Source organism: Photobacterium sp. GB-56, from assembly GCF_003026105.1.
GTDB lineage: Bacteria > Pseudomonadota > Gammaproteobacteria > Enterobacterales > Vibrionaceae > Photobacterium.
This window is the reverse complement of record NZ_PYNW01000007.1, coordinates 1-57671: the sequence shown is the minus strand read 5'-3', so window position 1 is coordinate 57671 and position 57671 is coordinate 1. Positions and strand designations below refer to the sequence as shown.

At 38.7% G+C, this 57671-nt stretch carries 45 protein-coding genes, 15 tRNA genes and 1 pseudogene (1 of these 61 running past the window's edge); 41 read left to right on the top strand and 20 right to left on the bottom strand.

Going from position 1 to position 57671, the window contains the following annotated elements:
• On the bottom strand, window positions 1-419 hold the beginning of the coding sequence (locus C9J42_RS11565; RefSeq protein WP_107208282.1) for an acetate/propionate family kinase. Its footprint begins 787 nt before the window's first position; 419 of the gene's 1206 nt are visible here — the first part of the coding sequence; its start codon is at window positions 417-419; its stop codon lies off the left edge, out of view.
• 429 nt (window positions 420-848) lie between these two features.
• A complete protein-coding gene (locus C9J42_RS11560; protein ID WP_107208283.1) occupies window positions 849-1511 on the bottom strand; it encodes a CatB-related O-acetyltransferase in 663 nt (220 codons plus the stop codon).
• A gap of 76 nt (window positions 1512-1587) precedes the next feature.
• Here C9J42_RS11560 and C9J42_RS11555 point away from each other — a divergent pair, with 76 nt between their 5' ends.
• The 5 genes from C9J42_RS11555 to C9J42_RS11540 all read left to right on the top strand — a co-directional run bounded on the left by C9J42_RS11555 (window position 1588) and on the right by C9J42_RS11540 (window position 3816).
• Window positions 1588-2043 carry a hypothetical protein gene (locus C9J42_RS11555; RefSeq protein ID WP_107208284.1) on the top strand — a complete coding sequence of 152 codons (456 nt, stop codon included), beginning with the start codon at window positions 1588-1590 and terminating at the stop codon, window positions 2041-2043.
• 219 nt (window positions 2044-2262) lie between these two features.
• Window positions 2263-2400 (top strand): hypothetical protein, encoded by a 138-nt coding sequence (locus tag C9J42_RS21530; protein WP_158259297.1) that lies wholly within the window; start codon window positions 2263-2265, stop codon window positions 2398-2400.
• A 66-nt stretch (window positions 2401-2466) separates the two neighbouring features.
• Window positions 2467-2838, top strand: coding sequence for a DUF333 domain-containing protein (locus C9J42_RS11550; RefSeq protein ID WP_233217824.1), 372 nt, complete (start codon window positions 2467-2469; stop codon window positions 2836-2838).
• Window positions 2839-3155: 317 nt separating this feature from the next.
• A complete protein-coding gene (locus C9J42_RS11545) occupies window positions 3156-3419 on the top strand; it encodes a DUF333 domain-containing protein (protein WP_107208285.1) in 264 nt (87 codons plus the stop codon).
• A 31-nt stretch (window positions 3420-3450) separates the two neighbouring features.
• Window positions 3451-3816, top strand: a complete 366-nt coding sequence (locus C9J42_RS11540; protein WP_107208286.1) for a DUF333 domain-containing protein — start codon at window positions 3451-3453, stop codon at window positions 3814-3816.
• 58 nt (window positions 3817-3874) lie between these two features.
• On the opposite strand, the gene C9J42_RS11535 is transcribed toward C9J42_RS11540, so the two are convergent.
• On the bottom strand, window positions 3875-5137 hold the full coding sequence (locus C9J42_RS11535; RefSeq protein ID WP_107302021.1) for a tetratricopeptide repeat protein: 1263 nt from the start codon (window positions 5135-5137) through the stop codon (window positions 3875-3877).
• A 592-nt stretch (window positions 5138-5729) separates the two neighbouring features.
• On the opposite strand from C9J42_RS11535, the gene C9J42_RS11530 reads away from it, so the two are divergent.
• Entirely contained in the window at window positions 5730-6161 is a 432-nt protein-coding gene (locus C9J42_RS11530) for a hypothetical protein (RefSeq protein WP_107288030.1), read from the top strand.
• Window positions 6162-6533: 372 nt separating this feature from the next.
• Entirely contained in the window at window positions 6534-7250 is a 717-nt protein-coding gene (locus C9J42_RS11525; RefSeq protein WP_107208289.1) for a PAS domain-containing protein, read from the top strand.
• Window positions 7251-7291: 41 nt separating this feature from the next.
• Here the strand turns inward: C9J42_RS11525 and pdxH are convergent, their stop codons facing one another.
• The gene (gene pdxH, locus C9J42_RS11520) at window positions 7292-7927 is read right to left on the bottom strand and encodes a pyridoxamine 5'-phosphate oxidase (protein ID WP_107208290.1); all 636 of its coding nucleotides are present in this window, start codon (window positions 7925-7927) and stop codon (window positions 7292-7294) included.
• A 269-nt stretch (window positions 7928-8196) separates the two neighbouring features.
• Here pdxH and C9J42_RS11515 point away from each other — a divergent pair, with 269 nt between their 5' ends.
• Window positions 8197-10149, top strand: coding sequence for an EAL domain-containing protein (locus C9J42_RS11515; RefSeq protein ID WP_233220741.1), 1953 nt, complete (start codon window positions 8197-8199; stop codon window positions 10147-10149).
• Between the two features lie 929 nt (window positions 10150-11078).
• Here C9J42_RS11515 and C9J42_RS11510 read toward each other — a convergent pair.
• The 3 genes from C9J42_RS11510 to C9J42_RS11500 all read right to left on the bottom strand — a co-directional run bounded on the left by C9J42_RS11510 (window position 11079) and on the right by C9J42_RS11500 (window position 15469).
• On the bottom strand, window positions 11079-13172 hold the full coding sequence (locus C9J42_RS11510) for a tRNA(Met) cytidine acetyltransferase TmcA (RefSeq protein WP_107302019.1): 2094 nt from the start codon (window positions 13170-13172) through the stop codon (window positions 11079-11081).
• A gap of 100 nt (window positions 13173-13272) precedes the next feature.
• Window positions 13273-14247: a ParB/RepB/Spo0J family partition protein gene (locus C9J42_RS11505; RefSeq protein ID WP_107302018.1), complete on the bottom strand. Its 975-nt coding sequence runs from the start codon at window positions 14245-14247 to the stop codon at window positions 13273-13275.
• A gap of 7 nt (window positions 14248-14254) precedes the next feature.
• Window positions 14255-15469, bottom strand: coding sequence for an AAA family ATPase (locus tag C9J42_RS11500; protein WP_045085008.1), 1215 nt, complete (start codon window positions 15467-15469; stop codon window positions 14255-14257).
• 1357 nt (window positions 15470-16826) lie between these two features.
• Between C9J42_RS11500 and C9J42_RS11490 the strand changes: the two genes are divergently transcribed.
• The 4 genes from C9J42_RS11490 (at window position 16827) to C9J42_RS11475 (ending at window position 26625) form a co-directional block, all read left to right on the top strand.
• The gene (locus C9J42_RS11490) at window positions 16827-18827 is read left to right on the top strand and encodes a replication initiator protein RctB domain-containing protein (protein ID WP_107208293.1); all 2001 of its coding nucleotides are present in this window, start codon (window positions 16827-16829) and stop codon (window positions 18825-18827) included.
• Between the two features lie 167 nt (window positions 18828-18994).
• Window positions 18995-21295, top strand: coding sequence for a patatin-like phospholipase family protein (locus C9J42_RS11485; RefSeq protein ID WP_107208294.1), 2301 nt, complete (start codon window positions 18995-18997; stop codon window positions 21293-21295).
• 403 nt (window positions 21296-21698) lie between these two features.
• Window positions 21699-26096 carry a M36 family metallopeptidase gene (locus C9J42_RS11480; protein WP_107302017.1) on the top strand — a complete coding sequence of 1466 codons (4398 nt, stop codon included), beginning with the start codon at window positions 21699-21701 and terminating at the stop codon, window positions 26094-26096.
• Window positions 26097-26340: 244 nt separating this feature from the next.
• Window positions 26341-26625 carry a hypothetical protein gene (locus C9J42_RS11475; protein WP_105061657.1) on the top strand — a complete coding sequence of 95 codons (285 nt, stop codon included), beginning with the start codon at window positions 26341-26343 and terminating at the stop codon, window positions 26623-26625.
• Between the two features lie 44 nt (window positions 26626-26669).
• Here C9J42_RS11475 and C9J42_RS11470 read toward each other — a convergent pair whose 3' ends face one another.
• Window positions 26670-27473 carry a helix-turn-helix transcriptional regulator gene (locus C9J42_RS11470; protein ID WP_105061658.1) on the bottom strand — a complete coding sequence of 268 codons (804 nt, stop codon included), beginning with the start codon at window positions 27471-27473 and terminating at the stop codon, window positions 26670-26672.
• 73 nt (window positions 27474-27546) lie between these two features.
• Window positions 27547-28170, bottom strand: coding sequence for a hypothetical protein (locus C9J42_RS11465; RefSeq protein ID WP_107302016.1), 624 nt, complete (start codon window positions 28168-28170; stop codon window positions 27547-27549).
• Between the two features lie 267 nt (window positions 28171-28437).
• On the opposite strand from C9J42_RS11465, the gene C9J42_RS11460 reads away from it, so the two are divergent.
• The 13 genes from C9J42_RS11460 to C9J42_RS11400 all read left to right on the top strand — a co-directional run bounded on the left by C9J42_RS11460 (window position 28438) and on the right by C9J42_RS11400 (window position 35118).
• Window positions 28438-28528: transfer RNA gene (locus C9J42_RS11460), tRNA-Ser, on the top strand.
• Between the two features lie 39 nt (window positions 28529-28567).
• Window positions 28568-28644: transfer RNA gene (locus tag C9J42_RS11455), tRNA-Asp, on the top strand.
• Window positions 28645-28687: 43 nt separating this feature from the next.
• Window positions 28688-28763, top strand: a tRNA-Thr gene (locus C9J42_RS11450).
• A gap of 9 nt (window positions 28764-28772) precedes the next feature.
• Window positions 28773-28857: transfer RNA gene (locus C9J42_RS11445), tRNA-Tyr, on the top strand.
• A 7-nt stretch (window positions 28858-28864) separates the two neighbouring features.
• Window positions 28865-28940 (top strand) — tRNA-Asn (locus tag C9J42_RS11440).
• Window positions 28941-29346: 406 nt separating this feature from the next.
• A tRNA-Ser gene (locus tag C9J42_RS11435) sits at window positions 29347-29437 on the top strand.
• A gap of 39 nt (window positions 29438-29476) precedes the next feature.
• A tRNA-Asp gene (locus C9J42_RS11430) sits at window positions 29477-29553 on the top strand.
• 43 nt (window positions 29554-29596) lie between these two features.
• Window positions 29597-29672, top strand: a tRNA-Thr gene (locus C9J42_RS11425).
• Between the two features lie 9 nt (window positions 29673-29681).
• Window positions 29682-29766: transfer RNA gene (locus tag C9J42_RS11420), tRNA-Tyr, on the top strand.
• 7 nt (window positions 29767-29773) lie between these two features.
• Window positions 29774-29849: transfer RNA gene (locus C9J42_RS11415), tRNA-Asn, on the top strand.
• Between the two features lie 410 nt (window positions 29850-30259).
• Window positions 30260-30820, top strand: coding sequence for a 3'-5' exonuclease (locus C9J42_RS11410; RefSeq protein ID WP_107208297.1), 561 nt, complete (start codon window positions 30260-30262; stop codon window positions 30818-30820).
• Between the two features lie 244 nt (window positions 30821-31064).
• Window positions 31065-33035, top strand: a complete 1971-nt coding sequence (gene uvrB / locus C9J42_RS11405; RefSeq protein ID WP_107262006.1) for an excinuclease ABC subunit UvrB — start codon at window positions 31065-31067, stop codon at window positions 33033-33035.
• A 643-nt stretch (window positions 33036-33678) separates the two neighbouring features.
• Window positions 33679-35118, top strand: a complete 1440-nt coding sequence (locus C9J42_RS11400) for an EAL domain-containing protein (protein WP_107302015.1) — start codon at window positions 33679-33681, stop codon at window positions 35116-35118.
• A gap of 106 nt (window positions 35119-35224) precedes the next feature.
• Here the strand turns inward: C9J42_RS11400 and C9J42_RS11395 are convergent, their stop codons facing one another.
• The 3 genes from C9J42_RS11395 to C9J42_RS11385 are packed head-to-tail and all read right to left on the bottom strand — an operon-like array spanning window position 35225 to window position 38330.
• Complete coding sequence (locus tag C9J42_RS11395; protein WP_107208300.1) at window positions 35225-36316, bottom strand: DUF4056 domain-containing protein; 1092 nt, start codon at window positions 36314-36316, stop codon at window positions 35225-35227.
• The gene (locus tag C9J42_RS11390) at window positions 36316-37443 is read right to left on the bottom strand and encodes a BamA/TamA family outer membrane protein (protein WP_107302014.1); all 1128 of its coding nucleotides are present in this window, start codon (window positions 37441-37443) and stop codon (window positions 36316-36318) included. Before C9J42_RS11390 ends, C9J42_RS11395 begins: the two co-directional genes overlap by 1 nt.
• Window positions 37444-37457: 14 nt before the next feature.
• A complete protein-coding gene (locus C9J42_RS11385; RefSeq protein WP_107288024.1) occupies window positions 37458-38330 on the bottom strand; it encodes a hypothetical protein in 873 nt (290 codons plus the stop codon).
• A 296-nt stretch (window positions 38331-38626) separates the two neighbouring features.
• Between C9J42_RS11385 and C9J42_RS11380 the strand changes: the two genes are divergently transcribed.
• The 5 genes from C9J42_RS11380 (at window position 38627) to C9J42_RS11360 (ending at window position 42203) form a co-directional block, all read left to right on the top strand.
• Window positions 38627-39088 carry a GNAT family N-acetyltransferase gene (locus C9J42_RS11380; protein WP_107208327.1) on the top strand — a complete coding sequence of 154 codons (462 nt, stop codon included), beginning with the start codon at window positions 38627-38629 and terminating at the stop codon, window positions 39086-39088.
• A 128-nt stretch (window positions 39089-39216) separates the two neighbouring features.
• The gene (locus C9J42_RS11375; RefSeq protein ID WP_107302013.1) at window positions 39217-40131 is read left to right on the top strand and encodes a LysR family transcriptional regulator; all 915 of its coding nucleotides are present in this window, start codon (window positions 39217-39219) and stop codon (window positions 40129-40131) included.
• Between the two features lie 189 nt (window positions 40132-40320).
• A complete protein-coding gene (locus C9J42_RS11370; RefSeq protein ID WP_107208310.1) occupies window positions 40321-40686 on the top strand; it encodes an SMR family transporter in 366 nt (121 codons plus the stop codon).
• Window positions 40687-40703: 17 nt separating this feature from the next.
• The gene (locus tag C9J42_RS11365) at window positions 40704-41033 is read left to right on the top strand and encodes an SMR family transporter (RefSeq protein ID WP_107208311.1); all 330 of its coding nucleotides are present in this window, start codon (window positions 40704-40706) and stop codon (window positions 41031-41033) included.
• Between the two features lie 276 nt (window positions 41034-41309).
• On the top strand, window positions 41310-42203 hold the full coding sequence (locus C9J42_RS11360; protein WP_107262016.1) for a DMT family transporter: 894 nt from the start codon (window positions 41310-41312) through the stop codon (window positions 42201-42203).
• A 92-nt stretch (window positions 42204-42295) separates the two neighbouring features.
• On the opposite strand, the gene C9J42_RS11355 is transcribed toward C9J42_RS11360, so the two are convergent.
• Together C9J42_RS11355 and C9J42_RS11350 are read right to left on the bottom strand one after the other, a co-directional pair.
• Window positions 42296-43618: an amino acid permease gene (locus C9J42_RS11355; protein ID WP_158260209.1), complete on the bottom strand. Its 1323-nt coding sequence runs from the start codon at window positions 43616-43618 to the stop codon at window positions 42296-42298.
• A gap of 293 nt (window positions 43619-43911) precedes the next feature.
• A complete protein-coding gene (locus C9J42_RS11350; protein WP_107208313.1) occupies window positions 43912-45207 on the bottom strand; it encodes a serine dehydratase subunit alpha family protein in 1296 nt (431 codons plus the stop codon).
• A 481-nt stretch (window positions 45208-45688) separates the two neighbouring features.
• On the opposite strand from C9J42_RS11350, the gene C9J42_RS11345 reads away from it, so the two are divergent.
• From C9J42_RS11345 to C9J42_RS11335, 3 genes are all read left to right on the top strand, one after another.
• Complete coding sequence (locus C9J42_RS11345) at window positions 45689-47056, top strand: NCS2 family permease (RefSeq protein WP_107208314.1); 1368 nt, start codon at window positions 45689-45691, stop codon at window positions 47054-47056.
• A gap of 145 nt (window positions 47057-47201) precedes the next feature.
• On the top strand, window positions 47202-48287 hold the full coding sequence (locus tag C9J42_RS11340) for a linear amide C-N hydrolase (protein ID WP_107208315.1): 1086 nt from the start codon (window positions 47202-47204) through the stop codon (window positions 48285-48287).
• 452 nt (window positions 48288-48739) lie between these two features.
• Window positions 48740-48925, top strand: coding sequence for a hypothetical protein (locus tag C9J42_RS11335; protein ID WP_045150501.1), 186 nt, complete (start codon window positions 48740-48742; stop codon window positions 48923-48925).
• 127 nt (window positions 48926-49052) lie between these two features.
• Here C9J42_RS11335 and C9J42_RS11330 read toward each other — a convergent pair whose 3' ends face one another.
• On the bottom strand, window positions 49053-49295 hold the full coding sequence (locus C9J42_RS11330; RefSeq protein ID WP_107208316.1) for a Rho-binding antiterminator: 243 nt from the start codon (window positions 49293-49295) through the stop codon (window positions 49053-49055).
• An 876-nt stretch (window positions 49296-50171) separates the two neighbouring features.
• Here C9J42_RS11330 and C9J42_RS11325 point away from each other — a divergent pair.
• Window positions 50172-51887, top strand: a complete 1716-nt coding sequence (locus C9J42_RS11325) for a chitinase (RefSeq protein ID WP_107291470.1) — start codon at window positions 50172-50174, stop codon at window positions 51885-51887.
• Window positions 51888-51949: 62 nt separating this feature from the next.
• On the opposite strand, the gene C9J42_RS11320 is transcribed toward C9J42_RS11325, so the two are convergent.
• Window positions 51950-52504 (bottom strand): hypothetical protein, encoded by a 555-nt coding sequence (locus C9J42_RS11320; RefSeq protein ID WP_107247781.1) that lies wholly within the window; start codon window positions 52502-52504, stop codon window positions 51950-51952.
• Between the two features lie 5 nt (window positions 52505-52509).
• Window positions 52510-54588 carry an LruC domain-containing protein gene (locus tag C9J42_RS11315; protein WP_233217827.1) on the bottom strand — a complete coding sequence of 693 codons (2079 nt, stop codon included), beginning with the start codon at window positions 54586-54588 and terminating at the stop codon, window positions 52510-52512.
• 383 nt (window positions 54589-54971) lie between these two features.
• On the opposite strand from C9J42_RS11315, the gene C9J42_RS11310 reads away from it, so the two are divergent.
• The 5 genes from C9J42_RS11310 (at window position 54972) to C9J42_RS11290 (ending at window position 55454) form a co-directional block, all read left to right on the top strand.
• Window positions 54972-55062, top strand: a tRNA-Ser gene (locus C9J42_RS11310).
• Window positions 55063-55108: 46 nt separating this feature from the next.
• Window positions 55109-55184: transfer RNA gene (locus C9J42_RS11305), tRNA-Thr, on the top strand.
• 9 nt (window positions 55185-55193) lie between these two features.
• A tRNA-Tyr gene (locus C9J42_RS11300) sits at window positions 55194-55278 on the top strand.
• Between the two features lie 19 nt (window positions 55279-55297).
• Window positions 55298-55372, top strand: a tRNA-Gly gene (locus tag C9J42_RS11295).
• Window positions 55373-55378: 6 nt separating this feature from the next.
• A tRNA-Asn gene (locus C9J42_RS11290) sits at window positions 55379-55454 on the top strand.
• 154 nt (window positions 55455-55608) lie between these two features.
• Here C9J42_RS11290 and C9J42_RS11285 read toward each other — a convergent pair.
• Window positions 55609-55719, bottom strand: a pseudogene (locus C9J42_RS11285) (IS6 family transposase); the annotation flags it as partial.
• 228 nt (window positions 55720-55947) lie between these two features.
• Here C9J42_RS11285 and C9J42_RS11280 point away from each other — a divergent pair.
• Both C9J42_RS11280 and C9J42_RS11275 read left to right on the top strand, forming a co-directional pair.
• Window positions 55948-56253 (top strand): hypothetical protein, encoded by a 306-nt coding sequence (locus C9J42_RS11280; protein ID WP_107302012.1) that lies wholly within the window; start codon window positions 55948-55950, stop codon window positions 56251-56253.
• A complete protein-coding gene (locus C9J42_RS11275; protein ID WP_107288020.1) occupies window positions 56250-56528 on the top strand; it encodes a hypothetical protein in 279 nt (92 codons plus the stop codon). The genes C9J42_RS11280 and C9J42_RS11275 overlap by 4 nt, the downstream gene beginning before the upstream one ends.
• A gap of 94 nt (window positions 56529-56622) precedes the next feature.
• Here the strand turns inward: C9J42_RS11275 and C9J42_RS11270 are convergent, their stop codons facing one another.
• Together C9J42_RS11270 and C9J42_RS11265 are read right to left on the bottom strand one after the other, a co-directional pair.
• Window positions 56623-56880: a bacteriocin immunity protein gene (locus C9J42_RS11270; protein WP_199187157.1), complete on the bottom strand. Its 258-nt coding sequence runs from the start codon at window positions 56878-56880 to the stop codon at window positions 56623-56625.
• On the bottom strand, window positions 56870-57671 hold an 802-nt coding region (locus C9J42_RS11265), incomplete at its 5' end, for an S-type pyocin domain-containing protein (protein ID WP_199187155.1). The genes C9J42_RS11265 and C9J42_RS11270, both read right to left, overlap by 11 nt.

Sequence of the window (57671 nt, the reverse complement as noted above, 5' to 3'; positions counted from 1 at the left end):
AATGTAGGGAATGCTTTGCTTGCTGCACGCATACCAATAACGTGTGCATGGTTATGTAGTGGTGCTAGATCGCTTAGCGACTCAATATCAGCGATAACTTTTTCATCAATCTTAACAGTATGATCAAATAAGTTACCACCTTGAACAACACGGTGACCCACAGCGACGATATTTTCTTTTAGACCAAGTTCGTCGACTAAATCGACAATACGATCAATCGCTTGTTGATGGTGATGATCTAAACCATCAAGCTTGTATTCGTGCTTTTCACCATTGACTTTCCAGCTAACCACTGCTTCAGGGAGGCCGAAGCACTCACCAAGGCCGCTTAACGTAGCTTCACCGTTGACAGTATCAATTAAAGCAAATTTAAGTGAAGAACTACCAGAATTGATTACAAGAACTAAAGAATTGCTCATGGTTATCTCATCAATATTTTTAAGGGCAAATTTCGGATATCACTATCCACCTTGAAGCTAGCTCACTGAAAATGTCGAAAAAGGTATCTGTCAACAAGCTGGCTCAACCATCTTACTCAATTTAATTTGAATATCTCAACTTTTGTTTTAAAAAAAACTTAAAAATTGAATTTTTACTGGTTCAGATCAATTTTTTAACTAAAAATCGATTTTTAAAGCATAAAAATTCATCTGAATTTCAAATTTAGTTGATCATTTACCGTAGAGTTAACCATAAAATACACATTTTCAGCATTGAATAATTGTAAATCAATGTAATTTTTTCAAACTAGACTGAAACTAATAACAAAAAGGCATATATAGAAAGGAAGCACATCAAAAAAGGAATGCTTTTATAAAGTAACTAAAAAAAGTTTTAAACTTACAATATTATTTTATGTTATCTAAATAATATTGATAGAGTTCATCGACCTGCGTACTACACATCAACGGCATTGCTGCTTTTAATGCAGATTTTGGCCAGTTCCACCACTGCATCTCTAGCAATAAAGCGATCTGTTGCTCTGTAAATCGTTTTTTAACACATCGCGATGGGTTACCCACCATAACAGAATAGGGTTCAACATCTTTTGTTACAACGGCACGAGTACCAATCACGGCACCATCAGCTATTTTTACGCCAGGTAAAATAACGCATTCAGCCCCGAACCAAACATCGTTACCAACAACCGTATCGCCCGCTCGTTGGATCCCGGTTTTGACGCCATCGCCAAATTCTTGGAAATCAAATGGGAATGTCGAGATCCAATCATGTCGGTGTCCTTGATTACCCGACAACATAAACACGACTCCTGTGGCAATAGAGCAATAACGGCCAATAATTAATTGATCAACATCACCAAAAATACCTGACTGCCAAGCTTCAATCGTGGATTTATCACCCAGTAGATAATGAACACATTGATCTTCAAAATGGTGCTGATGGTAGTAGCCAGAATAATAACTGTAATCTCCAACTTTAATATTAGGATTAGTGATATAACGGTTAATTTCATACCCTCCTAACCAAGAGGGAAAAATAGAGGATTCCATATCAAACCTTCTTTGTGTTTATTGGTGTAAAAAGCGTATTATTAATGTTGTATTAACCTTTTTGGATATAACCACAATGATTGCTCAACTCTATAACGCTTATTTAGGTGAACTTTATGGCATTGTTTTTTTTAAGACCTTTGCTGAAAAGTATAGTGACGATAGCCATAACAACAAATGGCAAACATTAATAAAGGTTGAGGAACTCACGGCGCAATGTTTAAAGGATGGACTGGAAACGTTAGGACACCCTTGCCCTGATTACGATCAAGATATGGAGAATAAAGGTCTTGCCGATGCTAATAAATGGCTTGCATTACCTTGGCAAGAGTTAGTCGATACCATGGTGCCATGGGTTGCTCCCTATCAGCAGCGCTACCAACAACAGGCTGATGAAGCCACAGAGCATCGCTATTTATTTACGTTAGTCGCTGATCATGAAAATGCGATTTATGATTATTTGCTGGCAGAACAACGAGGGGATAACAGCGCCCTTGATATATTGACAACATTTATTAATAAATACGCCTAATGATTTTATTAGAGCAAGATTCACCTTCCTCCTTGCTCTAATAACCTACTGATAATTAAAAAATTCATTTTAATTCACATACTTTTTTCACAGCCAGATAACCAGACCCTTTCATTCCCCTGACATTTGAACGATGTTTTTAATTAACAATGAATAAAACACATTCAGTTGCTGAATACTCGCGATTAAACGAGGCTATTGTTTAACAAGGATTAGATTTTGAAAAGAAAGTACTCTTACTTTCTCTACTTACTGCAACATCATTCGTTGGCTGTAAATCATTACCTATTCGATCCAATGCAAACATGGCAAACCCTGCAGCAACGTATTGTGTTGATCATGGCGGTCAATGCTTAGACATGGACGGTTGTTCAACACACTAATTGATTGTCCAATTGCTCTATTATTAATATCGGAAGGTTAATGATGAAAAAATTACTACTTGTTGTTGGTTTACTGCTTTCAGGCTCTGTTTTTGCGTTTGGTAATCCAGCATCCGATTTCTGTGTACAACATGGTGGTCATGTTGAAATTCGTACTCCAATGGGTGGCGATGGTGAAAAAGGTTACTGTGTCTTTAACGACGGTAGCTCATGTGAAGAATACGCCTTTATGAAAGGCCAATGTAAACCTTCAGGTAAAACGCATAAACAAAAATTAGTCGACCACTGTGTTAAAAAAGGTGGGTTTGCAACCGGTGATGTATGTAAATTTGCTAAATGGAATACAACATGTGATCTAGAAGACTTCTACAATCACAAATGTAACCGTAAAAAAGGTAATCGCGTTTACTAAGTAATTAATCTCTTCCCCCTGATTAATCACTTTTAAACAATGCAGCTTAGCAAATGTTAAGCTGTATTTTTTATCTTCAAGCTTTTCCTCTTATTTCCCCTTTCCTTATAACCGTACATTAGCCATTAATCATATATATTTATCGTCAATGAAGCATTTACTATCCGTCACCATTAAATAACCGGCAACCTTACTGAGAGTTATTTTTTGTCATTCCGCTGACATTCGAACAGTGTTTTAAATACACAATACGCTCAAATCATTCATCACGTGAATGGATATAAAAACGAAGCCATCGTTTACATAAGGATTAGATTATGAAAAAGACATTATTGCTACTTTCTCTTATTGCTTCAGCCTCATTGGTTGGTTGTAAAACACTACCCACTCAACCAACTGCAAACATGGCAAATCCAGCAGCAACATACTGTGTTGAACACGGTGGCAATTATCAAATCACAACGAATGAAGATGGTAGCCAAGCTGGCGTCTGTCATTTCAAGAACGGTAGCCAATGTGATGGATGGGAATATCTACGCGGTGAGTGTAAACCCGCTGCTGACAAACCAATTTTGTACTAATTTCAGTCATTATTAAAAAGAGAAAATTAACATGAAAAAGTTTTTATTACTGATTGGACTATTAATTTCAACGGCCGCTTGTGCTGGCGGTCCGCACGGAAATCCTGCTTCTATCTATTGTGAACACCATGGTGGTCAATCCGTTATTGTTGATGGCCAAGGTTACTGCCGCCTACCTAGCGGTCAAATGTGTGATGAGTGGGCTTACAAAGAAGGTAAATGTTCACAGCATGCACAAGACAAGAAACAAAAATGGGTGAACTATTGTGTAAAACACAAAGGGACTGCTATTGGTAATAAGTGCCACTTTAATAAACAAGGTACGCAATGTAGCTTGAAATCCTTTTATAATGGCTCTTGTAAAAAACACCACCATAAACACCCGAAAGTATATTAGTCCTCTGAATCATAATATTAAATAAAAACAGCTCAACAGTGGTTGAGCTGTTTTCGTTTTACTTCTTTGTTTCATCGCTAGTTATCGATGTTGTTTGAAGCATCATATCTGACGATGATCCCCATGATGTCGTCCAATCATCCACTTTCATTGCTGGCTTTTCGTTTGAATTATCCGTTTCTATCGCGTTAGCCTCTGTCATCGATATTGCTATCTCTTCTTTTATTGATGTTTCATGATCATCACTCATGTCATCGTGAGTCTCGCCGAATGATTCAATATCAGCAAGGGTTGGACGATACCCTTTTCGGCCATAGCAATTGTCTAATAAAGTAATAATCGAATGAGGAGTAACAGGCTGTTTCTTTAGAATTTTATAGATTTCCTTCGCAATATTTTGAACATTGAGGATCGATTCAATACCAATGAGAGGCGCGGCTTCATCTCTTACTACTCTTGCTTTTTTATAACCGCCAGCATATGCCATTGAAAACCAAATATAAGCAATCGCGGCATTATTTGCACATGCGCCTAAATACATTTTACCTGCAAGATATTGTGCTTCTGGATGATCATGTTCCGCTGCGCGCTCTAACCAGTATTTGACACGATCCACATCCTTTTCAACCCCCAATCCAACTTTATAACAAAATGCTGTTTTCATTAATCCATCAAGATCATTGTGTTTCGCCGCTTGTATCCGCCAATAAAAGGCTTGTTGAGGTAAGTAATGATCGGTTTCTTCAGCAACATACCAATCAGAAAGAAACAGTGTAGCAGGAAGAAACTCTTCAGTTGCTGCTTGCTGAATATAATCGATACCCAAAGTAGGATCAGCCTCTACCCCTTTGCCTTGGATCAGTAACAAGCCAAAATGAAACAGTGATTCAGGTGATTTTTGCTTTACATCAATAAACGCTTGCCAGTAATTGGCTTTTAGCATTGCTTGTTGATCCAAGGGATCTCGACGATACAAACGTGCCAAAGCATATTGCGCCATTTCATTATCTTGCGCTGCCGCTTTTTCGTACCACTCAATTGCCGCAACAGGGTTCGTCACCTCACATTCTTTTGCTAAAGATAATTGACTCGGTATATGCCCTGTACTGGCTTTAAAAATTTTTTCTTCTCGTTCCGCCTTTTTGGCCTTCTCTAATACTTGTTTATATTTAATGTCTTTCAGTATTTGCTGCTGCTTTTCTTGCTGCTGCATATTTCTGGTAGCAAAGTAACGTGAAATTAACCAGCCTAAAACGATAATAGGAATAATAAACAGCCAAGTAACATCAAACATAATCACTAACTCAAGTCGCGGACGCATAGGAGTGATTATCGGCTAAGACACAATAAACTAAAGTCACTGTCTATAACCATTAGACCTTGATCATTGTTCCAGTATTTTCGTTGCCAATATTGCGATTTAAACGACTATTCAATTATTTTATTACTCTATACACCACTAAACCTGACTCACCACCTACGAGCACGCCCTTTAAAGACAAAAGAATAATCTTAGGAGCACGTCAGGCTTTACCTCCACGGATCACCTAATAGGTCCTTGTCTGAATTTATTCTTTCTTGACTTAAGATCGCGGGAATTACAAGTGTTCCATGTCGGAATATTCCATGATCATGCTTCCATACCTCTCGACGCTCACTGAATTCATATTCATAAAATAGGTATTAAAAAGTCGCTGATTTCCTTTATTTTTGTCTGATTTACTCACAGGATCATCCTTGATCATCTTTCCAGTCCATTTGACACTGACCGTTAATTCAGCTCACATGATCATCGTTCCGTTATAAAAACAAAGAGTTAATTCATCTATGGTATGAAAGAATCTGTTGTGTATATTGTTCTTATCAAGCAGGTAGGGTAATCATTAACGAAATAAAACAATAGGGGCACTGATATGAACGAATTAAAACATATTCAACACTTTATTGCCGAGCACCATCTACTGACATTATGCGCTAGTTTTAACGATAATATTTGGAGTGCTAACTGCTACTATGTTTTCGATAGTGACCATATGATGCTGTATATCATGACTTCTCCAGAGACACGTCATGGAAGCCTAATGCTAAAAAACCACCATATTGCAGGTACTATCGCACCTGAACCTAATGACGTTAGTGATATTCAAGGTATACAGTTTTCTGGTCAGATTAATTTGATCGATTCAAGCAATGAACAACAAGCATTAGCGTTATATTATGCAAAATTTCCGATAGCGAAAAATCTGCCATCTTCAATCTGGCAAATAGCATTAAATGAAATAAAAATGACAGATAATCGTATCAAATTTGGTTTTAAACTTAATTGGCAGAGACATCAGCTTTAAATGTGTCATAACGTTAGAAGATAGTTAGGAGAGTTAGAATTTTGTCAATAGGTGATTTCCCCCCTATTTTGTTAATAGAAGCTTAGTTATAGTTATGCTTGTTCGTTATTTAAGGTGATTTCACCTAGAAAACGAGCATTATCCAAAAGGATAAATCAGCGAAAACGATAATGTACCTCACTTCGTTTTTCTGATTATCTCTTCTACACGTCGTACAGAATTATGCTCCTAGAGCCAATTCTTGTTTTGCCGGCCATATTGGCCGGCTTTTTTTATATTTTTGTCTAATATATAAGCATCTTATTACCTATATATTTACAAATACGATAAAGTGACTAGAATGTTTTCGCTGACTGTATTTTTAGGCAATATATGAATAATAAAAACGCCTCATTTTCACCCGAAATTTTTGATCAGTTGCCTGGTTGCTGGGGTTGCAAAGATATCAATTCAACATTTGTTTATGTAAATCCTGAGTATGGAAGAATGGTTGGATTTGATAATCATTTAGATTGTATAGGTAAAACGGATTATCAAATGCCTATAACATCGACAGATTACGCAGATAAATATGTTGAACAAGATCAAATTGTAATAGAAACAGAGAGAACAATTCGTGTGCTTGATATTCATCCTTATCATGATGGTAAGTGGCGCGCTCACCTTTTTACTAAAACACCATGGCGTGATCATAATAATCAAGTAATAGGGACTATTTTTTCAGGTATTGAGTTAACAGACACAGCTGTATTAGAAGTTGGACATTGGTTGTGCCGTGCTATAGGGATAACTCAACAGCAAAAAAATTCTTCTATGTTAAGAATCAACATCAAAAAGGAAGACATTGGATTAAATACTCGAGAATCTGAAGTATTATTTCTTCTATTGCATGGGAAGAAACCGCAATATATCGCGAATACATTAGGTGTTTCTGTCAAAACAATTGAGAATTATGTTTTGCGCTTACGAGAGAAGTTTAATGCCAATTCTAAAGGTGAGCTTTTAGATTTGGCATTAGAATTAGGTTATGGTTCAAACATTCCAGAAAGTATGTTGAAAACACAGTTGTCTATTGTTTTAAAAGATTAAATACTCCATACAATAAAAGAGTAGTTATCTGCTCTTTATTGTTATGGTGCTAATCGATCAATTGTCCATTCTTCATTATTATCGTGATATAAAAAACGATCATGTAAACGATGTTCGCCACCTTGCCAAAATTCAATCGAATTGAATTTAACGCGAAAGCCTCCCCAAAAGGTAGGTACAGGTACCTCTCCTGCTAGAAATTTTTGTTTCAATTCAAAATATTTCCCTTCCAATGCTTGTCTTGCTGTTAAGCGTTGGCTTTGTTTACTCGCCCATGCTGCAACTTGGCTTTCTTTTGGACGAGAAGAAAAATAGCTTAGCACTTCACGCTTTGATAACGCTTCAACATGTCCGGTAATATGTACTTGTCTTTCCAACATATGCCATGGGAAATGCAAGCTGATTTTATTATTAATGGCTAGTTGCTGAGCTTTACGACTACCAAGGTTGGTATAAAATACAAAGCCATGCTCATCAAAGTGTTTTAGTAAAACAATACGTTGAAAAGGTTGTCCAGAAGCATCGACGGTAGCAACCGTCATTGCAGTGGGATCAGGTAACTGTGCTTCTACTGCTTGCTTTAACCATCGTTCAAATAAGACGAGTGGATCACTCGGTAAATCATCTCGTCGTAGACCTCCTTTGGCATACTCCCTGCGAATATCGGACAACTCCATCTTTATCTCCATAAAGTATAAATAATTTATTCTCTACAATATTGTGACTTCCTTTTGGAAGCAAACACTATTTTCTTATGAATATTAGTCTTGTTTGCAAAAACAAATAGACACATCTATCGAATTTCAACAATAAATAACAAAGAGTACAGTTGCAAGATGCGACTTTTGATAAATTAGACTAATACAAAATCAATGATTTAGTCAGCATAAGATATCTCTCTTTTACTGTTTATGTTGGGCTAGTACTCTACTTTGGTGCTCAGACTATGACACTCTTTAAACGACAAATAATAAGTATTACAACACTCATGTGTTCTATACTTGGCATTTCTGCAGGTACGCAGTTGTATACTGGCTATCATGTAATTAGTGATCAGCATATAGCGACAGCTCATGAAGATATAAATCGTGCGCTTACTACATTACCGGATAAATTATCAATTATTGACAGTTTAATAATTTCACGACAGCAAGAAGAACAACTTGTTGATACGCTAAATTATTTATTTCCTGCACAACAATATAACCACGCATCGTTGTTACTTGCCGATTCAACACCTTTGATACGAATAGATAATAACCGTGATATCACTAATGTTCCACAATGGTTTCAATCTTTAATTAAGATCCCAGAACATATTGAAAAAAGAATAATAAATAATGACAATTTTGATGTCGGTATCCTAGCGCTGAGCGCGTCATCCCGCTGGGCATATACAAAATATTGGCAGTTATTTAGTAACACCCTTATTTCACATTTATTACTCATGCTTCTTGGTGGCTGCGCGATTTACTTTATTAGTAAAAAGCATTTCACATCGTTACGCACGCTAACCAACCGTGCGTATAACATAGATAATCTCAATCAAGCACCTTTAGCATTGCCTGATGAATCAGATATTAAAACAATAGTAAGAGCTTTTAATAAGCTTAGTTATCAATTAGATGTCAACTTTAAGAGTCAAGCAAACGAAGCCGTAAAACTGCGAGAACAAGCTTATCTTGATCCTATCTCTGGTTTAGGCAATCGAAGTTTCTTTATCCATCAAATTAGCTCTTGGTTAGATGAATCACATAAAGGTGGATTAGCGCTAATCCAAACAACGCTAATCAGTGATTATTATGAGCAGGAAGGCTATCAAGCGGGTGATAAACTGATAAAGCAAATCGCAGCACGTTTGAATGATGTCATTAATTATAATTACACCACGATAGCACGCTTATCTCGTGATGAATTCGCCATTCTTATTCCTAACCTATCTTCTGAAAAGTTAGAATTGCTTGGAAAAATGGTGCTTAAAATATTTGATGATATCGTTAATAATTCAAATTTAGTTAGCCCATCAACCACAGATATTGGATTGGTTTATAACGAAGCGCAAATTACGCCAAGCCAATTATTAACCCAATTAGATAACGCATTAACACAAGCAAAGCTTACTCCTCATAAATCCATTGCTTTAATAAAAGATCCTAATAGCCATAACAGCTTAGGAAAACAACAGTGGAAACAATTACTGGAGCAAGCGATAAATGAAGATTTATTTCAATATAAATTTCAGCCTGCAACATTAGAAAATAAAAGTGTTTACCATTATGAGGTTTTCACCGCGATACAAAAAGATAAGAACTTTTATTCAGCGGGTCAGTTTTTAGGTGCTATAGAAGATTTGAAGATCGGCAGTTGGTTTGATCGACATGTCATCGTAACCATAGTTAACCGACTTAATGCCGATAGAACAATAGGTCCATTTGCAATAAACATCACTAACAGCAGTATTGGCGATCCGAGTTTTACTCGCTGGTTAGATAAACTATTGAGTAATAATACGCAGATAGCCTCTCGACTATTTTTTGAATTACAAGAAATCAGTTGTATCAGAAACACTGATGCGACAAGCCTGTTGTGCAGTATTATAAAACGCTACCACTTTGGCGTGGGAATAGATAACTATGGACGTCATTTTCAATCATTAAATTACTTAAAAGAAATCAATCCTGATTACGTCAAGATCGACTACGCATATACTTATCAATTAAATGACCAAACAAAATCAAATGTATTATCTTCTATATGTCGAACCGCACATAGTTTAGATATTAAGGCTATTGCAACTCGCGTTGAAACAGAAACACAGTTAGAACGGTTATCTGATTTATTCGTAAGTGGTTATCAAGGCTTTATTACTGAAAAATACACACAGTTAGAATCGTCGTAGGTCATTTACACTGTAAATATTATTTCCCCCGAAAACCAGTACCTTTGTACTGGTTTTTTTATTTCTATTTATTATCTAACTGATTCAACTTATAGGATGCAAATCGTTATCACAGCTTTTAATTTCAAGAAAGCAAGGTGAAGGTTCTGCCTTATTTTAATCACTCTAATCACGGTTTGAATTGGACAACGGCAAATAAGTGCACTTTCAAGTCCCAACCTATCAATGCTTTAATTGTTACCCCTTCTTTTATCGTCTTATCGATTTTCACAATATAATTCATTCTCGAAAAATCATACGAGTTAGAACTGGTTCTTCATTTACAGTGTAAATATAGCACTTCAACTTTAGCATCTAGCATCTAGCATCTAGCATCTAGCATCTAGCATCTAGCATCTAGCATCTAGAAAATATTAATAAACAATTAACCATCATTCATTATATTTACAGTGTAAATACTCGTCAGCAATTTAAATATTTACACTGTAAATTACTATATACATTAGATTGCATATATAATTTACAGTAAGGACATACGTTATCACCCAACCTTTCAATTAAATAAGTGAGTATCAGCTACCTCTTCCAAACGCCACAAATTAATATAAAAATATTTTTCGACGGAAGAAATAAAAAGCACCATTCTACGGTAAAAATAAAATATACAAGGCAAGTTCTGTAGAGGCGCTTAGAAGTAAGAAGTAAGAAGTAAGAAGTAAGAAGTAAGAAGTAAGAAGTAAGAAGTAAGAAGTAAGAAGTAAGAAGTAAGAAGTAAGAAGTAAGAAGTAAGAAGTAAGAAGTAAGAAGTAAGAAGTAAGAAAAGAATAAACGGGTAATTTACAGTGTAAAGTGAATATCCAATTTACACTGTAAATAAAAGAGAGAAACAATTTACACTGTAAACAGTACTCCCAAAATCGAAGCCATCACTAGATAAGATTCTCGCTGACAAATTGGCGAAGAATGCTTTCTGCTTGTTTTCGTCCAGTATATTTGAACGTAGAGATAACATCAGTCCAAGCTTGGCGCTGCATCACTTTTGCGATTACAAAAAACAATTCTTCATTTCGAGTACAATCATCACTTAGTAAATAAGATGATAACCTTGTTTCAATACTTGCAACCACATAATCATATCCTAACGCCCCCAAACAAAAGCCTTTAAGTTGAGACTGAATAAAGGGTTCAGGAAGTTGATAATCAATTGAATGAGTCTTCCCATTTCTATATAAACGAAGAAATAATTCAGGTGCCAGTTGTTGAAACTGTTCTACTCTTTGAGCGCAAAAACTCGCAGAAAATAAAAGAGCAGCATCATTGAACCAAGAATCATAGCAGTAAGGATTGAATACCTTAACGCAGAGTAATGAATGAAGCCCACTGGCCGCATCTCTATTTATGCCTAAACGAATAGGAGTAAAACCTGCGTTATGCCAAAAATTTACTAGTTCATCAGAAGCACCAAAACTTGTACCAATATAGTCAACGCCGCACGACAAAGCGTACTTCTCAGCACGAGATAATAACTGATGACCGATCCCCTGACGATGAAGTGCCGGTAAAACAGCAATACGTAATATTCGATAACAAGACTGTTTCGCTGCCGCTTTTAAACCTAGGTGTGCTGCGATAGATTGCGCTAATAAATGCCCTTTGATTCTTCGCTGTCCAAGCATAACCGCTTGCGCTAAATCCTCATCAAACGCGCCTTCTTTGACGAGCAAACAACAACCAATCACGTGTTGTTCCGTACGGGCGACGAGTAGGTGTTGGCTAGCATCATCAAGAAGTTGTTGAACATCATTGGGAGAGGTTTGGTAGTGGGCATGAATTAATAGACCAACTATTTGAGACAATAAATTTTTATTGGCAACAAGCTCTGACTTAGTAACGCGTTCATAAGAAATGGTCGCATCAGATAATGTCTCTATTGTTGCGTACTCTGCATTAAGCAGTAATGCATTGAAAACCCACTGCTCTAACGGATCGTTGACTTGCCAACGAATAGGTTGCTCAATATGAAGCGCTTTCCACTGCGGCATTTTTTTATTGAGGGCTTGCTTAAATTTAATTTCAAAACCACGCCCTGTCCCTTCATAACCATGAATCGTCGTGGCAAAGACTAACCGATTATGTCTATTCAATAGCGCGATCAAGGTATCACCAGGAATCGCTGCAGCTTCATCGACAAGAATAAAATCATAATTATCTGCAACATCACAAATAACATCTTGCGCAATAAAATGTAGCTCACTCCCTTGGCATAATAAGCGATGAGGGTGAGTGGTATCAGCGTCAACCAAGCGTTGCTGGGCATGCGAAAAAACGGTAGATGCACAAGCAAAAGAAGGAGACGTCACCGCAATTTTCATTTTACGCGTTAGCATTAATTCGGCAGCAGCAATACCTAACGATGACGATTTACCTCGCCCTCTATCAGCCGATAAAACTAACGGGCGCTTCCTATGACCAACAGCAACTTTGATAATGGCATCTACCGCGAGCTCTTGTTGTTGCGATAAGCAAAACCGAGGAGCACTAGAGATAAAATCAACACTATTAGGTGACTGGTGAATCCAAGGTTTAAATATCGGAATAGGCGTATCTTGGTATAACGTAATCACATCAGGATCTGCACACAGTAATGATAGCCGCTTCATAAATGGAGAAATATTAGCATCGGTTTTCCATCCAAGAGGTAAGAGTAATAACATTACCCCGCCCCCTTTTATTGTGCCGGACAACGCACCAATAACATTCGCATCAATACCGTGATGAGCGTTAATTGCAATACAATCTGTTTCTTGTCCCAACCACTTTTTCGCTGTTTTAAAAGGACAATGAAGCATAGAGTCAGGCACATTATCACCCGCCCAAAGCATCGCTGAATAGTGTTCAGAAAATACTTGCGTGATCTGAGTTGACCAGCAAAGATCACCTTCAACAATAACAAGTCGACGGCAATTAGCTGCAAGAGAGTCCCCATGAAGCTTAGAAATAAACGTAGGAAGAAGTGATAACATACAATAACCTGAACAACATGATTGCTGAGATCATAACATGTGAAACAAAATTGAGATGAAAAAAAACCACGCTAGAGTGCGTGGTTTTAATAAGAATTGATTATTTCAGATAATCATTTAAATAATCAAGAATGTCACTGACTTGGCGATCGCTCATTTTTTTCAAACGTAACTGTAACTTATCACCATCGCGGGTATAACTTACTTTACCTTTAATAAGCTCTTGAGAACTAGGTTTTTCAACAACAGCTTTTGGCTGAAGTGCATCACCCATCTCTTCAAGTTTAACCGTCACTTCGCGAGTAATACGGCTGATCCCTTGTGCTTTGATTGTTTTCCAAAGTGCCGTATTTTCTGCACTTAGCTCTTCAATCATCTTTTTCTGTTGTTCAGCATCTAAGCCAAAAAACACACGGTGAAGTTTAACTATCGTAGGACGGCCAAGTTCGCCAACGCTAGGATAAGCCATCAGCAATTCCATCGGTAAACTTGCCGCTTTTAAAGCACCACTCACCAGGGCTTCACTGCATTGTAAATAACGCGCTAACTCTTTTTGATCCGCAACTTTTCCACTATCAAGGAGATGTTGCATCTCTTTACCACGCTCAAATAAACTTAACGGTTTATGAGCGTTAGCGACGTCAGATAAAAATTTAGCGTGTTCAGTATTAATGCCTTTAGCAACATAAATTAAGAAATCTTTATGAGCTAAAATACAAGACATTCGACGGCGGCTACCGTCTAAAACTTCAATACGACCATCATCTAACCAACGACCAACAGCGGGATATTGCTGTCCACGATCTTTCAATGTCGATAATATATCAGCGAGTGCATGCTCATTTAAAAATGCTTGTTCACGTGCATTCTCAGCAAAAACAATGGTTTTAGTACTGACATCATCTGCATTAATTTTGATTAATTCAAACGCAACTGTTTCTTCACCCGCTACCGCTAATTCTATTACAGCAGCTTTATCGCGCGCAGCTGTTTGTGCTTCTGTTACATTAGTCGCGCGACGTTTGTCCGCTTTACCGAACAGACGAGCATTAAGATCAGTTGTTTTAATAGCCATCTGTTAGTTACTCCTCGTTAAGATTTGCCCAGTGGCTATGCATAACGCGTTCTAGTTCTAAACCAACGCGTTGAATAGCCTCTTGGGCGGTTGAAAGGGTCTTTTTACCCCCTTCAAACTCTGCTGCCGTTAAATCAAATACCGTACTATAGGTATCAGCACAAGTTTCAAATGCACGGCTACGTGGCACTGTTGCCATCATAACTTGATCACGAAGCAGGTAATTCATTTCAGTTAACACAGAAACTTGCTTCTTATTATCGTCTTCAAACATTGTCGGCATTAAACGAATAAATTCTAAACCATGCCAATCTTCAGGGAACATCTCGTAAACAGTCGGTAAATGCTGGAAAAAGTTAACAGTAGATGCCCAGTCAAGACGTTTTGCAGCACAAGGAATGATTAACGCATTAGATGCATACATTGCATTCCATACCAGTGGGTCAATGTGAGGACCCGTATCAATCATAATAATGTCGAACTCATCTGCAATTGGATCAATGACTTTTTCTTTGAGTAAACGAACAATATCAAGGTCTTGATTTACTGCAAGATCTTGCCATGCATCAGCATTAAACATCGCATCTTCAGGGAAGGCCGCTATCGTTTTAAGGTTAGGATATTGGGTTGGCATAACCACATTATCTTTTAAGAAATCTTTATCCATTTCAACGCCATCAGGTACGTTATCAAGCATAACGTCAACAGCGGAATAAATCGTTTCTTGTTTTCCCACACTTATAAGAGGGTTTAAAAACAGACGTAATGAACCCTGTGGATCAAGGTCGATAAGACAAATACGATAGCGTTTATCTAAATCTAATGCTAAACAAGCAGCGATATGAACCGCTGTCATTGATTTACCCGTACCACCTTTCTGATTCTGAACATTAACAACCCAAGGTTTACGGCCAGCTCCTTCTCTCTCATGAAAAGCCGGTTTTTTTGCCGCTTTCATCAGCTTATGGGCTTCTTCTAATGTAATAGAGTAGTGATTAGCATTATTTTTCGTAAATTGATGACCATCAGCCTCCATACGAGAAATTGCATCATCAAGTTTACGTCTTGTTAACCCTGAGCGTGTTTCCATTAAAGCCTTAGACATCGGAGGGAATAGCTCCTCACGACGCTCTTCTAAAACAATCTCAATTCGGTCCGCTTGTACTTGTTTTGTTTGCTCTGCAATGTTGAGCAAATTTTGGATCGTCTGTTCCCTATTCATTATCACTCTTCGCCATGATGATAGACTGAGCAATATTGTACAACAAACACAGAACATAACAATAAAAAGCTGAACAATCAGTGTGATATTAATCTAAAGTCAAAAAGCTTTATGTTTGATAAAAGCAGATATGAGATAAATATTTGAACATTTTATGACGTTAACTATGTGATTAACTACTCGAAATAAGAGACAGATTTAAAGTGTTACAGCGTCACAACTTTACAATGTAAATTGATTTTAGCTAGGTATTTACAGAAGCATGAGAAAAACAAGCTAAGTTACGGGAGATGTTATTTCAATTTCAGATACAGCTAAAATTAGACAAATAACGATAAGATCTAACACTATGATGAAATTGAATAATTTCATAGCTATTTCATTAAAAAAATTATGAAATAGCAAATAAAGCCAGATCTCATCACCTAAAAGTCGAAATAGAGCGAACAAAATCTTGATCATTGTTCCGAGAAAATAGCTGCGATCACGAAACGATGATCAAGTGCTCTAACGGCAATATAAATCAGAACTTCAATCGATTATAAGATCAAATTTTCAGGAAAAATGATCAAGGTAAAAGGGAGGCGCTAGCGCCTTACAACAATAGTTACGGAAGCATGATCGAAAGGTGATAAGTTACGGTGAATGTAGGTTCAATAAGGGTTTAGAACACAAAACCTCCCTTAGAAGGTGTCCAAAAGGTCAATATTGAATAAATAGTACAGATATTTGAAATGCAGATTCATTTACTTGATCATTTTTCCTAATATTAAACGACAAAATAGGCACTTCTTTAGCAACATAACGAATCAATGTAATATGGATTAATCGTTATGGTCGCGGTAATTACTTTTTATCCGACTTTAAAAAGTGAATAGAATTTAAACAAAATGGTTCGAACGGCACTTACATGATCATTGTTCCGACTAAAAACGCCTTAATAAATGACTTTTACAGCGTGGAATTAAAGATCAATCAATACAGATAAAGGATTACTGTGGATAACCCTGTGAATAAGCATTGAATCTATTATGATCATGCTTTCAATTGAATGTTGATCATCGTTTCAGAATCCAGATGATCATGCTTCCTATGTTATGATGATCATGTTTTCAATCAACTGTTGATCACACTTCCGATAAAACCATGATCATTGTTCCGTAACGTCACTATTTTATCTTCTTTTAAAACAAAATGTTACATTGTAAAATAGAACCTGATCATTAGATCAGTTAATCAAATAGATCAGAATTAATCATAAAGATCAGTATTAAAAATCTTTAAATAAAAAACTTTATTTATTGATCTTTTTCTATTAATCTTTGCGGAAAGATGATGAATCTACGGCCAATGACAAATGAAACAACCTCGTAATAGTGAAAATGCCCCAATTGAAAAAATATTGATCGAAGCCCCTAGATCGCACAAAGATGGTCATTTATTTTTGATCCATTCAAATCTTGTCGATTGGCTTCCGCAATATCAACATTTCAAAGGGGTCACCAAAAGTATTATTGAATTGCTCAATATTATTTCGCTACGTGGTTTATCAAGCAAAGATGGTTATGTATCAACAACTGAACTTGTTGAAGCAACGGAAGGTCAATTAACGCGAGCGGCAATTCAGCAACGTTTACGTGCAGCTGTGAGTGTTGGTTTATTTAATCAGCAGCCTGTAAGGTTCGAAGAAGGCTTAGCCGGTAAAACCATGCTGCATCACTTCATCAATCCATCTTTGCTGATCTCTCAATTGGGCACGGGGAGTTTACAATCAGACCAATTTAAAGAAAAAGAAAAACAAAAACGTTCAAAAGCATTAGCACAAAATCATGTTAATCGACGCTTACTGACAGAACATGGTTTAGGCACCCCACCTAGTATGCCTGATGAAGCTGATCAAATTGTGGTTTCACCAACCAGCTGGGCAGGGATCATTGATCAAGCGTTAGCGCCACCGAGAACTAAAAAAAGTTATCAAAAATCAATGGTTGCGATCAGTGGTACGAAAGCGATCATTGAGACACGATCATCAAAGTCGATCATGACGGTGGATGATCTCATGACACTGTTTGCGTTGTTTACCCTAACGGTTCAGTACCATGATCACCATATCGCTGATTATGAAATTCAAGCGCGATCGATGGTAAATAAGACGCCAGTCTATATCACTGATATTTTGGCTCTACGAGGCAAAAAGGACAGTGGCCCGGCACGCGATTCTATTCGAGAAAGTATTGATCGTATTGAATTTACTGATTTTCAATTACACGAACTCACTGGTCGTTGGCTAAGTGAAAATATGCCTGAAGGGTTTAAGAGTGATCGTTTTCGTTTTATTGCTAGAACGATCACGGCTTCAGAAGAAGCGCCTCAAGAAGGGGAAGATGGTGAGATCAGGATCAAACCTAATTTGTATATTTTGGTGTGGGAACCGTCATTTTTTGATGAACTATTAACACGCGATTATTTTTTCTTGTTTCCACCTGAAATTTTACGTCAGCATACGCTTGTGTTTCAATTGTATACTTTTTTCCGTAGTCGCATGTCTCGTCGTGTCAATGACTCTATGCTTTTAAGTGATTTAAATCAAAAGCTTGCTAGAAATATTGAATGGCGACGTTTTTCTTCTGATCTTATTCGAGAATTGAAAAAATTAGCTGAAGGAAAAGTAACAGAAACGATCTTTGCGGTGAATTTATGGGGATACCATTTAACGATCAGTGCTGAAGAGCCTGATAAACGTTACACAGATTATCGTATTGATATTAAATGTGATGCTGATGAAGTGATCCGATATTCACGTGCTAAAACGACTAATGAAGGTAAGCGTACGATGGCACCAACAATGCCAAACCCGTTACGTAATGAGATCATGCCAAAGCAAGAATTAGAACAATTATCCGCCATTATTGATGGTGAGTTTGAACCGATTCAGCGAAAGGCACCGCGTCCGAAAGGCCGATTAGGGCGTCGTATTAAGTTGCGTAAGCATCTTGTTGAGATTAATGCAGATGAATTAACGATTGTGTTATCTAAATATACCTCACCAGAAGCGCTGCAGCGAAGCATAACGGCTTTATCTGCAATGACTGGTCATCCATCATCAGTTATTACTGAAGAGTGCCACGGATACTTAGAGAAGCTAGATTGGTTATATGTTTCTGGTCAAAAAGTCAGTTATGAAACTTTAAGTCGTACCGTTGAGTTATATAACAGTCGCCAAGACGAACGTCATTTATCGATTGAACGTTTAATTTCAGGCTTAGCTGTTAGACGAAAAGTCTGTCAACTTGTCCATGAAGGCCATATTAATGAGCAGGTTTTAAAAGCACTTGATGATGTCGCCAAAGGCATTTAAAGCTGTTGCGTTAGAAAGAAAAAGAGCGTTTTGTACGCTCTTTTTTCATTTTATTAACGGAATATTTAGTATTTAGTGTATTTTATTAAGCGATTCGTAGTTTTAGTGAATATTTTAACGATGAGAGGAACTCGTTGGTTAAAATATTTTCATTGTGATAGCGCTAAATGATTGGGAACTTCATGGTGTTGAAAAAGCATAGAATAATAAAAACCGTATTATTTATGGCACTCAGTGTACAGTCTCTTACAGTATATGCGAGTGTAGATGAACGTCCCAAACTGAATCGAGAACGGATTGGACTTGTTCTTAGCGGTGGTGGTGCAAAAGGAGCTGCTCACATCGGCGTACTGGAAGTACTAGAAGAAAACCGCATTCCTGTTGATATCGTAACCGGTACCAGTATGGGCGCTTATGTTGGCGGTATGTACGCCATGGGGTTAAGTGCTAAAGAAGTAAAACGTCGTACCTTTGGTGTTAAATGGGAAGAAGGTTACCTCGATCGTGCTAGTCGTAACGATCTTACGTTACGTAGAAAGCAGCAAAGTGATAGATATCAATTACATACTGATATTGGTCTCGACCTGAATGGTGAATTTAAATCGCGTTCAGGCGCATTTCAAGGTCAAGGATTTGCTAAAATTCTACGAGATGTGACTGATAACCTTCCTGCTTTAAAATCTTTTGATCAGCTCGCAATCCCGTATCGAAGTGTAGCTACCGATATTGCTAAAGTGAAACCTGTTATATTAAGTTCAGGTCATTTAGCGACAGCAATGCAAGCATCAATGACAGTACCAGGGGCGTTAAAGCCGGTTCACTTAAATGGGAAACTATTGGTTGATGGTGGTGTTGTTAACAATATGCCTGTTAATGTGGCCAAAGTGCTTGGTGCTGATGCCATTATTGCGGTTGATTTACGTGATAATTTAATGCCAAGTAAAGATCTTGATAGTGCGTTAAATATCGTTGCTCAATTAACGACTTATATGACCAATGCGAGTGCTGATCTGCAAAAAAGTCTCATGGCCGAAGGTGATGTATATCTCCAGCCTGATGTGTCATTTATGACTGCCGCTGATTTTGATCAAATGAAAAAAGCATATTTAGCGGGAAGGAAAGTGGCAACGGCTTCGCTACCAAAATTACTTCGTTATCAATTATCAGATCACGATTATCAAGCTTATATTAAACAAAAACAAAATCGTCGAAGCCAATTAACCGCAGCTTCTGCTTATTACATTGATAAGATAAAAATAAAGAATAATACCCGTTTACCTGAAAAAACCTTATTGTCTCAGTTGGATTTAAAAACTGGTCGAGTAATTTCTAATGAAGAATTAGAGCAAGCAGTTAAACGACTACAAAGTGAAGATGTTTATGGTCGAATTACTTACCAAATTAAGCAAGAAAACGGCGAAAACGTGCTTGATATGGATATTAATGAAAAATCATGGGGACCGGGGTATTTAAACTTTACTTTGGCGTTCGAAGATGATTTTGTCAATCGTTCAAACTTCTCTTTTGGTGCTCAATATCTATATACCGATCTCACTGATAAAGGGGGAGAGTGGCTAACAGAGTTCTCATTAGGTAGTTGGAAAAATATCAATACTGAATTTTATTTCCCACTCGATTATAAACAGCAATTTTTTACAGAAATTGGTGCTGGTGCAAGTAACGAGGTAAGGAAATTCAATCGTCCTACTATTAATTATGTCGATGGGAATAGTGATGATCGGTTTAATATCGAAACTGAATATCGACATGTTAATGGTTATGCTGCTATTGGTTGGAATTTAAAATCATCAGCAGAAGCAGTTCTTGGATACAGTGTTCAAAAAGGCTCTATCACGGTCCTTTCAAAACGAGATAAAGAGAATTATTTCGTGCACGGCCCTTATATAAACTTAATTTATGATGACTTAGATAGTTTCTATTTTCCGTCAAAAGGTTTATATGCGAATGCAACTACGGGTTATAACCAAACAACCAGTGAGTATAAAGATAAGGGTGAAGTAAATGGCAATACCACTTTTTATAACTTATCGATTAAAAAACCGTTTACTTATGATCGACATACCTTGGTGTTAAATGCGAAAACGGCTGGATCTGATTCAGACGAAATATTACCGATATTTGTTCAGGCGTTAGGTGGCTTATTTAATTTATCTGGTTATCACCGTTACGAGTTAAATGGCCGTTACAGTGCATTTACTAGCATTGTCTATCGTTATCGTGTCATGGATAATAACTTTGGCGCATTTAAATTACCTGTTTATGTGGGAGGGTCTTTAGAGCATGGGGGAGTTTGGGCTAAATCTTCAGAAATGTCTTGGGGCTCAGCTGTGACTGCAGGCAGTGTTTATGTTGCTGTTGACTCTATTATAGGTCCTGTTTACTTGAGTTATGGTCAAGCAGAAGACGGCAATAACTCGTTCTACCTTTCTCTTGGCTCTTCGTGGTAATCAATAAAGCAAGGTTAAGTAAATTTACTTAACCTTGCTTATTTTAATTTTGAATATGTTGTGTATTTACATTGTTATGACAAATATATCTACGTATATGGCAAAATAATTACCGATATAACCTTTGTCTTATCGTACTAAGGATTAATTATTTAAGAAGGATCTTGAATTATAATCACTTTTGTATTGTATATTACGTTTGCGAGCATCTTGCTCGCTTTTTTTTTAACTAATATTTTATTTAATTACTTGTTATATTTATCCTATTTTTAATATTTCAATGGTACTTATTTATTAAGTATTTTCTTTCTTTTAAACAAGACAAATAAAAAATAAACCGTTTCTATAATCACAAAGTTAATTTGTATTCGCAAAGTAAACTGAGATAAATAGAGGCTTGCTCATGAAAATTATCCGAGTGTTTATATGGCTCGCAATGCTAATAAGTATTGTGAGTTGTAATGGTAGCAGTGAAGATACAGTAGCACCCAGTAGTGATAGTAAAACTGTAGTCATTGATTTTACTCCTGAATTCACTGCATTTCGTATGGCTATCCCCTCCACAAAAAATGAACAAATAGGAAAAAATACTTCATCACCAATCTTATTAGTGGGGACTTTACAAGCAACGAATACAGCTACGAATGCTGTCGATGAGTTCGATTGGAAAGCGTATCTACATCTTGATACGTTTAAAGTGGAATCGGAAACAACGGTTGGCTTAACACCGGGTAATTATGATCTTATGCTTGATATTGAGCATGATGGACAAAAATATCATGGTGAAGCGAACACCAATATTGTCGATGGTAACTCCCCTATTGCGATGAATTTAACCCCTGTATTAGGCAAACTTGATATTGACGTTTCTGTTAATCCTGAAATGGCTAAACTCTTTTTTAAAGTCGATCCTAACGAATTAAATTTATTAGGTTTAGGAACCCCTATTGTTGGTATTGGGCTTGATAATAATCAAGAAATGAAGTTTTTAATCAACAAAAATTCAGCGCAATCTGATCTTTTTTTTAATATCCAATATGGTAGCTATTTCGTTGATATTAATTTCTACAATGACACTGAAAAAGTGGGACATTTAGATATACCAAACCAAGTATTAAATATTGATCAAAATACTGCTATTGCGAATTATGATGTGGTTCCATTGATGGGGGTCAGCGTCATTACATTTAATGAGCAAGGAGAGACTACAGATATCACGGTTAAAATTCCTAACTCGATTATTACCCATGTTCAGCAATTATCAGATCTTAATACTGAGCTTAAGCTATTAGATCCTAACAATATGATAGTGTTTGATGATCAAGTGATATTTACCCAAGATCCAAATACACCTGATAGTTACATCGCAACGCTACCGATGAATTTGAATTTTGCTCAAACACAGATCCATGGTTTGTTTTTAACATTAAAATTTTTCGATACCGCGGATAATCCGACTGTTGCATTTGCAAGTTGTACTTCAGAGAGTTTTCATTTAGAGCACAATGATAAAACCTTAGGCTGTCAGGTGACGTTTAACGATACAACGATTGATGTTGTAACGGCACTTAATGCCCATTTTGTGGTGAATGTTTATGATGTCAACGGTAACCCTGTTAAAGATGCTCAAATCTTTATTGATGATGCAGCAACTCCTATTGGTGTAACTGGGGAAGATCCGTCGACCAGTGATGGTGCGCTGGTATTCAATACATCTATAGGTGAACACGATATTAAGGCTAAAGCGATTGGTTATGTTGCTGAAAAAGTCGTTAATGCTGCACCTCTAAGCATCAATAATGTTGATTTATATTTAATGATCCCTGAATCACCACCAGCAGATGCTGTTGAATCAAGAAACTATGATACGCGGGTATCTTTAACTGAAAATATCAATATTTTACCCAGTACAGAGCAAATAAACCTTGCTAATGACATGATGGTAAGAATACCGCCGGTGAAAATTGATTATGAAAAACGCACAGGTGTAGCGCGTGTTCTTTATAATCAGACAGGCTATTTGACTGATGCTGATCCAAGTAAAACCACAGAGCAAGTGGTAATGGATTTTCTTGAAGATAATCGACGATTATTACATTTATCACCTACCGATATTGCCAATGTAGAGCAACAAGTTTACGAAACTGCAGCGACAGGTGCGAAGCGTTTTTACTTACAACAAAAAATCCATGGGCGTGATGTCTTTAATGCTTTGCTACAAGTAAATGTGAATCGTGATGGTCGTATCTTAAGTGTGAATAACACCTTCTCACCACATATTGATCAAGTGATTTTGAGTAAGCAAGCACCCACCATAACGATTAAGCAAGCGATCATAAATGCGGCTGAAAAAGTAGGGATCAAGGTTCGCCACCAGCCAACCATTGAAAATGAAGATCTTGGCGCAGATGATCAAGCAACAAAAGTTAATGCCGCCAGTGCTTCAAGAGAGCCGATTGACGCTAAATTAGTTTACATGCCAGTCAAAAATGATGAACTACGTTTGGCATGGTCTTTCTTACTCTTTACTCATGATCAACGTCATGTCTATCAAATGTTGGTTGATGCCAATAGTGGTGAACTTCTCGCTTACTTTGATCAGGTTGATGAGCACAGCTATGAAGTGTTCCAATATCCTGTTGAATCACCGAATCATGCAACACCTGTTAACGCTCGACAAATTGAAGTTAATCCGGCGGCAAGTCCCGGTTCACCATGGGGATGGCATGATATAAATGCCACCATTGGCAATGAATATACCATCATGCGAGGTAACAATGTTCATGCGTATAATGATTCAAATAATTCAGGTTCACCAACAGGAGTCGAACCTGATTGTTTGGCAGGTATAAGTTGTGTCTTCCCACTGGATTTTACTCTACCACCACAAGACAACAGCGATGCGGCTGTAGCAAACTTATTCCACTGGAATAACATTATTCACGATATCACCTATCTATATGGCTTTGATCAAGCTTCAGGGAATTTCCAAGTCAATCAATATGGAGCACCCGGTGCTGGTGGCGATGATGTTAAAGCCGAAGCGCAAGATGGGGGGGGAATGAATAATGCTAACTTCTGGACGCCTGCTGATGGTACACGCCCTCGAATGCAAATGTACCTATGGTCATATACCACTCCACAGCGTGACGGTGATTTTGATAATGCGATTATTGTCCATGAGTATGCTCACGGTATTTCAAATCGTTTAGTCGGTGGCCCTGCCAATGTAAATTGTTTAAGTAATTACCAACGACCATCAGAAGGGATCAGTGATCTTTATGCCTTAATGATGACTCAACCAGCTGGGCTCACAGGGGCCGATCCTCGTGCGATGGGGACCTATGTATTAGGTCAACCAACCTCGGGTGCTGGTATACGTCCGCAACGTTACAGTACTGATTCAACGATAAATAATTATACTTATGAAAGTATTACCTCAGGTATGTCAGTACCTCATGGGGTCGGCTCTGTATGGGCACAAGCGGCATGGGAAGTGTACTGGGCATTGGTTGATGAACATGGTTTTGATATTAACTTGTATAATTCATTAGGGGGAAGCGGTAACCAACGTGCCATGTTGTATTTCACCGAAGGGTTGAAAAATACCATTTGTTCACCAAGCTTTATTGATACACGCGACGGTATTATCCAAGCTGCTATCGATAACTATTCGGGTGAAGATGTGTGCTTAATCTGGCGTACGTTTGCAGGCTTTGGACTTGGTGTTGATGCAATATCACCAAGTAGTAATAGTTTAAATGTTACTAATGGCTTTGGTATTCCAAGCTCATGTGACGAGACTGCTGATGTGTGGGTTGAAGATACCCATTATGATTACTTTGGTCCTGCACCTGATACGGGCAATGAGCCTGATGCCAATATGGTTGGTAAATCGATGTGGCGCAGTAAAGCGATTTGGAACCGTGTGGTTGCAGGTAGCCCTGGTCCGCATCAAAATCCAGAGTTTGGCCAGAAAAATGAAATTTACGTTAATGTGAAAAACCGTGGTGCAGCAACGGCCTTTAATACCACTGTTGAAGTGTATTGGGCACATGCATCTACTGGATTAACGTGGCCTGCGGATTGGACATTGCTGGGTACTGATACCATCGGCACTCTACCCGTGGGGGCTGATGTAGAAGCGACAGTTGCTTGGGAGCCACCAACAACGGGACATTATTGTTTAGTGGCACGATTAATTAACCCACAAGATCCAATGAGCTTCCCTGAAACAGCGAGCATTAACTATAACACCCGTCAGAACAATAATATTGCATGGCGGAATATGAATGTGGTTGATTTATTGATTAATCAGCAGCAAAAAATATCGTTTATTGCTAGAGGGATCGAGACGAATAATCAACAGATTGTTTTGCAAATAGGTCATGATGAACAGCAACGCTTCTTAGTTGATGGTGGTAAATTAGCGATTAATTTGCTTGAGTTTACAGGCGTTGATGAATGGCAAGAGATCACTCAATTACCCTTTATTATTCGTAATTTACAAACCCCAACAGGTAATGCTAATGAAGCAAATGTGCAATTACGCTTTAGCGCCGATCCTATGCCTATTACAGACAAAGAAAGTGCACTTTACCATCTTGATGTGATGCAGTTAGGTACAACGGCTGCGGGTAATAATCAAGAAATTGGTGGTGTATCGTATGAAATTATTACGCGTACTCACTTAACTGATACGGATAACGATCAGAAACCTGATATCCAAGATGATGATGATGATGATGATCAAGTCCCTGATGAGTTAGATGCTTATCCACTCGATGAATTACGTCATTAATTGTTAATAAGTGACACATTTAAGCCTCGCTATTTAGCGGGGCTTTCTTTTGTTGGTTAAATCGTATGTTTACTCTTAGCGTCTATAATGACTCTTAAATTATCAAATACCTGTATCAAAACATGTCTAATGACGAGTAGATGGTAATTAACTGTAACAGTGAATAAATAGCGAAAAGGGAGTGCTTGCTGCGTCAATCGTATCTTAATACTATCGCGAAAATTCAAGTTACTGACAACGTGTGATGGCATTTTTTAAATTAAAAATTACGCATGGACTTTCTCATTACCCTGATATTATTACCACAACGCGGGATCCACAGCGCGCTTTACAATTTTTAAAGTACGATGTATCACCGTATTCGCGTGGTTTTACTAAAATCGTGATCGTGGATAACAAGCAATATGTGAAAAATTTAGCGAATAATGCCACTGCTGAATTTCAATCTGATTATATCCACGATGGTGAATGCAGTGTATTTACTCTACTGAGTAGTAAAATTCTATTTGCTCGTTGGAATCGTAAGTAATTTAATATCAGTAATATGGATGCGATCAGTAACAATATAGACAATTATATTTTCGGTGGCATCGCCTCATCACCTAAGCGCTGACGATATTGATCGGGTGTACTGCCTGATTGCTTTTTAAACGCAGTAATAAAGGGAGATGCCTGATGATAGCCCAGTGTTAATGCAATCTCTTTTACTGATAAACCACTACGCAGTAAATGTAGTGAGTAGATAAACTTTCGTCGTTGTCTCCATTCGGTAAAGTTCATCCCAAGTTTATCTTTGAAGTGACGGGCAAGGGTACGCTCTGTCGTATGAAGCATTTTTGCCCATTCCGCTAAACTGCGATTATTGGTTGGGTTTTTTTCAAGTTCAATCAATATTGTTTGTAGGAGCTTATCATCACTTGTTGGTAAGTATTGATGGTGTTCTTTACTCATTAATACCTGATCAAACAACACCTTCACTAAGCGTTTATCTTGCGGGGTTTCAGGGCTAACAATCCGGCGCTCGCGTAAATCACTCACCATGGCTTGCATTAATGGGCTGACTTCCAATAAACAGGCATAATTCGGCAACGCATTAGCGAGTGGCTTGGTAATGTTCATTGAACAATAATTTAAACTACGACGAATATAACTTTGATGCTCCATTGCTGGTGGTACCCATAATGCAAACTGGGGAGGGGCAAGAAAGTGTTTACTCTCCGCTTTTAATTCAATGATCCCTCCACTGATTAGTTGCAATTGTCCCCACGGATGAGCATGTTTCATTGTTCCTGTATTTGGCAGAAAAATCGTATGACCAAAAAAGATATCACCGGGTGGATTATTATCATCAAATAAAGGTTGGTATACGTTTTTCATTGAACTTTAGCTGTCATATGATGTGATAAGAATAGTATACGCAGGTTTTAGGTTATTGATCTACTTTGATAACTTATGGGTACCAGTCGATACCGCAAGTTTGTAGTGCTTTAAGGTAATCATGGGCTAAAGGGTAGCGGCCTACGGTTAATCCATGCAATGGAGTTTGAAATATTCGATATTCTAAAAACTCACCTGTTAGCATTTGATTAAATAAAGATTTAGCAGCATCACCTGTGGCAACGGTATAAGGCGATCTTGAAGCCAACGCTTTTGCCGTTACAGTGCTAAAACTGTGTTGTAATTCATCACGCTGATGCATGTTCATATGACTTAAGTAATGATCGTATCCTATTAGAATATGAGGTGTAATATCCATTTGTTGTTGAAGGTAATAGGGAATATCACGTTGCTTGATTAGCCAACGATAATGACTATCTACCTGTAATTGGATATCGCCAACGGGCAAGGGGTTTTGATCTGGGCTGTGCATGCCGACTCTTACCTGATCATGAACCATATCAACAATAGGATAATAGCTGCTATCCGTTTGCATTGGAGAGATTGCGCGTACACGACAAACAGGCTCACCTGTGAGTTCATCAATAACCGTGATGGCTTGCCATTGAGCGGGATAGAGCGCAACACAGCCCGAACAAAAAAAGATAACAGCAATAAGTATTATATAGAATGGCATATAACATCCTTGTGTATCTCAATAGCGCTTAAAAAGCGCGATAACTGATTTTAGTATATGCAAGCTTTACACATTGTGTTTAATCCCTTGCGAGAAGAGAAGATATGTAAAGCGCGGTATTGCTTGAAAAATAAACGTCGAAATGGATTACAAATGGCGATATTGTTACTTTATTAACACTCTGATTATTTGTTAATCGAGTGGTGTTTTTTCTTAAAATTAGGCTTTACAGATTTTAAATCTATCGGTAATATTCGCCGCACTTACGGAGAGATGGCTGAGTGGTTGAAAGCACCGGTCTTGAAAACCGGCATACGTTTATAGCGTATCTAGGGTTCAAATCCCTATCTCTCCGCCATATTCTAGAGATTCGACTTATCGGGTTTCATAAAGAATTGGAGCGGTAGTTCAGTTGGTTAGAATACCGGCCTGTCACGCCGGGGGTCGCGGGTTCGAGTCCCGTCCGCTCCGCCAACATTTAGATTTAACTGTTACGTTAAATAGACGAAATTATAGTGCCGACTTAGCTCAGTAGGTAGAGCTACTGACTTGTAATCAGTAGGTCACCAGTTCGACTCCGGTAGTCGGCACCATTAAATTTCGGTGGGGTTCCCGAGTGGCCAAAGGGAGCAGATTGTAAATCTGCCGGCACTGCCTTCGAAGGTTCGAATCCTTCCCCCACCACCATTACAATTCCTCCTTAGTTCAGTCGGTAGAACGGCGGACTGTTAATCCGTATGTCGCTGGTTCAAGTCCAGCAGGAGGAGCCAAATAAAAAAGCCCGCAAGCAATTGCGGGCTTTTTTACATCTTAAATTTGGAAAATCATTGCTTAGTAGCTGCTTAGTAGCTGCTTGGTTATTGGTATCTTTCCTCTCGACCTACCTTACCATTTCTCCCTTAGTTCACTTGGTGATTACCTCTTATCTCTTGTGATCGTTAACCGCAAATTTGGTTATCTGCTATGATTCTTTTGAGGTTAGGTGTTGCTATTAAATGATCTATTTTTAGCTTTAATTGTATTATTTATTGAAGATTAAGTGATCATAACCATCTAATAACTATCATATTTGCAAAAAATATTATCAAAATGTGCGTTTGTTAATCGAGTGAGCGTTTTTTCTTAAAAATAGGCTTTACAGGTTTTACATCTATCGGTAATATTCGCCGCACTTACGGAGAGATGGCTGAGTGGTTGAAAGCACCGGTCTTGAAAACCGGCATACGTTTATAGCGTATCTAGGGTTCAAATCCCTATCTCTCCGCCATATTCTAGAGATTCGATTTATCGGATTTCATAAAGAATTGGAGCGGTAGTTCAGTTGGTTAGAATACCGGCCTGTCACGCCGGGGGTCGCGGGTTCGAGTCCCGTCCGCTCCGCCAACATTTAGATTTAACGGTTACGTTAAATAGACGAAATTTTAGTGCCGACTTAGCTCAGTAGGTAGAGCAACTGACTTGTAATCAGTAGGTCACCAGTTCGACTCCGGTAGTCGGCACCATTAAATTTCGGTGGGGTTCCCGAGTGGCCAAAGGGAGCAGATTGTAAATCTGCCGGCACTGCCTTCGAAGGTTCGAATCCTTCCCCCACCACCATTACAATTCCTCCTTAGTTCAGTCGGTAGAACGGCGGACTGTTAATCCGTATGTCGCTGGTTCAAGTCCAGCAGGAGGAGCCAAATAAAAAAGCCCGCAAGCAATTGCGGGCTTTTTTACATTTGAAATCTAGGCTTTTGTTAACAACTCATTGGGTGATAAAGGTCTATTAACTATTCTTAACTCACTGACGTAACCATACAAAGGATTATGCAATTTACTGTTAGAACACGATGATCCCACAATCCAAGCGGCATCTTCTTTGATTTTCTTATCAACTGATATGTAATCCAGTATTAAAAACAGTATAAACTAAAGGGCAAAATGTACGTTGTTGATCGGTACTTACAGATAGTGTGAGCTTAATTATTTCGCTGTATGTTTTTCTCTATTAACACCATAGAATAGGTTTCTCTCATCTCTTAACGGATGAAGCAGTTAACACAAAATGGTATTATTAACGGCTGTTTTGCCTGTGACACTTGGATAACTAATGAATTTTGACCGTATTGTGTGTTTCGATCTCGAAATGTGTTGTTGGAATGATGGCCGCACATCTAGAACCGGTGAAATCATCGAAATTGGTGTGGCAGAGCTTGATCTCAACACCGGAAAAATTGTTCGTCGGGCACAACATTATGTGCGTCCTACAAAAGATGAAATCTCGCCGTTTTGTACTGAACTAACGGGCATCAAACCTGAGGTCGTTGAAAAAAATGGCAAGCCGCTTTCTGTGATATTAAAATCGATCGAACAAAAGTTTGGTGGTCGACATAAGATCTATGCAGCGTGGGGACATGATGATCGTATTTTGAAAAAGGAATGTTTAGCTAAAGAGCTAAAAGTCCCTTTTCGTGAATATTTAAATCTTGCCACTTTATTTAAATTACAGCGTCATGTGACGAATAAACGATTAGGTCAACGTGCCGCAATGGAAATTGCTGGTGTTGAATGGGAAGGGCGTCAGCATTCGGGTTATGTCGATGCGTATAACCTTGCGCGTTTAGCGGCAACCATGTTCTGTGAAAAAGACACAGATTCAACACAGGAATAGTGTTACTTCCAATCGATTTGTTTAGTAAAGCCGACTGATAGAGTCGGCTTTTTTATGTGTATGATGTAATTCGTGCGATGAAAATGCTGTTGTTTATATTTTGTGATTCGGTGCCAATACTTGAGGAGATAGTTGGATAACTAAAATATTAATATTAGTTTGTAGCAAGGGATTAAGTGTTTAAACAGCAAAATATAATGCGTTATGTATACTGACAAAAGCCGCTCATTAAAAGGTAACTTTTATGTCACAGAATACGTTTATTTTGCATTCCGCTTATCCTCCATCAGGCGATCAACCTGAAGCTTTAGCGCGATTAATCGGTAATATTCAAGACGGTGTTACACACCAAACCCTGCAAGGGGTTACCGGATCTGGGAAAACTTTCACGATGGCAAATATGATCCATCGTCTTCAGCGTCCTACCTTAATATTGGCTCATAACAAGACGCTTGCCGCACAACTTTATAGTGAAATGAAACGTTTCTTTCCTGAAAATGCTGTCGAGTATTTTGTCTCTTATTACGATTACTACCAACCTGAAGTGTATATTCCTGGTAGTGATCGCTTTATTCGTAAAGATTCTGCAGTGAATCAACAATTGGAACGATTACGTTTATCGACCACCAAATCGTTGATAGAACGTAAAGACGTGATTGTCGTGGCATCGGTATCTGCTATTTATGGCTTAGGCGATCCAGCTCAATATCGCGCGGTACAAATTCCGTTATCAGTGGGTATGACCATCGAAAGGGAAGACTTTATTCAACGTCTTGTCGTGCTGCAATATAGCCGTTGTGAGCGAACGATTGAACGAGCAACTTTCCGTGTCCATGGTGAAATATTTGATATCTATCCAGCAGATTCAGAATCAAAAGCAATACGTGTGGTGATGTTTGATGACACCATTGAGCAACTACAATGGCTTGACCCTATTACAGGGAAAGTGTTGGGCGACATTGAGCATTATTTTGTTTCTCCAAAAACCTTGTATGCCGCTTCAAAAGACAAGTTACTGAAAGCCAGCATTGAAATTCAAAAAGAATTAGAAATGCGTGTCGCTGAATTAAATAATGAAAATCGTATTGTGGAAGCGGCAAGGCTGTATGAGCGCACGACACATGATATAGAAATGATGCAGCAGCTTGGATATTGTTCAGGATTAGAAAACTACTCATGTTATTTAAACGATCGCGATCCTAGCTTGCCACCGACGACCTTATTAGATTATTTACCGGAAGATGGCTTACTGTTTATTGATGAATCCCATGTGATGATCCCGCAGATTTCTGCAATGTATCGCAGTGATGTGAGTCGTAAAGAGACATTAATTGATTATGGCTTTCGGTTGCCATCAGCGAAGAACAATCGACCTTTAATGTTTAAAGAATTTGAGCAAATAAAACCACAAACCGTATTTGTATCAGCTACCCCCGGTGAGTACGAACTCAAAAAATCTCAGCAGCATGTTATAGAACAAATCATTCGCCCGACAGGCTTGCTTGATCCTATTGTTGAAGTGCGTCCTTTAGCGACTCAAACCGACGATCTATTAAAAGAAATATCAGAGCGTACGCAAAAAGATGAACGCGTATTGGTGACGACATTAACGAAAAAAAGTGCAGAGGCATTGTATGAGTTAATGGTAGAGCAAGGTATTAAGGTCAGTTATATTCATTCAGAAGTAAAAACCGAGCAACGGGTTGAAATTATAGATGATTTACGTGCAGGTAAATTTGATGTGCTTATTGGGATAAACCTGTTACGAGAAGGATTAGATATTCCAGAGGCCTCATTGGTCGCAGTGTTAAATGCCGATCATGCGGGATTTTTGCGTTCAACACAGGCGCTGATTCAAATCATTGGTCGTGCAGCTCGTAACGCAAACGGTAAAGCGATTTTATATGCTGATAAAATGACGCCTGCAATGCAGCAAGCGATGAATGAATCACAACAACGCCGAGAGCGTCAGGTGGAATATAATAAAGCGCATAATATTACACCAGCCTCCTCTCAACGTAAAAAAGCAAGGATAGATAATAATGAGCCCGCACAACATAGTGTTGAGTTCTGCTCTAATCTATCAGAGTTATGCCAGCAAATTACGACAACAGAAAAAGAACTATTGGTGGCTTGTGATACGAATGATGAAATACACGTTGGTATTTTTAGAGAAAAGCTCAATGAGTTATATCGTCAGTTCATATTTATGTAAAAAGGATACTAATTGACATCTAATTAAGGTCGTAATGACTCGGCCTTAATTACTCACAATCAACCTAACTATATTCATCTGTTATATTCTTATTGAATAAGATAAGTATGACTTTAATTAAAAGTAAGGAACAAAACTGAATTATTGCAATATATTTTTATTAACAAGATAAGTGAATTTTATTGTAAATTTATCTCATTGATGAATTTACGTTTTATTTGTGTTGTTTGGTGGTTTTGTTTTTGTGTTGTGATTGTAATTACATTAAGTTTTGATATAATCCGCCCGATTTTTATAGAAAATAAACGGTATAAAAATTCTAAAGTTAAATAGATAAAAGCAGTCATCATTTTGGTGAATACCCCTCCAGCTATATTGGCCTTTTTACAACGTCGCGCGCGAATAACAGCGATGTATATTTTATATGGTGAGAAAGAGCGTATGTTCATTCTTAATATAAAAGATCTTAGTTTTATCAGTCATCGTGCTGGAAAATCATATGCTACGATAGAAAATAGAATTTAAGTGTATTCATTTTATAAGAATGAATCTGGGGCGTAATTGCTTCCTTTAGTTTGTTATAAAGAGTTGTTATGGTGCTATACAACGCAATAAATATGGCTTTAAATGGGATCGTTCTTATATGAACATTAAATACATGAAGCTTTATACATTGGTCGTGTGCTCTACGTTCTTTTTCATTATCTTTGCATGCGGTACTTATCTTCTTTATCAACACGATATTGATACAAAAATTCACAATGAGCATGAAATACAACGGAAAACCTTTTATTCAGTTGTTGATAGTAAAGATACACTAGCTCCTATGTTTTCGAAGATGACGATTCCGACTTTAGCTGAGCAGAGGGAGTTAAAGCGTTATGTCTCCGATCATAAAGATGTTAGCAGTATATCTGTGATTTATAATGATTATTATGTATACAGTACATTTGGAAATCGCCTGTATTCAATGAAGATGAAGGCAGTAAAAGGTTTTAGTATTAAGGTAAAAAGCTTACTAACGCATAAGCCAACCTTGTCTTATACGTTGCAAGTTGGAGCGAATACTTACTTAAAAATATATTTTAAACCGCTTCGTTTTAATGTTATCGATAGTATTGGTCGAGGCTATATTACCGTTTTTGATAATATTGAAATTGGTGAAGGTAATCAGTTAGTTAAGCATGATTTGTTAAATCATCGCGATGAGTACTATTTTCATCTCGACGACGCTGATTTTTTTGTTGATGTTGATCCGGTACTCGCTCTAAAACAATTTATTGAAACTAAATATGTTTACTTGTTAATGCTCTTATTGGGCTGCATGGTAAGTAGTTATACATCGGCCGCTTACTGCAAAAAAATCTGGGTACGAATTTGTATCAAACGCAATATTATTCGTCCATACCTTCAACCCATTGTTAACAAGGAAGGCGATATTATTGGGGCTGAAGTCTTAGCTCGTTGGATTACTAAAAAAGGTCAGGTTTTACCGCCTTATTTATTTATACCCTATATAGAGAGTCAACACTTAACATCCTTGTTAACCTGCTCTTTGATGACACAGGTTTATCAAAGTCAGTTAATGGTTTTGAGTAAAAAACTAAAATTGAGTTTTAATTTGACGGAACGTTGTTTGTTTGACGAAAGTATTTATAAAGCGAGTTTATTATTGGCGCCTAAGTTTGAACTGGTGCTTGAGTTTACGGAATCAGCACCATTTTCGAATGTTCATGTGAAAGCGCGTATGGAAAAATTTCATCAAAATGGCATGTTCTTTGCGCTTGACGATTATGGTACAGGGTACTCTTCACCGTATTATTTGACGGATTATAATTTTGATTATTTAAAAATAGATCGTTGTTTTATTGAGCAAATTGAACATAATCCTAAATCGATTTATGTTGTTGAATCTTTAGTGCTATTAGCCCAAAAACTGGAGCTTTCTGTCATCTCTGAAGGCGTTGAAACAGAAAAACAAAAAAAGATGTTAGATCAATGGGGAATTAAGCAATATCAAGGGTTTTACTTTTATAAACCGATGTCAATAGAAAGCTTTATGGATATATATCGTTCTCACTAATATAGCATCTTAGTGATAACCCTGACTCTTCTTGCACTCTGTGGAAGAAGAGTTTTTTTAGCTCTGTCATTTTATAAGGTTAATCGTAAGTGAGTATTTGCTAACTCTAGTCTTTAACTACCTGGGTAGTTTTGCCGCGTTCTTTATAATCTTGTTGTTTTGCAAAAGTAGCGAGTTGTTGAAATTGAGCGGGTTGCCAGACCATATTGTTTGTGAGCTCAGGAGCGAGCGCGTTAAACGTTTCTTCATTGCCTACATTATGTAAATACAACTCCGCCCACATACCATTATTATCACCGTTGCTCAGTTCGGTAGATAAAGAAAGAGGAACTCCGTTTTTTACCCCATTAGGGTAGAGAGTTAATCCCAGTTGATAATCACGTTTTAACACCACCCACTTTTGTGGCAAACGTGTATTGTGATCCCACCACTGACCATTTAACTGCTGTATGTTGCGTTTGGTTTCTTCTGCTGAAACACTGCCTAATTGCTGTAATTGATCGTTAAAAGCATCAGTCATGGCTTGAGAAAAATCTGACGGAGAAAGATCGGGTTGCTGCTCTAGCACTTGTTTAGCTGTGATAGCACCTAACATATTGGAATAGAGATCTTCAGGTGAAAAAGCAGAGACATATTCAGGAAAGCCAATAATTGATTCATAGCCAAACCACTGTGCGATTTCATGCCATTGTGCTAATCGAAAAGCTAATAGAGCCGCAAGCTCGAGACTCAGTGATTGTTTCTCTTTATTTGTAAGTAGTTGCTTATTCTCTTGTAACCGAATGTGGCGCGCCCGTAATTCCGTGGGTAAGATTATTCGATAATGGGATCCAAGATGCTGGCGAATTTGTTGATATAAATAATAAGTGAAATCTGCCGTATCTCGGACGTGAGCTGTATCGATAAATCCCCCCTTACTCGTAAAGATTAAGCCATTAGATTCACCGCCTAATCCGAATAAGCTTGAAATAACGCTTTGCGATCCATCGTTGTAGCTATGTTTACCGAGCATTGGTATATCGACAATATTCTCTACTGAGAAAAAAGGAATGGGCATACCTAATAATTCGGTTTTTAAATCTTGACCAAAGGCACAGCATGGACGTACGCCAATAGGCGCATCCAATGCTTTACTGTATGGGCTGACGAATAAAGCACAAAGGCTGAATGCTGCGATCAAAGGTGCGTGTATTTTCATTAAAAAGCTTCATTGATGTGAAAATAAAAACCGGAACTGTCTTTACCAATGGCGTAATCGACACGCACATTTATTCGGGGCTTAAAGGCAAAGCGATAGCCGACACCTAAACTAGGTAATAGCTTACTTGAAAGTAACTGCTCACTTTTATTGGCGATATTACCTCCGCCAAACCAGGTCACCATACCATGACGATGGTTAAAACGATGACGCCATTCTATTTGTCCAGACAGTAAATAACGATCACGGTATTGCCCTGTATAGTAACCACGCATACGTTTATCGTTACCCATTTCCGCATAGCCATACCAAGGAATATCACCATCAACCCGTTGCCCGTAGACATCCCAAGCAATAATGTTATTGCTATCAAGTTGAACATATTGACGGTAGTTCATGGTCAGGCGTGTGTAATTTTGATCAGAGCCTAATGTGGTTTTGTAATCAACCCATTCCGCGAACCACAATTGACCACGGTATGGGTTGGGTTCAAAATCTCGGCTGTCATATTCCAACGCAATGCTTATACCACTGCTTTGTTGATTTGAAAGTTTGTGCTCACCAACATCGTTAGTCTTTGCTAAGGTTTGTTGTGAATAATGTTGATAATCCCAGCCAACACTGACGTATTGATGAGGTAAAAACTGGTATGACACCTTTGGCGCAAGTTTGATGATCTGGCCGTTATACTCACGTTTATTGTTGTCGTTTTGTGCGGCAGCTTTTCCTACTCCCCAGTAGTGTTGGGGGGAATGGCTGATCCATGCATCACCGATCAAGCGCAGTTTGTCTTGATTTAAGTAACTGCGATTTTCAACCCCTAATCCATAAGAGCCAGTTGAGGATAGATAGGATTTAATCGCTAATGTTGAATACGGTGTACTGGGTGTCCAGCCTATAGGTGAGTAAAGCCCAACCGCAGCCATTCCAAATCCGACCCCTTGTTCAGGGTTAGCAAAAGGCCCCGGCAATACTCCCCAATCAATACCTTCTGAAGTATCAATCGTTTCACTAGCGCCGAGTTTTTCCAGTAGTTGATCTACCCAACCTGATTGTGTTGTATCAGCAAAGGCTAAGTGAGAAAAACTACAAATAATCAATAATGGGGAAAGTTGCCAAGGTTTCATTGCTGATCTCTGACTTAAAAACGAAAATCAATGGATGTAAATAGGCTGGAGCGATCGCCAAAGCCGGCTTCTGCCAATAAATACAGACTTGGATTGAGCTGATATTGCATCCCGAGGATTGGGTTCCATGGTGTCGACAGTTGTTGCTCGATATGGAAACTGCCATTTTTAATCCAAGGTTGTAACCCTGAAGGAAGATTGAGATCGGTGAGTTTGCCAGATAGCGATTGCTCAACATTTTGATACATTGCACCGGCCCAAACTCGTAGTGGTACACCTTGTTGATAAAAGTCGTAACCTACACGAGGGCTGATCACCCATGCAGAAATACTGCCGTCGATGACGGTTAGCTCTGTTTCGGTATAGCTGATATCAACTAAGCCAAAGAATCGCTTATAGCCACCGGCAAGCACTACACCACCACCATATAAGTAGCCATCAAGATCAAGCTTGAAGTTATCAATGCGGCCTTTGAGGTGACGGTCTGGGCGGTTTGGGAATAAAGGCTGAATAGCAACATCATAGTTCACTGCAGTTTCCGATTTACCCGTCATCTTGCCACCTAAGACATAGAGGTTCAGAAACGGAAATAGCCACATATCCGCCCGTAGGGTGAGCACTTCACTGGTTTGTTTGCCTTGCTCTGCTTGCATATCGATGTTGCGCACAAAAGAAGGTAGGTTAAGGCCATTAAAGCCAATGCTAGTTACATCAATGCCTTGCTCTAATGCCATGTAACTCAAATTAAAGCCAATCGGTTTGGGTAATTCGTAACCTAAAGCTTGAGCTTCTTCTTTCCAAAGAGGGAGAGTAAAAGATTGAGCATATGTATAAGTGGATGAGGAAAACGCTAGGCTACTAAGGAAAAGTGAATGCGCTAATCGCATGTGTGTAATGCCAGTTAAATTCTATAATGGCGCGCATTTTAAGTTGACATTTGATTTAAGCATACTTAATGATTTATCTATAATGTAAGTATATGTTACATAACTATGCCTTTTTGTTTGTAGGGTGATTTTGGGGGTTATTGTTTGTCTGGTTCTCATTCGTTAACGGGTTAACTAGATTGATATTTCACTTTACCCATGTTGCCAATGAGTGTTGGAATAACTGCAAGAAAGATTGGTAATTTATCAGCTGTAAGGTCGATATAATAGAAGGAACTAATGTGATTATTCGTGTAATGGAACACGCTGATTTAGAGCAAGCAGCAAAGGTGCATCAACAGGCGTTTGTACGTCAGCAACGCTCCTATGAGTGGATCGAATGTAACTTTAATGCCGCCCCGCGCTTTTTAAATTTTGTCGCTGAGCTTAATAGTGAAGTGGTGGGGTATATCGTTTGGGGGCAAAAAAGCGGTTTTCGTCCTGAAGTGATTTTAGAGTTAGAGCAACTTGCAGTGTTGCCAAGCCATCATAACCAAGGGATAGCGACACAACTTATCACTCAATCATTACCACAAGTGAAACAGCGATTAGCGGAACAAGACAGTAAATTAAAACATATTTTGGTCAATACTCGTGCTGATAACTATGCGCAACAGATCTATCAGAAGCTATTAGGCGCCGAGGTGGAAATGACGATCAAATCGCTCTATTCTGCTGATGAAGTGTTTATGATCGCCCGAAACGTTTGCTCGGATTAATACCGTTTTTTAGTTTATCTCTGCGCCGTATTTGGCCTCACCTTTAAACAAGATAGCTGTTAAACTGGCTATCTTGTTTTGTTTTAGGCTTTATTATCAGTAAAGACGTTTTATCGGTGAGAAAGCAAATGTCGTATCAGTTAGAAGAGTTAGATCTGAATTTAATACGGTTATTAAAAGCGGTGGTGGAACATCGCAGTATTAAATTAGCAGCCATGCAGTTAGGGATCTCACAGCCAAGTGCCAGTCGTGGCGTAGTGAGGCTTAAACAGTTCTTTAATGATCCGCTGTTTGTGCGCAAAGCCCACGGAGTAGAACCATCACCCCTTGCGATTCGTCTCGCTGATGAATTTGATAATATCTTAGCGCCTATAGAAAAAGTGTTACTGGAGTTCTCTGAATTTAAACCAGAAACCTACCAAGGCTCGATTTCTCTTGTGGTTGATCCCTATTTGATGGATGAGCATGGTCAACACCTACTATCTTGCTGCCACAAGGCGTTTCCAAAGGCGTCATTGGTGTTTTCTAATTGGGATAGCATCAGCCAAGATGACATGCTGGAAGGGAAAGTCGATTACTGCATTTTGGATCAAGAAACGGACATTGCGAAAGATATCTACATGCAGCCGTTATTTAAGGAAAAGCGAGTGATCTTGGCGAAAAAAGATCACCCAAGTTTACGGCTCGATAGTAATGATTGGGCATCGATAGCACCATTGTCATTGGTCTCGTTGCCAGCGCCTGCCGCTTACAAACCTTTGTGTACCGTTGAATCTGAATATCAACGCATGGGTTATGAGCCAAAAGTGTTACTCAAAACCTTTAATTTACGGGTCGCTTGCCAAATGCTGTTGGAAACCAACGCAATCATGTTTGCCAGCGAAAGTACTGCCGATTTAATGTCGGAATTACATGCCTATCCGATGCCTGTGGTGAACCGTAATTTCAGCCATTTTGTGGTCTCAGGTGGTTATCTTCAAACCCATCGTAATTATCCGCTTTACCAACATTTACATCAGGTGATACAGGCCGCATTCGGTTAAATTTTCTGATCATTTCTGCGCTATTTACCCTTTTAAAGATATTCAAATTTGAATATCTCAATTACCTATTGCGCTTTTGTGCGCTGCGGTAGTCTTGCGAGTAGATGCATTAACTTTATGTATTTTCACTACGAGAATGCGTGAAATTTGATGCTATCTACCTAAAAAATTAGCACAGTGGAGTCAATCATGTGGTTAGCACGAATATTTTTATTATTAGCCATTGCCGCAGAAGTGGCTGGTACCAGTACCATGAGCCTTATTTCCAGTGAAGGTGGAAATTGGGGGTACTGGGTGATGTATAGCTTAATTTGTATTTCATATTTTTTCTTGTCGTTGGCAGCAAAAAAGATCGCTATTGGTGTTGCCTATGCGGTTTGGGAAGGGCTAGGTATTGCGCTTATTACAATGGTTTCGGTGTTTGTGCTTGATGCGCAATTAAATACGCAAGAGCTGATTGGTTTAGCGATGGCAACTGTCGGGATCGTATTAGTGACACTTGGTGAAAGTCACAGCGATAAACCAAGTCATTCGCCCACAAGCGTGTCGGCATAACAACAGGAGGCAATGAAATGAGTCAATTTTTTACACTATCATTTGGTTTTGTTGTCCTTGCTGCGTTTGTCGATATTTTAGCGAACATGGCATTAACCCGATCAAATGGCTTTAGTCATAAACGTTGGGGTATTACTGCGATCGTCTTAGTCATGTTGGCATTTACCCTGCTAGCGCAAGCGGTCAAAGAGATCGATTTAGCGGTGGCGTATGCGTCATGGGGAGCTATCGGTATTTTAGGTACCGCGATTGGTGGCTCGCTGCTGTTTAAGCAAAAACTTAAGCCTATCGGTTGGGTGGGGATTGCTGTGATGATCTCCGCTGTGATTGTTATGAAAACAGCGTAATTACGTATTTTAAAGCCCAATGTGATGTTGAATCCGTTGGGCTTTTTGTTGCCTTTTTTCTGCGGTGAATATTGGGAGAAAAAATTAATAGCGAGAATTCAACATGTTCTGCTCTAAAGGCTGAAATAGTCTTGCTTTTTTGTTGATTAATATGTCTGACAAAAGATTTATTATGTCCGATTAGAGATATATGTATCTTAAAAGACGTGACAGAATAGCCTCGTTATTGATTCAGATATAGGTATCTGGACTAGAAAAATCTGAGAAAGGCAGACAATGTTCTATCTATTACCCTTAATTACCGTTGCAATATGGGCAGGGAACGCCATTGTCAACAAGATGGCATTCAGTGTCATCGATCCCGGTGCGATATCGTTTTATCGTTGGTTCTTCGCATTAGTCATGTTAACTCCTTTTGTTGCTAAATCTGTTTGGCGTGATCGTGCGGTGATTAAACCTTATCTAGCGAAATTAGCATTCCTTGGTTTGTTAGGTATGGTGCTAAACCAATCGTTAGGCTACTTCGCAGCAGCGACCACCACGGCAACGAATATTGCCCTGATCATTTCATTAGTGCCGTTGATCAGCATGTTCTTAAGTGTGCCTATTTTAGGTCAACGCTTATCACCGTTCGCATTGGTTGGCGCAGTGTTATCACTAAGTGGTTTAGTATTGATGCTAAGCCACGGTCATGTAGAAAACTTACTGTCGCAAGGTATCAAGCAAGGTGACTTCCTAATGCTGATCGCAGCGGTCGTTTATGCACTTTACTGTGTGCTATTAAAGCGTTGGAAAATGCCGTTCTCGACGTGGAAATCTGTGTACGTTCAGTGTTTATTTGCGGTCATTATGTTAACGCCATTGCTACTAAGTAGCGATCGTATGGCAATTACAGCATCTGCAGTCCCTTTGATTGCTTATGCTGCATTGCTTGCGTCAGTGATTGCACCTTGGTTATGGATGTTATCAATTGAACGTTTAGGTGCCGATCGTACCGCGATGTTCATGAACCTATTGCCAATTATGGCGGCAGGTATTGCGAGCGTGATGCTCAACGAGCAACTAGAGTCTTACCATTATATTGGTGGCATCATGGTATTAACGGGTGTTGCGCTGGCTCAGAAACGCATTAAAGCGAAGAAAGCAAAAGTGGCAATGACACCTGCTTAAGCACGACATTGATATAAGACGCCGTTGTATTGAAGCTTATTTAAGCTGCGTACAACGGCGTTTTTTTGTGTCAGAAATTTAGCTGTTAGCTATTAAAGGAAAGCTAATAGCGGCGAGATGCAGAGCAAAATACCGGTGAGGATGATCAAGTAGGTTGCTGTGCCTTTATATTTGTTTAATGATGGTACCTTGTATACCAAGTAGGCTGGGATCAAGCAGCCAACAATGCCGAAGATTGGTGAACAAATAGAAGTGAACGATAAGATCGGTAGATTCAATGCCACTGCCGCCCATGCGATCAGAATAATAAATACCGTCGTTAGTTTATTTACTAACTCAGTATTGATGTCGTGGTGAGCATACTTACGTTCAAGCATGTTCATTGCCAGCCCTTTACACGCCTCTTTAAACGCCAAGAACACCCCAAAGAACGATGTCACGACCGCAAAGATGTTGATCACGATACCGACGATTGTTGCCCAACTGCCGGGGAAGTAATGTGCAATCATCGCAAGGGCAGAGATATTTTCTTGCATCGCATGTTGTGCTTCAGACTGGCTGATCGCAAAGGTGAACGAGATGGCAAAGAAAAAGACCACCACAAACAAAATACTAAAGGCTATTTTCATCGCGCGTGATGCTTTATAACGTGCCACTTCAATCGATTTTTCATGTGAGCGGTACGAAATCACCATTGGGCTCAACGATTGAATAAATAAAATCGAGGTTAAGGTAAAAGGTAGGGTGATGATTGCATCTTTAAGCATCTTGTCCCAGTCGCCAACAGCGGTAATATTGCTAAAATTCCATTGTGGGATCAGCAGTACGCCCATCACCGCGACTAAGGTGATCACCGTTACTGCCATAACCCCTGAGATCTTAAACAGGAACTTTTCACTTTTTGAGCCGATATAGCTCAGTAAGCAGATTAATGCTAAGCCATAGAAAATATTATGGTTTAAATGAGATTCAGTAACGCCAAAAGTATATAGGTACGAGGCACTGTCATTAGTGATGGCGAGAGAGTAAACCAATACCCAAATCACCAGCATGATGAAATATAAAATGCCTAATGCGATGCCCCAGTTTTTACCTAAGTAGCCGCTGATCACGCCTGGATAATCGGTACATTTCTTTGATTCAGCAAGGGTATTGATAAAGAGTTTCTGAAACAAATACATGGCAGGGTAGCCAATGACCGATGAGAGTAAAAATACCCATAATCCCATGACGCCAACTTGTACTGGGAGAAAAACAATCCCCGCGCCAATGGCCATGCCAATACTCATGACAATCCAACCGACATCAACACTGTCGAATTTTGTTGCAGCCTTCCATTGCTGAGGTGTCATGTTTGCCTGTTGGTATAGGGGGACACTGGTGTTTGAAAGGGCGGTATCTATATCAGGTTTCATTATATATTCCAGCTTATTATCATAGTTATGCTGACAGCGAATAGCTGGATTATGGATCTAGTCGTATAGTTACTAAATAACTAAAAGTTATAATATATAAACTATAGAAGTATAAAAGATGCAATTAGGTGCTTTTAATGATTGTTTTACTTTTAGCGATGACAGAAGAGGACAGAATGCTCTTTTAAAGAGGAAAAAAGAAAAGGCATTTAAGCGATTAAAAATAGGAAACCAGAGCAAAATAGCTCTGGTTTAGTCTTGTCGATTATTTATTAATCACATGCGTTAGAACATTATTTGTTAATCATAATATCAAGGATCTGAACATCAGTATGGGTCATAGCGCCATTTGCTAATGCAGATAAATTACGAATAGTCGTATCGACATCATCAGCGACAATGCCTTCATTGCCCGTTACTCGAATACCATCTAATGCCATTAAGGCAGACTTAACAGCAGATCCGGCAGCAGAAGAGACTTTCATCGCACAGCTGGCTTTTGCGCCGTCACAAATAATACCGGTGATATCTCCGATCATACTGCAAATCGCTGCACTGATTTGTTCCACATTTCCGCCCAATAACCATGTAATACCAGATACCGCCCCCATTGATGCAGTTGTTGCGCCGCATAATGCAGACAGCTTGTTTTGATAGCTTTTAATATAAATTGCCATTAAATGAGAAAGGATTAAGGCGCGGATCAAATGCTCATTATCAGCATTTACAAAATCGGCAACGACCACGACAGGCATGGTGGCGGCAATACCTTGGTTACCAGAGCCTGAATTACTCATCGCTGGTTTCATAGCTCCTCCCATACGCGCATCAGAAGCGGCAGCCGTGCGGAGTAATACATCGGTGAGTAGACCGCCTGATAATAAACCGCGATCAATGTTACGTTGAAATGTCGCGCCAATTTCTAATCCATATTGGCCCTTTAGCCCTTCACAAGATAATGCGTTATTGAGCTCATAAGCTTGTTCGATAAATTGAATATCAGTAATAGGCGCATTGGTCGCGAAATCAAAAATATCTTGAACGCCAGCATCACTAAAAGGTGAGTTCGATATTTCAACGACCTTTTGCTCGTTAGGTGACGCTTCGAAAACTGTAACACCATCAAGTTCAATACTGATCACTTGAGTATGGCTATCTGCGATAGTCACTGTCGCACAATGAGCTTGGTTATAAATACTTACCTTGGCATAAAGAATATTAGTGACATCAGCGACGTTAACCGTGACTTTATTGGCATCTAATAATGCTTTAGCTTGTTTAACGTTATCTGGCGTAATGTCCTTTAATACTTCTAATTTCGCTTGGCTATTGCCAGCCAGTGCACCTACAGCTGATGCAATAGCTAAACCTGCCATTCCCGTACCGGGTACCATGACGCCGATGCCATTTTTCATCAAATTAGGAGAAACACGCACATCAATATGGGTGATATTGCGTTCATGAAGTGGAAGTTGTTCCATCGCAATAGCAGCAGCAAGCGCCACAGACACAGGCTCTGTGCAGCCTAAAGCAGGAACAACATCACGTTTGATCACGTTAATAAATGCAGGCCAAAGATGGGTTTTCATAACTACTACCTTAATGTTCCAACCGGAGGAAAATAAACCGACAACGAAGAGAGGAGGCTTTATTTTTTTAATATCCTCTTTAACTTCATGGGTATTTGAATCGCTGCAAATATACGCTCGATAACGAAGAAATAAATTTCCTATTTAAATGAAAATTAAAGATAAAATAGAAAAATATTCTATTATTTTATTTATTGTTGAATGTTCTGTTGTGTTTATCACATTTTTAGAGGTTATGTTTTTATCTAAATGATAAGTCCATTTAGGTAGTGGAGATAAAATGCAGAGTATTTCAACTGGAAAATTGATTTAACACTAGCGAATTGAGGCTATTTATAGGTATGATCACGTCGTCATAGAATGAAGGTTGGTGCTAGCATCAGCCTTTTATTTTGAATAGAAACGGAAACGTTTGCGTTAATTTGGCAATACATTAGATTTGCTGAAAAATATCGCTTTTTTGATCAAATAGGAATTTACCATGTCTGCTGATAGCACACATCAACGCCCTTCTCATTTAGAACCTAAGAGTAAACTAGATAGCTATTTTGAAATTACAGCTCGCGGCAGTAATGTCAAACAGGAAATAATTGCGGGTTTAACCACATTTCTAGCCATGGTGTATTCCGTGATTGTGGTGCCTAGCATGTTGGGTGCTGCGGGTTTTAATCAAGGTGCGGTTTTTATCGCAACCTGTTTAGTGGCTGCATTTGGTTCATTACTTATGGGGTTATGGGCGCGTTTACCGATGGCCATTGGTTGTGCTATTTCACTTACCGCATTTACTGCATTTAGCTTAGTACTAGGGCAAGACGTGAGTGTGCCTGTTGCCTTAGGTGCCGTATTCTTAATGGGGGTTGTCTTTACATTAATAACGGTAACGGGTGTGCGTACTTGGATCATGAAAAATATGCCCAATGGTATTGCTCATGGTACTGGGATTGGTATTGGATTATTTTTACTTTTGATTGCAGCGAATGGCGTTGGGCTAGTGATCAAAAACCCAGCTGAAGGCTTACCCGTTGCTTTTGGTGATTTCACCGCGTTTCCAGTCTTCATGTCTATTTTAGGCTTGGCGGCTATTTTAGGATTAGAAAAGCGCCGTGTTCCTGGTGGCATTTTATTAGTGATTATTGCCATTTCTATCATTGGTCTTATCTTTGATCCGAAAGTGACGTACCACGGTTTCTTTGCAATGCCGACATTTGGTCATGATGGCGAATCCTTATTAGGTACAATGGACATTATGGGTGCCCTAAACCCAGTTATTTTGCCTACAGTATTAGCACTTGTGATGACGGCAATTTTTGATGCAACAGGTACGATTCGTGCAGTAGCAGGACAGGCGAATTTACTTAACCAACGTGGTCATATTATCAATGGTGGTAAGGCATTAACGTCTGATTCTGTTAGTAGCATTTTTGCAGGCCTGGTTGGTGGTTCTCCTGCTGCGGTATACATTGAATCTGCGGCAGGTACAGCTGCTGGTGGTAAAACAGGCTTAACAGCAACTACGGTAGGTGTACTGTTCATCTTCATGTTGTTTCTTGCACCATTAAGCTACTTAGTCCCTTCCTATGCGACAGCGCCTGCACTGATGTATGTTGGCCTATTAATGCTAAGTAATGTTAGCAAGTTAGATATGGAAGATTCTGTTGATGCATTATCTGGCTTACTGTGTGCTGTTTTCATTGTTCTAACAAGTAATATTGTTACTGGTATTATGCTTGGTTTTACTGCATTAGTTATCGGTCGATTAGTTTCTGGTGAAGTGAAAAAGCTCAATATAGGTACTGTCGTTATTGCGATTGCCTTAGTTGTTTTCTATGCTGGCGGCTGGGCTATCTAGCGACTAGTTCTATAGTAAAGTATTTTTTAAGCCCACTAAAAGTGGGCTTTTTTATACATATCAACATATAACACGTTGTTTTTATTTTCCATAATGGACTATTATCAAGGATTAATTATATGCGTTCACATTCACAGGCATATTTATGAAAAAAACGATATTAACATTGCTGTTGGCGTCATGTTTTAGCTCCGCTGCAAGTGCTTGTACTGGAATTACACTTGGCACAACAGGCAATGATCATATTCAAGCTCGTACCATCGAGTGGGGTCATAGCGATTTAAATAGTAAGTTAATTGTTTCTCCTCGTAATTATAGCTATACCTCGATAATGCCAGATCAAAAGCAAGGGTTAACTTGGAAAAGTAAATATGGCTTTGCTGGGATCTCTGTTAGTGATGATCGTTTTATTGCTGAAGGTATTAACGAAAAAGGCTTAACGGCGGGTTTATTCTATTTCCGTGGTTATGGCTCACTTGCGAAATATGATCCTAACAATACCGCAAATAACATCACGGATATGGATTTCGTACGTTGGATGTTAAGTCAATATTCAACGGTTGCAGAAGTTGAAGCTGCGTTAAGTAAGATCAAGATTGTCACTGTTTACTTTGATGCTGAAGGTAACCCATCACCAACGGCGCACTGGCGTGTGTCGGATAAGCAAGGTAACAGCATCGTGATTGAGATAATGGATCACGGTAAGATAAATATTTATAAGAACACGGCTAAAGTGCTAACTAACTCGCCAGATTACAAGTGGCAGGTAACGAATTTAAATAACTATATTAACCTTCACCCGGGTATCAGTGCGCCACAAAAGATCAATGGGGTAGAAGCCCAATCGTTTGGTGTCGGCTCTAACTTTGTGGGCTTACCTGGTGATATTTCTCCACCGTCACGTTTTGTTCGCGCTGCATTCTATGTAAATAGCGCACCTGTATTAAAGACATCGCAAGAAGCAGTATCACAAGCTTTCCATATTTTAAATAACTTCGATATTCCAATTGGCAGTGAGTTTAACGATAAGTCACATATCCCTGATTTACCAAGTGCGACTCAGTGGACATCTGTTATTGATCAAGGCAATGGTGAACTGTTCTATAAAACGATGCATGACAGTACTATTCGTCGTGTAGAGTTATCTAAATTAGATTTCAATGCGAAGACAGAACACAAGCAACCACTTGATAATGGTAAGTTTACTACTCAAGATGTAGTGATTAAATAACCACAAACACCTAGTCGCTATTATGAGGGCAACAGCATGTTGCCCTTTTTATTGTCTTTTTTTGTGTCAAAAATGAATCTAGAAACGATCATTTTTGCAATCTTGCATTTTATTCATACTTGATCGTTAATTATTCACTACTATTATTGCGTACTCCATACCATTTATGCGCGATTGTGTCATTATTTAGTATCTTTTTATAATTTATATTCTTGTTTTTAATAAACTTATTATTCTTCTTTAAAGAAGGTGTTGGGGTGCGTATTTATAACTCCTAAGATAAAACCAGAAAAAGATTAAAAAAATTTGAATCTACCATTTATGCACAACTAACGTTGCATTTTTATTGTAATGACAATTAATCAAAACGAGGTAAATTAAAAAGACCAACTGAGGAACCGCAAAGTGTTTCGGTAGGGTTGTTTAAAATATTCATTTAAGGTGCAGTCATTATGAAAGTAGTAGTAGAAATTTTAGAAGCAGGTAAATACCGTGATGTTGCTTGGGAAGGTCAATTTGTATCAGTGAAAGGTGAGCTACGCGCTGTTACACCTTCATATGCAGCACAGTTGATCAAACAATCTAAAGCGTCGTTATACACAGATGCTAATGGTGAAATGGCGTTTACTTATAAATAACTTAAATATGTTAAATAGTATATTTAAGTTTTTTGGTTAATAAAAAGGTGACTTATTATTCAAGTCACCTTTTTTGTTTTTTACTTGCATAGATGAGTGAAAATTAACCACTATTTACAATGTAAATTTAAAAATTAACCGTCTCAAAATGTGGATTCGCGGTGAGTGCCTGCATAGAGGCGAGATGATCGAGAACTATTGTTGAAACGGTATTATTCATTTTCAATTCGATACATTCTTCTCGCTGCGCGTTATAACAAGTATCTTGGGCGATCCCTGAAATTTTATCTCCATTTTTATACGTTAAACTCACATCAAGGTGGAGCATGCAGGCTATCTCAATATAGTCATGTTGATGACAACTGATCATTATTATTGCTCCTTAAATTACCGTTCACGACTATTTTAGATTACTCCCAGCGTTCAAGAAATTCAAAATATATACCTTAATAATCCCAATATGGTGACTTAGAAAGAGCACGTGATAGACGATGAGAAATATTGATTGTTATCACTGAAGTAAAATTAACTTAATCTTTTAGTGAGTATTACTGGGTTTATTTTAGCGTTAAGAAACATTGCTATAGGGCACTTTGCAATGTGTGATTATGTATAAACACATTAAAAATAAAATTCGAAATTATATTTTTAATGTGTTTGATATTACAATCATTGGATTTTTATATTATTTATAACGATAAATCTTCTGCTTATAAATTACTTTCTATAATAATAAATAATGAAAGTAGACTTTTCTCTGAGTAAACCTTAATTATTAATATTTTTGTTATTTAATGTGATCATACTCTAAATATATTAATCATAACGATGTGCAACTAAACTCATCTATTGTCTATTGCCAACCATATATTAAATGAATAAGTTAAAATCTTTATTTTTCAATGTTTTATTTGTTGCCTGTTGGCTTTGGGGTTTTCAAATAAAATAACAATAAATAGACTTTGCTAGCTTTCATTATTATGTTTTCAAATTTTGTGTACAGTGTGACAGCCAAAGATATTAGTTGAATGAATTTATTACAGCGTACATAAAAACAAGTTATGTGACACGGTTTTAACCATGGAACGTTGCCGTTATTAAGTAATTATTTGTAAATGTACTGATAGCTAAGATGAGTTTTGAATATTAAAATTATTAGCGTCGCATTAAATAAAATTGTTTGGTGAGTATGCCGACTTATTTTAGCTCTGAAAGATAGATAATTCGTACTTAAAAGGAATTTATAATGGCGAAAATAAGTCAATTAGCATTACTGATTGCTGGTATATCCGCGACAAGCAGTTATGCGATGAATCCACAGCCTGATCCCGAAAACCCTGGTGGCTACATCATTGAGCGGGCAGAAATAACAGCCGCAGAAGATGCAAAGACGTTAGATCCTATGTATGACGTTTGGGCTAAAGCACTCGAAACACGCCCAAATACAGAGGTTGAAGCGATCTACCCTGATGCTTCAAGCAACCCTGATAACGTAAAACGTGTTGAGCGAGTTTTTCCTGAAACAGAGTGGAATTTCTTGACACAAATGGCAGCGCCTGAATATACCTATACCCGTTTTCTACGCGCAATTGGTAAGTTTCCTGCATTCTGTGGCGACTATACCGACGGACGTAATGCTGATGAAATCTGTAAAACCTCTATCGTGACGGCATTTGCCCATTTCTCACAAGAAACGGGCGGCCATATCAGTATCGATAATTATTCGGATAACCCACTGGCATTAGAAGAATGGCAGCAAGCCCTCGTTCATGTACGCGAAATGGGCTGGTCTGAAGGTCAAGCGGGTTATACTACAGGTTGTGGGCAAGATGATTGGCAAAATAAACGTTGGCCATGTGCTGACGGTGAAGGGTATTTTGGCCGAGGCGCTAAACAGCTCTCTTACCATTTTAATTATGGTGCTTTCTCGGAAGTAATGTTTGATGGCGATGCAACGGTATTATTAAATGATCCGGGGCGTGTTGCTGATTCATGGCTGAACCTTGCCTCTGCGATTTGGTTTTTCTTAACCCCACAAGCCCCTAAGCCTGCGATGCTTCATGTAATTGATCGTACATGGAAACCATCACAACGTGAAATTGATGCCGGTATTACCTATGGCTTTGGTACCACTATTAATGTGATCAATGGCGGTATCGAATGTGGTGAGCAAAACAGAGAGAAAGGACAACCTGTTAACCGTATTCGTTACTGGGAAGGTTTAGCCGAGCATTATGAAATTGCTATTGCAGAAGATGAGAAAAACACCTGCTGGCAGCAAACACCCTATGGTAGTTTAAATCTTAATGGTGCCACTGACGTGCTTTACACCAACTGGGATGCGAACTGGAAATATTATTCTGATCGTCCAGGCGGTGTTTCTTTTGAATGTGAATTAGTCGGTTTTCAAACGGCGTATTCAGCTTTAGTTGAAGGTGATTACGAAAAATGTGTCGCGAATGCATATGGTTCTCACGCCAATTGGCCTGATGTGCGTGTAGTTGATAAATTACCTGATACAGATAAGCCTGTGGATCCTGTAGACCCGCCAGTCGATGGTGTGGATACATGGCAAAGCAATAAAGTTTACACTGGTGGCGATAAAGTCAGTTACCAAGGTGCTGTCTATAAAGCGAAGTGGTGGACACAAGGCGATAACCCTGCAAGTGGTGGTCCTTGGGCGCTAGAAAGTGGTACACCAGTGACTCCTGAGCCAGTTGATCCAATCGAACCTCCTGTTGATCCTGTTACGCCAGTCGAACCTGTTGATCCAGTTATTCCTGTCGATCCTGTGGTTCCTGTAGAGCCCGTTGATCCTCCTGCAACTGATACACCTGCATGGAATGTAGGAGCTGTGTATGTTGGTGGCGACAAAGTCAGTTATCAAGGAAGTGAATATAAAGCGAAGTGGTGGACGCAAGGGAATAAACCCGATGCTGGGAGCCCTTGGCAAAAGTTGTAATAAAAACTAACAATTAGAGAAAGCCCGAAAGATAAACATAAAATGTCTTTCGGGCTTTTGTTTTATAAATTAATACGTTCAATAGGAAATGTGATCGCTTTTTGTGTAATAATTTGATTATCATTCAGTGAGATTATCTCAATAAGCAGCTTGTTAATATCTGGCGTTAAAAATAGGCTGCCCTCATAATTTGCTTCAGTAATAGCTGTTGCCATGACTCTATCATCATGATTAACAATGTAATTACCGTCATCATCAGTGCTATAATTTCGATAAATATTGACATAGACATCTTCAAATATTGGATTAGTAATGTTTAAGGGGATCGTTGTGATATTGCCCGAAAAATTAATATTACTCGCCTCTAATTCTGGAAAGTTGTCTTCGTCTTGCTCAGTTAAATCGTCATCACTAATATTATCAATATCGTCACTTTCACCGTTATCTATATTATCGTCACCGCTATCTTTCACTGGAAAAAAGATAGGGGGTTGCACCTGAGCACTGGTATCACTTTCTGTTTCTATAGGCTGATTGGTTTGATCGGATGAACTTTCGCTTAAACAACCAGTAAAGATCCAAGTGATGAGTAGTAACAGTAATCGAGAGTTTTTCATCAGTATTACTCCACTGTCAGAGAATATACGTTTAAGGGATCAGGGTGCATAAACCATGTATCATGTTCACTGTCATTATTGTTGAGATAGTTTTTGATATCAGGGTAGGCAGATAAAATACTTTTCCCTTCTACCGGATTATTCCAATTAGCAGGTATTAAAATCGCAAATGGGATCCCTGATTTATTTTTATAACTGTCGCAGCTTTTTTGAATACCACAATTGATGCTGGCATCGCCTGAATCATCATTACCACTTTTGAATAAATTTGGATTAGCCTTGATTGTTGGAGAAAAGTCCTTCAAATGAATTTCTAGACTTCGAGAAGGCGGGGCTAGAAAACCATGATTATCATTGGGCGAAGCAAAAATAAATGGATTTAAATATGGAGATAAATCTTTAGGGTAGGTAACAGGTTCGTTGAATGTGATTTTCATTGAAGCTTTTACGGTTACATTTTTATCTAATTCACAATTAGGATCTACGCGTAAAAACCCGTTGTCACATTCAGAAGAAAAGTATTGCTTTAATGAGTCCGTGACAATCAAAACTGCGTCATCATCTGGGCTGTCAGTTGCTTCTACAATACTTGCTTGGTATGCATTATTTACGACAACATAGCTGTTTTCGGTATCAACACTCGAAGAGGTAACGCCGTCTAATTTAATAGCAAAACCATTATTATATTCCCCACCGTAAGCCTGTAATTCAATATCAATGTTCAGTTGTGAAAGCTTGCCAGTAGTGGCTTGTTGTACATGTCCAACACGGTATCTCAGGACGACATCATTAAAATCAAAATCATCTTCATTAGGCCAGCGGTCTTCAAACGCGAGAGTTGCATAACTTCCTTGAGAAGGAAACCAAGAATAACTTTCTTGCTTGTCATAGCTGGTAATTGAAATAGGGTAGTCTTCGACTTCTCCTCGTTCACCACGCCCTAGATGTGAAATATTTGGATCTTCATTTAGCCTAAAGCGAACCCATGTTTGATCTGTTAAGCTTGCATCACTTGGAACGTCGATAGCAAGGTGGTGGGTGCCACCGAGCAGTGAGACATTTTGGAGCACATTCTCGTTAGGATCACTAAAGTTACCATTGTTATTCCAGTCAACCCACGCAGATAGATATCCCGTTAAAAAGCCGCCGACTTTTGCCGTGAAAAAAGAGGTTGAGCCTTGATTTAAACTCATAGTTGCGAAAGTTATCCCTTGTTCATCATCACTGTCATTATTATCATCAAACGCAGGATAAAGTTGTGCGAGCAGATCTTCATCAGGTTTACTTCCTAAGTAAAGATGAGAAGACACTTGATGATGCGCACCATTGACAGAAACTGAAGTACCATAAGAATTTGGTGCATCACCAAAATCATAACCTTTTATAGCGAGTGTCATATCACGACAACGAGCTATATCAATCGTACTACTAACATTCGTTAGGGAAGGTAAGGAAATATAACGGAAACTTTCTTGTTCATTGAGGGGAGTGATATCATCAAAAAGGTATAACTCTCCTGTTTTAGAATCAATAATGTATAACATTCCATTAGCATCGAAAAACTGACCACTAAAATTACGTAATCCTTGAAGCCCTGTTGATTGTGATAGTTCCACTTTGTTATCTTCTAACGATTGCGAAAGGTCAAATCGGTGAATATTTCTACTGTTATCAATTGCATAAACAACCCCCTCAGGATGAATAGCTAGATCTGCCAGTGTATAAAAAGCTTGTTCCTTTTTTAATACTTGGGTTGCTTGCTTCGTTGATAAATTAATGCGCCATATACCTTCCTGCTTGGCATAGAGGTACAAGTTATCGTTATGAACATCGCCTGCGGTGTAATCATGTTCGGGTAAATCAACTATATCTAACTCATCGGCGTTGAAACCATTATCAATGCGCACTACTTTTTTATTTATTACTCCATATAAATAACCATCGAGAGTATTGAAACCCACTGCATCATAACTATTAGGTATTAAGCCTGAGTTATTTGTCTGTCGATCAATGTTAATGAATGAGATATTCGCAGTATCATGAAAGAAATAGCCTGTTTGGTTACATGAAAATGAGTTTGCCAAGCTATTACTCATGAAGGAGGTAAACAAAAAAAATGAAAAAAATATGTACAGATAGCGTTTCATTGTCACTCCACTTCCAGTTAGCGTTTGAAACATCCTTAGTTAAGAATCAACTTTAATGCCAGTTAAACGTACACACATAACAATAGGTTATGGCGCTTTACACTTTTGTTATTCTCATTTTTGCAAAACGCTATGAATTTTAAGACAGTGTTTATTTGTAATATGAGTCTTTTAAAAAACTGAAAAGCAGTAAATCGCAGGGGAGTGATGTTTTTTTGAATGACTACCTCATATTTGATTGATAATTGACTAATTGATTTTTTTTTCAAAATATTCCCTTTACAGCAGCAAGTTAGCTCGATATTATTCATCGCACTTACGGAGAGATGGCTGAGTGGTTGAAAGCACCGGTCTTGAAAACCGGCATACGTTTATAGCGTATCTAGGGTTCAAATCCCTATCTCTCCGCCATATTTAATTGTTAAGCTTTGGCTTGATGATAAAACGAAATTTTAGTGCCGACTTAGCTCAGTAGGTAGAGCAACTGACTTGTAATCAGTAGGTCACCAGTTCGACTCCGGTAGTCGGCACCATTAAATTTCGGTGGGGTTCCCGAGTGGCCAAAGGGAGCAGATTGTAAATCTGCCGGCACTGCCTTCGAAGGTTCGAATCCTTCCCCCACCACCATAATTTGCAGAGATGCTTAGCAGGCATCGTATAATGGCTATTACCTCAGCCTTCCAAGCTGATGATGCGGGTTCGATTCCCGCTGCCTGCTCCAAACAATTCCTCCTTAGTTCAGTCGGTAGAACGGCGGACTGTTAATCCGTATGTCGCTGGTTCAAGTCCAGCAGGAGGAGCCAAATAAAAAAGCCCGCAAGCAATTGCGGGCTTTTTTACGTCTGTAAAAAATCACTTAAAAAATGCTCGGTGACCAAACGGTGACCACCATTTTTTGTAGGCTGGGGCTGTTGCAAATAATTTAACGGGTATATTGAGCCTACAATTAACTTTAAATTACGCGTAAATCGCATCAACATTAAAGAGACGATTCATAAAGGCGGATCTATCCTGTACTTTTGTTTTAGGTTAATCATGACGTAGCCAAAAATCAAATTGCCACTTATTTTACATTCGTTTGCTGTGCTAAGTGTCGCTAAGGTGTGTGCCGTTTCCATGTGCTTTTTGTTTTCTCCTTATTGTTCTCATCGCTTTTTCACGGGTTGTAACGTTGCACAGCAGAACCTCTAAAACAAGGGTGAAATACACGCTACGCGCCCTTGCTTTAAAGAACCTGCAGTGCCTCGAAAAAGTTAGGCGAAAACGGCGATGAGAAACCCCATAAGGAGAAAAGCGATGGCACATTCCAACTCACACTCACCAAGCTCCACTAAGGCACATCAACCGAGCAGCGTATCACCGCTGCACCGCTCAGGCTCTACAACGATGAGCGACAGATCCCGCGATTACTTCATTGATAAGCGTCTTTATCAACTCTACACCCGACTACGCGAATGTAACCCAAGCGTATTGGATATGGTGAATGCGCTTAATTTTGTGTTACGACAATACCCCGCATTAGGGCCGGTAATTGGTACTTGTCACGATCTGGAATGTTTTATTGAAGCGGTAGAAAGTTACGAGCAGGAGGGGGCGCTATGAGTCAGCCGTATTATATGGCAATAGCCAAAACCATTTTAAGCCAGCTAGGCGGTAACCGTTTTATTACCATGACCGGCGCGAAACATTTTGTCGGCCTTACCGAACCTGGACTGCAATTCGATTTACCTACGGATACGGGGGCAATCAATAAAGTGACACGGTTACGGGTAATTTTGGATCCGTGTGATACCTATACGGTGATCAGCTTTCGTAAAAAGCGTGGCCAACTTTACCGAAATGACGGGGCTGTATACGTCGTTGTAGGTGTGCGGTAAGTGTTAAAAAGCCCTGCAAAGCAGGGCTTTTTAACAGTATAGGTATTTATGCGTACTGAATCGGAAGTTACTGTAGTGCTAATATTCTTTGTTTCTATTCAACTTTAAATAACGGTAAGCCTTGAGACTTTCGCCATTCTTTTATGATTTTCGTAATACCTTCAGGAGAACAATTAGCTTCATTATCAGGGTAATATATTAAATCTGTTCCATCTGGGTGCTCAGTTAATAATTCAAACTTCTCCAGCAAAGTATCTAACTTATCATCGTTAAAAGCAGTATTCTCTTTAAAAATCAGATCCATAAGTTCAACAAACTCACTTTCTGTATAATCTTGTATTTTAGATTTCATTCTTATGTATCCTAATATGATTTTTTGCGGTGACTATTCTTAAGTTATCAACATTATAAACTTCACCTCCATATTGTATTTCTTCAATGTGGTGGATTTCAAAAGAATTTCGCTTTCCAACTTTATCAATACTTCTTGTTTTAGGTGACTTACCTAATAATATTCGATTCTGGTTTTGTTTATTAAATTGACTCATTAGAAATTCATCTTTAGAGACCTCAACCCAAAATGCTTTTCTAAACACATCAAAACTTGAAAACTCTCTGCCTCTTAATTTATCGGCTATCTGGGACGGTATTGGTGCTCCTAATCCTTGTCCTGCTTTTTCTAACCAGATCCCTGTTATATCTTCACCTTTCCCAGTAACAACTCCTGGCTCATTACGAGCGGTTGTCTTAAAGACCAGATACAGAGGCTCAATCCCTGAACCTTCAGGGAACACAAGAATTCTATCTTGCCAATCACTCTCTGCAGGCATAGGTAATACAGTCGATGAGTCATTAACCGCATCACTGAGTGGATTAACCCAAATATCATCGAATGACACACCATCATCTTGAGACGGCGTTGTATGGGGCACTTGATTTCCAGTCTCGTCTGGTGACCAATATATCGTTGGGCCACCTTCTTCTAGTGCGACTGAATATTGACCTTGTGCGTTCTGACCCACATACCGAACAGGTACTTTGTCGTCACCATCGCCAACATGAAAAGCTCTGACTGTAGGGTAAACATCATCACCTTCGGGTTCTATTATCTGCACACGAATACGGCTTTTGACTTCTTGCATT

Bases quoted from the DNA above. Each gene is read 5' to 3' on its own strand.
- C9J42_RS11560 (WP_107208283.1), bottom strand. From the start codon at position 1,511: ATGGAATCCTCTATTTTTCCCTCTTGGTTAGGAGGGTATGAAATTAAC.
- C9J42_RS11555 (WP_107208284.1), top strand. From the start codon at position 1,588: ATGATTGCTCAACTCTATAACGCTTATTTAGGTGAACTTTATGGCATT.
- C9J42_RS11550 (WP_233217824.1), top strand. From the start codon at position 2,467: ATGATGAAAAAATTACTACTTGTTGTTGGTTTACTGCTTTCAGGCTCT.
- C9J42_RS11545 (WP_107208285.1), top strand. From the start codon at position 3,156: ATGAAAAAGACATTATTGCTACTTTCTCTTATTGCTTCAGCCTCATTG.
- C9J42_RS11540 (WP_107208286.1), top strand. From the start codon at position 3,451: ATGAAAAAGTTTTTATTACTGATTGGACTATTAATTTCAACGGCCGCT.
- C9J42_RS11535 (WP_107302021.1), bottom strand. From the start codon at position 5,137: ATGCGTCCGCGACTTGAGTTAGTGATTATGTTTGATGTTACTTGGCTG.
- C9J42_RS11530 (WP_107288030.1), top strand. From the start codon at position 5,730: ATGAACGAATTAAAACATATTCAACACTTTATTGCCGAGCACCATCTA.
- C9J42_RS11525 (WP_107208289.1), top strand. From the start codon at position 6,534: ATGAATAATAAAAACGCCTCATTTTCACCCGAAATTTTTGATCAGTTG.
- pdxH (WP_107208290.1), bottom strand. From the start codon at position 7,927: ATGGAGTTGTCCGATATTCGCAGGGAGTATGCCAAAGGAGGTCTACGA.
- C9J42_RS11515 (WP_233220741.1), top strand. From the start codon at position 8,197: ATGACACTCTTTAAACGACAAATAATAAGTATTACAACACTCATGTGT.
- C9J42_RS11510 (WP_107302019.1), bottom strand. From the start codon at position 13,172: ATGTTATCACTTCTTCCTACGTTTATTTCTAAGCTTCATGGGGACTCT.
- C9J42_RS11505 (WP_107302018.1), bottom strand. From the start codon at position 14,247: ATGGCTATTAAAACAACTGATCTTAATGCTCGTCTGTTCGGTAAAGCG.
- C9J42_RS11500 (WP_045085008.1), bottom strand. From the start codon at position 15,469: ATGAATAGGGAACAGACGATCCAAAATTTGCTCAACATTGCAGAGCAA.
- C9J42_RS11490 (WP_107208293.1), top strand. From the start codon at position 16,827: ATGAAACAACCTCGTAATAGTGAAAATGCCCCAATTGAAAAAATATTG.
- C9J42_RS11485 (WP_107208294.1), top strand. From the start codon at position 18,995: ATGATTGGGAACTTCATGGTGTTGAAAAAGCATAGAATAATAAAAACC.
- C9J42_RS11480 (WP_107302017.1), top strand. From the start codon at position 21,699: ATGAAAATTATCCGAGTGTTTATATGGCTCGCAATGCTAATAAGTATT.
- C9J42_RS11475 (WP_105061657.1), top strand. From the start codon at position 26,341: ATGGCATTTTTTAAATTAAAAATTACGCATGGACTTTCTCATTACCCT.
- C9J42_RS11470 (WP_105061658.1), bottom strand. From the start codon at position 27,473: ATGAAAAACGTATACCAACCTTTATTTGATGATAATAATCCACCCGGT.
- C9J42_RS11465 (WP_107302016.1), bottom strand. From the start codon at position 28,170: ATGCCATTCTATATAATACTTATTGCTGTTATCTTTTTTTGTTCGGGC.
- C9J42_RS11410 (WP_107208297.1), top strand. From the start codon at position 30,260: ATGAATTTTGACCGTATTGTGTGTTTCGATCTCGAAATGTGTTGTTGG.
- uvrB (WP_107262006.1), top strand. From the start codon at position 31,065: ATGTCACAGAATACGTTTATTTTGCATTCCGCTTATCCTCCATCAGGC.
- C9J42_RS11400 (WP_107302015.1), top strand. From the start codon at position 33,679: ATGAACATTAAATACATGAAGCTTTATACATTGGTCGTGTGCTCTACG.
- C9J42_RS11395 (WP_107208300.1), bottom strand. From the start codon at position 36,316: ATGAAAATACACGCACCTTTGATCGCAGCATTCAGCCTTTGTGCTTTA.
- C9J42_RS11390 (WP_107302014.1), bottom strand. From the start codon at position 37,443: ATGAAACCTTGGCAACTTTCCCCATTATTGATTATTTGTAGTTTTTCT.
- C9J42_RS11385 (WP_107288024.1), bottom strand. From the start codon at position 38,330: ATGCGATTAGCGCATTCACTTTTCCTTAGTAGCCTAGCGTTTTCCTCA.
- C9J42_RS11380 (WP_107208327.1), top strand. From the start codon at position 38,627: ATGGAACACGCTGATTTAGAGCAAGCAGCAAAGGTGCATCAACAGGCG.
- C9J42_RS11375 (WP_107302013.1), top strand. From the start codon at position 39,217: ATGTCGTATCAGTTAGAAGAGTTAGATCTGAATTTAATACGGTTATTA.
- C9J42_RS11370 (WP_107208310.1), top strand. From the start codon at position 40,321: ATGTGGTTAGCACGAATATTTTTATTATTAGCCATTGCCGCAGAAGTG.
- C9J42_RS11365 (WP_107208311.1), top strand. From the start codon at position 40,704: ATGAGTCAATTTTTTACACTATCATTTGGTTTTGTTGTCCTTGCTGCG.
- C9J42_RS11360 (WP_107262016.1), top strand. From the start codon at position 41,310: ATGTTCTATCTATTACCCTTAATTACCGTTGCAATATGGGCAGGGAAC.
- C9J42_RS11355 (WP_158260209.1), bottom strand. From the start codon at position 43,618: ATGAAACCTGATATAGATACCGCCCTTTCAAACACCAGTGTCCCCCTA.
- C9J42_RS11350 (WP_107208313.1), bottom strand. From the start codon at position 45,207: ATGAAAACCCATCTTTGGCCTGCATTTATTAACGTGATCAAACGTGAT.
- C9J42_RS11345 (WP_107208314.1), top strand. From the start codon at position 45,689: ATGTCTGCTGATAGCACACATCAACGCCCTTCTCATTTAGAACCTAAG.
- C9J42_RS11340 (WP_107208315.1), top strand. From the start codon at position 47,202: ATGAAAAAAACGATATTAACATTGCTGTTGGCGTCATGTTTTAGCTCC.
- C9J42_RS11335 (WP_045150501.1), top strand. From the start codon at position 48,740: ATGAAAGTAGTAGTAGAAATTTTAGAAGCAGGTAAATACCGTGATGTT.
- C9J42_RS11330 (WP_107208316.1), bottom strand. From the start codon at position 49,295: ATGATCAGTTGTCATCAACATGACTATATTGAGATAGCCTGCATGCTC.
- C9J42_RS11325 (WP_107291470.1), top strand. From the start codon at position 50,172: ATGGCGAAAATAAGTCAATTAGCATTACTGATTGCTGGTATATCCGCG.
- C9J42_RS11320 (WP_107247781.1), bottom strand. From the start codon at position 52,504: ATGAAAAACTCTCGATTACTGTTACTACTCATCACTTGGATCTTTACT.
- C9J42_RS11280 (WP_107302012.1), top strand. From the start codon at position 55,948: ATGGCACATTCCAACTCACACTCACCAAGCTCCACTAAGGCACATCAA.
- C9J42_RS11275 (WP_107288020.1), top strand. From the start codon at position 56,250: ATGAGTCAGCCGTATTATATGGCAATAGCCAAAACCATTTTAAGCCAG.
- C9J42_RS11270 (WP_199187157.1), bottom strand. From the start codon at position 56,880: ATGAAATCTAAAATACAAGATTATACAGAAAGTGAGTTTGTTGAACTT.